This is a genomic window from Peribacillus sp. FSL H8-0477 (assembly GCF_038002765.1).
Taxonomy (GTDB): Bacteria; Bacillota; Bacilli; order Bacillales; family DSM-1321; genus Peribacillus.
The window spans coordinates 1,496,977-1,554,647 of record NZ_JBBODE010000001.1; the positions used below are offsets into that span (position 1 = coordinate 1,496,977).

At 38.9% G+C, this 57,671-nt stretch carries 52 protein-coding genes, 1 pseudogene and 1 other annotated feature (2 of these 54 only partly in view); of the genes and pseudogenes, 11 read left to right on the forward strand and 42 right to left on the reverse strand.

Going from position 1 to position 57,671, the window contains the following annotated elements; all coding sequences use genetic code 11:
- From MHI18_RS07610 to MHI18_RS07630, 5 genes are all read right to left on the reverse strand, one after another.
- On the reverse strand, nucleotides 1–363 hold the 5' portion of the coding sequence (locus MHI18_RS07610; protein WP_340847612.1) for a MaoC/PaaZ C-terminal domain-containing protein. Its footprint begins 114 nt before the window's first position; only the first 363 of its 477 coding nucleotides appear in the window; its start codon is at nucleotides 361–363; its stop codon lies off the left edge, out of view.
- A 110-nt stretch (nucleotides 364–473) separates the two neighbouring features.
- On the reverse strand, nucleotides 474–1,406 hold the full coding sequence (gene mdh / locus MHI18_RS07615) for a malate dehydrogenase (RefSeq protein WP_340846788.1): 933 nt from the start codon (nucleotides 1,404–1,406) through the stop codon (nucleotides 474–476).
- Between the two features lie 100 nt (nucleotides 1,407–1,506).
- On the reverse strand, nucleotides 1,507–2,775 hold the full coding sequence (icd, locus tag MHI18_RS07620; RefSeq protein ID WP_340846789.1) for an NADP-dependent isocitrate dehydrogenase: 1,269 nt from the start codon (nucleotides 2,773–2,775) through the stop codon (nucleotides 1,507–1,509).
- Nucleotides 2,776–2,890: 115 nt separating this feature from the next.
- Nucleotides 2,891–4,006, reverse strand: a complete 1,116-nt coding sequence (citZ, locus tag MHI18_RS07625; protein ID WP_340846790.1) for a citrate synthase — start codon at nucleotides 4,004–4,006, stop codon at nucleotides 2,891–2,893.
- Between the two features lie 443 nt (nucleotides 4,007–4,449).
- Nucleotides 4,450–4,908, reverse strand: coding sequence for a DUF441 domain-containing protein (locus tag MHI18_RS07630; RefSeq protein WP_340846791.1), 459 nt, complete (start codon nucleotides 4,906–4,908; stop codon nucleotides 4,450–4,452).
- Nucleotides 4,909–5,095: 187 nt separating this feature from the next.
- Here MHI18_RS07630 and ytvI point away from each other — a divergent pair, with 187 nt between their 5' ends.
- A complete protein-coding gene (gene ytvI, locus MHI18_RS07635) occupies nucleotides 5,096–6,226 on the forward strand; it encodes a sporulation integral membrane protein YtvI (RefSeq protein WP_340846792.1) in 1,131 nt (376 codons plus the stop codon).
- A gap of 49 nt (nucleotides 6,227–6,275) precedes the next feature.
- Here ytvI and aceA read toward each other — a convergent pair whose 3' ends face one another.
- The 10 genes from aceA to dnaE all read right to left on the reverse strand — a co-directional run bounded on the left by aceA (nucleotide 6,276) and on the right by dnaE (nucleotide 19,529).
- The gene (gene aceA / locus MHI18_RS07640) at nucleotides 6,276–7,565 is read right to left on the reverse strand and encodes an isocitrate lyase (protein WP_340846793.1); all 1,290 of its coding nucleotides are present in this window, start codon (nucleotides 7,563–7,565) and stop codon (nucleotides 6,276–6,278) included.
- A 35-nt stretch (nucleotides 7,566–7,600) separates the two neighbouring features.
- Nucleotides 7,601–8,284 (reverse strand): hypothetical protein, encoded by a 684-nt coding sequence (locus MHI18_RS07645; RefSeq protein ID WP_340846794.1) that lies wholly within the window; start codon nucleotides 8,282–8,284, stop codon nucleotides 7,601–7,603.
- 294 nt (nucleotides 8,285–8,578) lie between these two features.
- Nucleotides 8,579–8,983: an FxsA family protein gene (locus tag MHI18_RS07650; protein WP_340846795.1), complete on the reverse strand. Its 405-nt coding sequence runs from the start codon at nucleotides 8,981–8,983 to the stop codon at nucleotides 8,579–8,581.
- 130 nt (nucleotides 8,984–9,113) lie between these two features.
- Nucleotides 9,114–10,874, reverse strand: a complete 1,761-nt coding sequence (gene pyk, locus MHI18_RS07655; protein WP_340846796.1) for a pyruvate kinase — start codon at nucleotides 10,872–10,874, stop codon at nucleotides 9,114–9,116.
- Nucleotides 10,875–10,913: 39 nt separating this feature from the next.
- Nucleotides 10,914–11,873, reverse strand: a complete 960-nt coding sequence (pfkA, locus tag MHI18_RS07660) for a 6-phosphofructokinase (protein WP_340846797.1) — start codon at nucleotides 11,871–11,873, stop codon at nucleotides 10,914–10,916.
- Nucleotides 11,874–12,265: 392 nt separating this feature from the next.
- The gene (gene accA, locus MHI18_RS07665) at nucleotides 12,266–13,252 is read right to left on the reverse strand and encodes an acetyl-CoA carboxylase carboxyl transferase subunit alpha (protein WP_340846798.1); all 987 of its coding nucleotides are present in this window, start codon (nucleotides 13,250–13,252) and stop codon (nucleotides 12,266–12,268) included.
- Complete coding sequence (gene accD, locus MHI18_RS07670; protein ID WP_340846799.1) at nucleotides 13,249–14,112, reverse strand: acetyl-CoA carboxylase, carboxyltransferase subunit beta; 864 nt, start codon at nucleotides 14,110–14,112, stop codon at nucleotides 13,249–13,251. Before accD ends, accA begins: the two co-directional genes overlap by 4 nt.
- Nucleotides 14,113–14,187: 75 nt before the next feature.
- Complete coding sequence (locus tag MHI18_RS07675; RefSeq protein ID WP_340846800.1) at nucleotides 14,188–14,811, reverse strand: FadR/GntR family transcriptional regulator; 624 nt, start codon at nucleotides 14,809–14,811, stop codon at nucleotides 14,188–14,190.
- A gap of 6 nt (nucleotides 14,812–14,817) precedes the next feature.
- Nucleotides 14,818–16,059 (reverse strand): NAD(P)-dependent malic enzyme, encoded by a 1,242-nt coding sequence (locus tag MHI18_RS07680; protein WP_340846801.1) that lies wholly within the window; start codon nucleotides 16,057–16,059, stop codon nucleotides 14,818–14,820.
- A 122-nt stretch (nucleotides 16,060–16,181) separates the two neighbouring features.
- Nucleotides 16,182–19,529 carry a DNA polymerase III subunit alpha gene (dnaE, locus tag MHI18_RS07685; RefSeq protein ID WP_340846802.1) on the reverse strand — a complete coding sequence of 1,116 codons (3,348 nt, stop codon included), beginning with the start codon at nucleotides 19,527–19,529 and terminating at the stop codon, nucleotides 16,182–16,184.
- A gap of 179 nt (nucleotides 19,530–19,708) precedes the next feature.
- Here dnaE and MHI18_RS07690 point away from each other — a divergent pair, with 179 nt between their 5' ends.
- Both MHI18_RS07690 and ytrI read left to right on the forward strand, forming a co-directional pair.
- Complete coding sequence (locus MHI18_RS07690; RefSeq protein WP_407951440.1) at nucleotides 19,709–20,044, forward strand: YtrH family sporulation protein; 336 nt, start codon at nucleotides 19,709–19,711, stop codon at nucleotides 20,042–20,044.
- On the forward strand, nucleotides 20,041–20,541 hold the full coding sequence (ytrI, locus tag MHI18_RS07695) for a sporulation membrane protein YtrI (RefSeq protein ID WP_340846803.1): 501 nt from the start codon (nucleotides 20,041–20,043) through the stop codon (nucleotides 20,539–20,541). Before MHI18_RS07690 ends, ytrI begins: the two co-directional genes overlap by 4 nt.
- A gap of 34 nt (nucleotides 20,542–20,575) precedes the next feature.
- Here ytrI and MHI18_RS07700 read toward each other — a convergent pair whose 3' ends face one another.
- Nucleotides 20,576–21,523, reverse strand: coding sequence for a DHH family phosphoesterase (locus MHI18_RS07700; protein ID WP_340846804.1), 948 nt, complete (start codon nucleotides 21,521–21,523; stop codon nucleotides 20,576–20,578).
- Nucleotides 21,524–21,682: 159 nt separating this feature from the next.
- Here MHI18_RS07700 and MHI18_RS07705 point away from each other — a divergent pair, with 159 nt between their 5' ends.
- Nucleotides 21,683–21,988 (forward strand): YtpI family protein, encoded by a 306-nt coding sequence (locus MHI18_RS07705; protein ID WP_340846805.1) that lies wholly within the window; start codon nucleotides 21,683–21,685, stop codon nucleotides 21,986–21,988.
- A 55-nt stretch (nucleotides 21,989–22,043) separates the two neighbouring features.
- Here MHI18_RS07705 and MHI18_RS07710 read toward each other — a convergent pair whose 3' ends face one another.
- From MHI18_RS07710 to MHI18_RS07720, 3 genes are all read right to left on the reverse strand, one after another.
- Nucleotides 22,044–23,363, reverse strand: coding sequence for a CBS domain-containing protein (locus tag MHI18_RS07710; protein WP_340846806.1), 1,320 nt, complete (start codon nucleotides 23,361–23,363; stop codon nucleotides 22,044–22,046).
- Nucleotides 23,364–23,440: 77 nt separating this feature from the next.
- Complete coding sequence (locus tag MHI18_RS07715; RefSeq protein ID WP_340846807.1) at nucleotides 23,441–23,671, reverse strand: hypothetical protein; 231 nt, start codon at nucleotides 23,669–23,671, stop codon at nucleotides 23,441–23,443.
- A gap of 120 nt (nucleotides 23,672–23,791) precedes the next feature.
- Complete coding sequence (locus MHI18_RS07720; protein ID WP_340846808.1) at nucleotides 23,792–24,475, reverse strand: metal-dependent hydrolase; 684 nt, start codon at nucleotides 24,473–24,475, stop codon at nucleotides 23,792–23,794.
- A 139-nt stretch (nucleotides 24,476–24,614) separates the two neighbouring features.
- On the opposite strand from MHI18_RS07720, the gene MHI18_RS07725 reads away from it, so the two are divergent.
- Both MHI18_RS07725 and MHI18_RS07730 read left to right on the forward strand, forming a co-directional pair.
- Nucleotides 24,615–25,709: a M24 family metallopeptidase gene (locus MHI18_RS07725; RefSeq protein ID WP_340846809.1), complete on the forward strand. Its 1,095-nt coding sequence runs from the start codon at nucleotides 24,615–24,617 to the stop codon at nucleotides 25,707–25,709.
- A gap of 103 nt (nucleotides 25,710–25,812) precedes the next feature.
- Nucleotides 25,813–26,259 carry a universal stress protein gene (locus MHI18_RS07730; protein WP_340846810.1) on the forward strand — a complete coding sequence of 149 codons (447 nt, stop codon included), beginning with the start codon at nucleotides 25,813–25,815 and terminating at the stop codon, nucleotides 26,257–26,259.
- A gap of 51 nt (nucleotides 26,260–26,310) precedes the next feature.
- On the opposite strand, the gene argH is transcribed toward MHI18_RS07730, so the two are convergent.
- The 13 genes and pseudogenes from argH to sppA all read right to left on the reverse strand — a co-directional run bounded on the left by argH (nucleotide 26,311) and on the right by sppA (nucleotide 39,990).
- On the reverse strand, nucleotides 26,311–27,684 hold the full coding sequence (gene argH, locus MHI18_RS07735; RefSeq protein ID WP_340846811.1) for an argininosuccinate lyase: 1,374 nt from the start codon (nucleotides 27,682–27,684) through the stop codon (nucleotides 26,311–26,313).
- Nucleotides 27,681–28,895 (reverse strand): argininosuccinate synthase, encoded by a 1,215-nt coding sequence (locus MHI18_RS07740; protein WP_340846812.1) that lies wholly within the window; start codon nucleotides 28,893–28,895, stop codon nucleotides 27,681–27,683. Before MHI18_RS07740 ends, argH begins: the two co-directional genes overlap by 4 nt.
- Before the next feature lie 509 nt (nucleotides 28,896–29,404).
- Nucleotides 29,405–31,078, reverse strand: coding sequence for a glycoside hydrolase family 13 protein (locus tag MHI18_RS07745; RefSeq protein ID WP_340846813.1), 1,674 nt, complete (start codon nucleotides 31,076–31,078; stop codon nucleotides 29,405–29,407).
- Nucleotides 31,079–31,218: 140 nt separating this feature from the next.
- Nucleotides 31,219–31,728: a MogA/MoaB family molybdenum cofactor biosynthesis protein gene (locus tag MHI18_RS07750; protein ID WP_340846814.1), complete on the reverse strand. Its 510-nt coding sequence runs from the start codon at nucleotides 31,726–31,728 to the stop codon at nucleotides 31,219–31,221.
- Entirely contained in the window at nucleotides 31,728–32,567 is an 840-nt protein-coding gene (locus MHI18_RS07755) for an EcsC family protein (RefSeq protein ID WP_340846815.1), read from the reverse strand. The genes MHI18_RS07750 and MHI18_RS07755 overlap by 1 nt, the downstream gene beginning before the upstream one ends.
- A 330-nt stretch (nucleotides 32,568–32,897) precedes the next feature.
- Nucleotides 32,898–33,614, reverse strand: a complete 717-nt coding sequence (locus tag MHI18_RS07760; RefSeq protein WP_340846816.1) for a hypothetical protein — start codon at nucleotides 33,612–33,614, stop codon at nucleotides 32,898–32,900.
- Nucleotides 33,615–33,906: 292 nt separating this feature from the next.
- Complete coding sequence (locus MHI18_RS07765) at nucleotides 33,907–35,109, reverse strand: acetate kinase (protein ID WP_340846817.1); 1,203 nt, start codon at nucleotides 35,107–35,109, stop codon at nucleotides 33,907–33,909.
- Between the two features lie 231 nt (nucleotides 35,110–35,340).
- The gene (locus MHI18_RS07770; protein WP_340846818.1) at nucleotides 35,341–36,327 is read right to left on the reverse strand and encodes a class I SAM-dependent methyltransferase; all 987 of its coding nucleotides are present in this window, start codon (nucleotides 36,325–36,327) and stop codon (nucleotides 35,341–35,343) included.
- Between the two features lie 145 nt (nucleotides 36,328–36,472).
- The gene (gene tpx / locus MHI18_RS07775; RefSeq protein WP_340846819.1) at nucleotides 36,473–36,973 is read right to left on the reverse strand and encodes a thiol peroxidase; all 501 of its coding nucleotides are present in this window, start codon (nucleotides 36,971–36,973) and stop codon (nucleotides 36,473–36,475) included.
- 231 nt (nucleotides 36,974–37,204) lie between these two features.
- Nucleotides 37,205–37,654, reverse strand: a pseudogene (gene ytfJ / locus MHI18_RS07780) (GerW family sporulation protein); the annotation flags it as partial.
- Between the two features lie 16 nt (nucleotides 37,655–37,670).
- Nucleotides 37,671–38,348 (reverse strand): DUF2953 domain-containing protein, encoded by a 678-nt coding sequence (locus MHI18_RS07785; RefSeq protein ID WP_340846821.1) that lies wholly within the window; start codon nucleotides 38,346–38,348, stop codon nucleotides 37,671–37,673.
- 84 nt (nucleotides 38,349–38,432) lie between these two features.
- A complete protein-coding gene (locus MHI18_RS07790) occupies nucleotides 38,433–38,975 on the reverse strand; it encodes an RDD family protein (RefSeq protein WP_340846822.1) in 543 nt (180 codons plus the stop codon).
- 13 nt (nucleotides 38,976–38,988) lie between these two features.
- Nucleotides 38,989–39,990: a signal peptide peptidase SppA gene (sppA, locus tag MHI18_RS07795; RefSeq protein WP_340846823.1), complete on the reverse strand. Its 1,002-nt coding sequence runs from the start codon at nucleotides 39,988–39,990 to the stop codon at nucleotides 38,989–38,991.
- Between the two features lie 157 nt (nucleotides 39,991–40,147).
- Between sppA and MHI18_RS07800 the strand changes: the two genes are divergently transcribed.
- Entirely contained in the window at nucleotides 40,148–40,942 is a 795-nt protein-coding gene (locus tag MHI18_RS07800) for an NAD kinase (RefSeq protein WP_340846824.1), read from the forward strand.
- Nucleotides 40,943–40,978: 36 nt separating this feature from the next.
- Here MHI18_RS07800 and rarD read toward each other — a convergent pair whose 3' ends face one another.
- The 7 genes from rarD to ezrA form a co-directional block, all read right to left on the reverse strand.
- Nucleotides 40,979–41,902 (reverse strand): EamA family transporter RarD, encoded by a 924-nt coding sequence (gene rarD / locus MHI18_RS07805; RefSeq protein WP_340846825.1) that lies wholly within the window; start codon nucleotides 41,900–41,902, stop codon nucleotides 40,979–40,981.
- A gap of 35 nt (nucleotides 41,903–41,937) precedes the next feature.
- Nucleotides 41,938–43,545: an amidohydrolase gene (locus tag MHI18_RS07810; protein WP_340846826.1), complete on the reverse strand. Its 1,608-nt coding sequence runs from the start codon at nucleotides 43,543–43,545 to the stop codon at nucleotides 41,938–41,940.
- 147 nt (nucleotides 43,546–43,692) lie between these two features.
- Nucleotides 43,693–45,276, reverse strand: a complete 1,584-nt coding sequence (gene mbcS, locus MHI18_RS07815; protein ID WP_340846827.1) for an acyl-CoA synthetase MbcS — start codon at nucleotides 45,274–45,276, stop codon at nucleotides 43,693–43,695.
- 154 nt (nucleotides 45,277–45,430) lie between these two features.
- Entirely contained in the window at nucleotides 45,431–45,634 is a 204-nt protein-coding gene (locus MHI18_RS07820) for an alpha/beta-type small acid-soluble spore protein (RefSeq protein ID WP_340846828.1), read from the reverse strand.
- 100 nt (nucleotides 45,635–45,734) lie between these two features.
- The gene (gene thiI, locus MHI18_RS07825) at nucleotides 45,735–46,949 is read right to left on the reverse strand and encodes a tRNA uracil 4-sulfurtransferase ThiI (RefSeq protein WP_340846829.1); all 1,215 of its coding nucleotides are present in this window, start codon (nucleotides 46,947–46,949) and stop codon (nucleotides 45,735–45,737) included.
- Between the two features lie 4 nt (nucleotides 46,950–46,953).
- Nucleotides 46,954–48,090, reverse strand: a complete 1,137-nt coding sequence (locus tag MHI18_RS07830) for a cysteine desulfurase family protein (protein WP_340846830.1) — start codon at nucleotides 48,088–48,090, stop codon at nucleotides 46,954–46,956.
- A gap of 160 nt (nucleotides 48,091–48,250) precedes the next feature.
- Nucleotides 48,251–49,945, reverse strand: coding sequence for a septation ring formation regulator EzrA (gene ezrA, locus MHI18_RS07835; protein ID WP_340846831.1), 1,695 nt, complete (start codon nucleotides 49,943–49,945; stop codon nucleotides 48,251–48,253).
- A gap of 167 nt (nucleotides 49,946–50,112) precedes the next feature.
- On the opposite strand from ezrA, the gene hisJ reads away from it, so the two are divergent.
- On the forward strand, nucleotides 50,113–50,910 hold the full coding sequence (hisJ, locus tag MHI18_RS07840) for a histidinol-phosphatase HisJ (protein ID WP_340846832.1): 798 nt from the start codon (nucleotides 50,113–50,115) through the stop codon (nucleotides 50,908–50,910).
- 11 nt (nucleotides 50,911–50,921) lie between these two features.
- On the opposite strand, the gene refZ is transcribed toward hisJ, so the two are convergent.
- Nucleotides 50,922–51,560: a forespore capture DNA-binding protein RefZ gene (refZ, locus tag MHI18_RS07845; protein WP_340846833.1), complete on the reverse strand. Its 639-nt coding sequence runs from the start codon at nucleotides 51,558–51,560 to the stop codon at nucleotides 50,922–50,924.
- A gap of 153 nt (nucleotides 51,561–51,713) precedes the next feature.
- On the opposite strand from refZ, the gene MHI18_RS07850 reads away from it, so the two are divergent.
- Nucleotides 51,714–52,193 (forward strand): GAF domain-containing protein, encoded by a 480-nt coding sequence (locus MHI18_RS07850; RefSeq protein WP_340846834.1) that lies wholly within the window; start codon nucleotides 51,714–51,716, stop codon nucleotides 52,191–52,193.
- A gap of 43 nt (nucleotides 52,194–52,236) precedes the next feature.
- Here the strand turns inward: MHI18_RS07850 and MHI18_RS07855 are convergent, their stop codons facing one another.
- On the reverse strand, nucleotides 52,237–54,120 hold the full coding sequence (locus MHI18_RS07855; RefSeq protein ID WP_340846835.1) for a sensor domain-containing diguanylate cyclase: 1,884 nt from the start codon (nucleotides 54,118–54,120) through the stop codon (nucleotides 52,237–52,239).
- Between the two features lie 530 nt (nucleotides 54,121–54,650).
- Between MHI18_RS07855 and rpsD the strand changes: the two genes are divergently transcribed.
- Nucleotides 54,651–55,253 (forward strand): 30S ribosomal protein S4, encoded by a 603-nt coding sequence (rpsD, locus tag MHI18_RS07860; RefSeq protein ID WP_340846836.1) that lies wholly within the window; start codon nucleotides 54,651–54,653, stop codon nucleotides 55,251–55,253.
- 627 nt (nucleotides 55,254–55,880) lie between these two features.
- Here rpsD and tyrS read toward each other — a convergent pair.
- Nucleotides 55,881–57,137: a tyrosine--tRNA ligase gene (tyrS, locus tag MHI18_RS07865; protein WP_340846837.1), complete on the reverse strand. Its 1,257-nt coding sequence runs from the start codon at nucleotides 57,135–57,137 to the stop codon at nucleotides 55,881–55,883.
- 56 nt (nucleotides 57,138–57,193) lie between these two features.
- Nucleotides 57,194–57,417 (reverse strand) — a binding site (T-box leader).
- A 147-nt stretch (nucleotides 57,418–57,564) separates the two neighbouring features.
- Here tyrS and MHI18_RS07870 point away from each other — a divergent pair.
- Nucleotides 57,565–57,671, forward strand: partial view of a transglycosylase domain-containing protein gene (locus MHI18_RS07870; protein WP_340846838.1) — the beginning only. 2,755 nt of this gene lie beyond the right edge of the window; 107 of the gene's 2,862 nt are visible here — the first part of the coding sequence; its start codon is at nucleotides 57,565–57,567; its stop codon lies beyond the right edge, outside the window.

Below are 57,671 nucleotides of genomic sequence, written 5' to 3' on the forward strand. Positions count from 1 at the left end.
TTCAACCCTGTTTTGTTCTATGTTGATAGAGGTGACTTCAAAGAAAAAAGTAATGGTTTGTTCATGATAAACGGGTCTAGGATAAGACATCTCTTGTGATAAAATATAGCTCCCTGGACCTGGAATATATTTAGAAACAGCAGAAGTTACTATACCTGCTAACATAATGGCAGGAACCAGTGGTTTTTTAAACGGCGTTTGTGAAGCATAATCATGTTGGATATATAATGGATTCGCATCATTAGTCAGCCCTAAATAAAGAAGCAGTTCCTTATCTTCCATCTTCTCCGTCAGCGTCAACTTTTCACCTAAGCTGATTTCTTCAATTTTTCTTCCCGGTTTTTTCTTCTTTAACAGCATGATTAGTCCTCCTGATTTATACTAAAAAGCCACCAAAGAGTAGGCATTATGGAGGTGAAAGACCACCCCCATGCTTCTAATCTTTAGATAGCTTTTTTTCTAACCATTTCGCATTAATTTAAAACGTTTAGTACCTGACGTACAGAGTCCACAGATTTAGAAAGAGCTGCTTTTTCATCTTCCGTCAATTCTAATTCGATAATCTTTTCAATCCCATTCGCTCCTATAATCGTTGGTACACCCAAATATATTCCTTCGAATCCGTATTCACCCTCTAGGTAAGCGATGGTTGGAACGACACGACGTTGATCCTTAAGAATTGCTTCAGCCATTTCGACAATTGAAGCTGCCGGTGCATAATACGCACTGCCATTCCCAAGTAAATTGACAATTTCTCCTCCGCCTGTTCGCGTACGAGCGACTATTGCTTCTAAACGGTCTTGCGGAATTAATGTTTCTAATGGGATACCTCCAGCGTACGAATACCGAACAAGTGGAACCATATCATCTCCGTGCCCGCCCAGTACAAAACCAGTGATATCTTTAACAGAAAGATTTAATTCTTTGGCAACAAACGTACGGAAACGTGCGGAATCCAGTACACCTGATTGGCCGATGACACGCTCTTTAGGGAATCCTGATTCTTTGAATACCGTATATGTCATTGCATCAACAGGGTTAGTCAGTACAATAATGGTTGTGTTAGGGGAATACTTCACAATTTCTTTAGTCACTGATTTCATCACTTTTTGGTTAATTTGCACCAAATCGTCACGACTCATTCCAGGTTTTCGTGCAATACCTGCAGTGATAATAACTAAATCGGATTGTGCTGTTTCAGCGTAGTCGGAAGTACCACTAATATTTGCATCAAATCCTTGTACAGGACCTGCTTCAGCCATATCTAGTGCTTTTCCTTTTGTAGGGTTTTCTGCTTGAGGAATATCGACTATTACTACATCACCAAGTTCTTTTTGCGCTAATAAGAAGGCAGTAGTAGCTCCTGTAAAACCAGCACCAACCACTGTGATTTTTTTACGAGACATGATTTATAATCCTCCCGAGATACGTAGTTTGTTGTCTATTTTATAAAAGCTTCGTAAAGGGATGGTTAGTACCAAACCCTTCACGAAGCTGATTATAAACTTATAGGTTTTTAATTAATTCATCGGCAAACTCTGAACATTTAACTTCAGTAGCGCCTTCCATTAGACGAGCAAAGTCATATGTTACTACTTTAGACTCAATCGTTTTTTCAACAGAAGCTGTAATTGATGCAGCAGCTTCAGACCATCCTAAGTGTTCAAGCATTAGTACGCCTGAAAGTAAGACAGATGAAGGATTCACTTTATCTAATCCAGCATATTTAGGTGCTGTACCATGGGTTGCTTCAAAGATAGCATGTCCAGTCACGTAGTTGATGTTTGCTCCAGGAGCAATACCAATTCCGCCAACTTGAGCAGCAAGAGCATCTGAAATATAATCACCATTCAAGTTCATTGTAGCTACTACATCAAACTCTTTTGGACGAGTTAAGATTTGCTGCAAGAAGATATCAGCGATTGAATCTTTAACGATAATTTTTCCTTCAGCTTCAGCAGCAGCCTGTGCTTTATTAGCAGCATCTGTTCCTTCAGCATCTTTAATTTTATCGTATTGATTCCATGTGAATACTTTATCGCCGAATTCTTCTTCAGCCACTTCGTATCCCCAGTTTTTAAATGCGCCTTCAGTGAATTTCATGATATTTCCTTTATGCACAAGTGTTAAAGAAGAACGGTTTTCTTTAATTGCGTAATTGATAGCCGCACGTACTAAACGTTTTGTACCTTCTTCAGAAATAGGCTTAATTCCGATACCTGAAGTTTCAGGGAAACGAATATTTTTAACAGCAAATTCATTTTTCAAGAAATCAATTAGTTTCTTTACTTCGTCAGAACCTTTTGCATATTCAATTCCAGCATAAATATCTTCTGTATTTTCACGGAAGATAACCATGTCAGTATCTTCTGGACGTTTAACCGGTGATGGTACACCTTCAAAGTAACGAACAGGACGTAGACAAACATACAAATCAAGTTCTTGGCGTAATGCCACGTTTAGGGAACGAATTCCGCCGCCGATTGGTGTAGTTAGTGGTCCTTTAATCGCAATAAGGTATTCGCGAATCACGTCAAGTGTTTCAGCAGGAAGCCATTCTCCTGTTTTATCGAAAGCTTTCTGTCCAGCATAGACTTCTTTCCATTCGATTTTCTTTTCACCTTTATACGCTTTTTCTACAGCTGCGTCTAAAACACGAGAAGCCGCTGCCCAAATATCAGGTCCAATTCCGTCTCCCTCGATAAAAGGAACGATTGGATTGTTTGGTACCTGTAAAGATCCGTTAACTACTGCAATTTTTTCACCTTGTGTCATGTTTATACCCCCGATTCAATATCAAAGGTTAGCTTACTCTTCATCGAAGAGTTACTAACCTTGTTTACTCACAATACTAAATTTACTACAAAATTCAAAACTAGTTAAATATTATTTATCTTTTTTCAATAGATACATATTTTTGCATGCCTGGTCCAGTATACTCTGCACGCGGGCGGATCAGTCTATTATTAGCGTATTGCTCAAGAATATGCGCAATCCATCCCGACGTACGACTGACTGCAAAAATAGGTGTAAATAAATCATGATCGATACCTAGACTATGGTACACGGATGCCGAATAGAAATCCACATTTGGAGGAAGATTTTTTTGTCCTGTTACCAAATCTTGAATCTTTACAGACATTTCGTAGTATTCAGGCTGACCAGTTAATTCCGTCAGTTTCTGGGACATATCACGAAGATGTTTTGCACGCGGATCCCCTTTACGGTATACGCGGTGGCCAAAGCCCATAATCTTTTCTTTGTTTTCTAGTTTTTCATTGATATACGATTCTACCTTATCCACTGAACCGATTTCTGTAAGCATTTTCATAACTTGCTCATTTGCTCCGCCATGTAATGGTCCTTTTAAGGCACCAATAGCAGATGTCACACCAGAATAGATGTCTGCTAAAGTAGCTACACACACCCGAGCTGTAAAGGTTGATGCATTTAATTCATGATCTGCATGCAGAACAAGGGCTTTGTTAAATGCTTCTTCTTCAATCGCTTCTGGTTCGTTGCCAGTCAGCATATATAAGAAGTTTGCCGCAAAACTTAAATCAGTACGCGGTGCAACCGGTTCTTGACCTTTACGTACGCGAGCAAAGGCTGTAACAAGAGTAGGCATTTGCGCTTGAATTCGGATGGCTTTACGGTAGTTCGCTTCGTCACTCATTGTATCTGCTTCATCATCATAAAGTGCTAGTAATGAAACCGCTGTCCGAAGAGCCGCCATTGGATGAACTTTACCAATTGGGTACGTTTTAAAGTGGTTTAAAACTTCCTCAGGAATTGCCGCATTTTCTGCCAGTTGTTTTGTCAGTTCTTCAAGCTGACTTTGTGTAGGGAGACTACCATGCCAAAGCAGATAAATAACTTCCTCAAATGTGGCATTTTCCGCTAAATCGTCAATATCATACCCAGCGTATGTTAATGTATCATCGATTATTGAACTAATCGCTGACGTAGTTGCCACGATACCTTCTAGGCCCTTTGTTGCTGTCATACAAAATCTCTCCTTTTCTAAAAAAAAATTCCCCTTTGTCCAATGCTCATTATAATATAGCGCTTCCAAAGAAATTTAAATAAGTATCATGCAATATGTAATTCCTAGGGTTGTAGTTCCCCCTGAAAAAATGAGAATGCTTTAAATAATCTGCACCAACATTTTTTACCCTAAAAACTACTCCTTAAAACTTCCTATCGAGCGCTTGCTCAGGTAACGGCAAACCAATCCTATTAATAGATACTATTCCATATCTTTGTAGAAAAGTCAGCGATAGTTACAAGACCTATTATAAACAATTATCAGTTTTTTGGAAATGGAAAGCACTTAAAAAATGAAAATATTATTATTTTATTAGAAAAACTCATAAATAACTTATTGGATAATTATTCAAATGATTTTCGTATAAGGAAACCTGAATCAGGTTTCCTGTTCTGCTTTGGTTATTTAATTAGATTAAAAAGCTGCATAAATAAGTAAGCAATTCCTGCACCAATTAAGGGGCCAACAGCTACTCCTTTAAATAGAGCAACAGCCAAAATAGTGCCAAAGACAAGTGCCACGGTGATATGAGGATCATTGGCAAGCAGGGTGAGACCATTCTTCGCAATCAGCGCCACTGCAATTCCTGATAGTAACGCAATCCATGCATAGGGTGACTTTATGGCTTCTGCCAGCTGTTTGTACCCGATTGCACCACTTGCAATTGGGACTAGCACAGCAATGGTAATCACGGTCACTCCAAGATTAATTCCCTTTGATGAGAGGAAGGGAAATACTTTCGTATCAAGCCCTGTTAGCTTTATTAATAATAAAATTCCTGCGGCAGCCATCAATGAAGAATTTTTAGCAATGAGGCCTATTATGAGAAGCATAAGTAAAAATAAATAAGGACCATACATTTAACATTCCTCCATAAACCGAACTCTTGTTATTTTAACATAGCAAAAGGGACAAGTATTCGTAAAAAACCTGTCCCTATTTATCTGCTTTAAAGAAACTAGTCAGATAATTGACCTTTCTTTTATCTTGAAGCCTAGTTACAATAAACTATATAGTTAAAGAGCGATTACAAAGGGGGAAAAAAGCATGAATCCCGTATACATTTATCGGTTCGTCCGTTTTTTCGTTGCCATCGGAATTGTCGTATTAGGCGGGGTCGCATTGTTTTATCTCTCAACCTACACATACCCCTTTATCATCGCAATATTCATCGCCTTTTTCATGAATCCACTGGTTAATTTTTTTGAAAAAAAAGCCCGAATGCCAAGAGGGCTTGCTGTCCTCGTTTCTCTACTTCTTATTCTTTCTATCTTTGCCGGTTTAATTACTCTTCTTGTCGTGGAAATTGTCTCTGGAGCAAATTATTTAGGAGAAGTAGTCCCTAAACACCTTGTCACAGTTGTTGATTATATTGAAGACCTTATCGTTCAACAGATTTTGCCGCTCTATAACCAAACAGCTGCTTTATTTAAAAATCTAGACAATGGGCAGCAAGACACGATTCTTGATAATATACAAAATGTTGGACAGACCATTGCTACAACAGCCGGTAATTTTATTCAGTCATTTTTTCAGAATATCCCCGGTATTATAGGTTGGATTCCTAATACGGCAACTGTTCTTGTGTTTTCTGCACTTGCCACTTTTTTTATCAGCAAAGACTGGTACCGCCTATCAAATTTAAGTAACAAACTCCTTCCTGAAAAGGTCTATGTAAGTACTATCCGGATCATTAAAGATCTGAAGCGTGCATTATTCGGCTTTATAAAAGCCCAATTTACGTTGGTATCGATTACGACTGTTACCGTATTAATCGGACTGCTCTTCCTCAAAGTGCGCTATTCAATCACCATTGCACTTATTTGTGGACTAGTTGATATTGTTCCCTACCTTGGGACAGGTACTATTTTTATTCCATGGATTATCTATGAATTTATTTCTGGAAATACGAGTTTAGGAATAGGCCTTTCCGTCTTATATGCCATTGTCATTGTCCAACGACAGCTAATCGAGCCAAAGGTATTATCATCAAGTATCGGACTCGATCCTCTTGCTACTTTAGTTGCTCTTTTTGTCGGTTATAAGATGATTGGAATTCTCGGACTTATTGCTGGTCCCGTCATACTTGTTATTATCAACACCCTTCAAAGAGCAAATATTTTCAAAGATATTTGGTCATTTATTATAGGAAAAGAAGGCCGCAGGGATAATTTATAGGACAAAATAAAAACTGCCGGGACAGGTGTCCGGGCAGTTTTTACACTTTTTAATGTTTAGACGTTTCAAATTGTTCGGCTTCCGTTGATCCTTTTAAGGCTGTTGTTGATGAAGTCCCTCCAGCAACTACCTGTGCGACTTCATCAAAGTAACCCGTACCAACTTCACGTTGATGTCTTGTTGCTGTGTATCCATATTGTTCACTCGCAAATTCTGCCTGTTGAAGTTCCGAATAAGCAGCCATTCCACGATCTTTATACTGACGTGCAAGTTCAAACATCCCATGATTCAAGGCATGGAATCCAGCAAGCGTTACAAACTGGAATTTATAGCCCATTTTTCCTAGTTCTACTTGAAAGTTAGCAATCGCTTCATCATCTAATTTAGCTTTCCAATTAAAGGACGGTGAACAGTTATAAGCAAGCAGTTTACCAGGATGCTCAGCATGGATGGCTTCAGCAAATTGGCGGGCTTCTTCAATGTTTGGCTCAGATGTTTCACACCAAATCAGATCCGCATATGGTGCATAAGCAAGTCCTCGTGCAATAGCTTGATCAATCCCCGCTTTAGTCCTATAAAACCCTTCAGGAGTCCGCTCTGAACTTTCGATAAATGGTGCATCAATAGGGTCGATGTCACTTGTAATCAAATCCGCTGCATTAGCATCTGTTCGGGCGACAAGAATGGTTGGTACCCCCATTACATCTGCAGCAAAACGAGCCGCAATTAAGTTACGTACTGCCGTTTGAGTAGGCAGCAAAACTTTCCCTCCTAGGTGACCGCATTTCTTTTCTGAAGATAACTGATCTTCAAAGTGAACACCTGCAGCTCCCGCTTCAATCATACTTTTCATTAGTTCAAATACATTTAATTGTCCGCCAAATCCAGCTTCAGCATCGGCAACAATTGGAGCAAACCAATCGATTTCGTCGTTTCCTTCCATATAATCAATTTGGTCGGCACGTTGGAGGGCTTGATTGATACGTTTAACTACCTGTGGAACACTATTAGCAGGGTATAAACTTTGATCCGGATACATGTTTCCTGAAAGATTCGCATCTGCTGCAACTTGCCAGCCGCTCAAATAAATTGCTTTTAAACCAGCCTTTACCTGCTGCATAGCTTGGTTACCCGTTAATGCACCAAGTGCATTAATAAAATCCTCTGTATGAAGCAGATTCCATAACTTTTCAGAACCTTTTCGGGCAAGGGTTTGTTCAATATCAATGGAGCCTCTTAAGCGAATTACGTCTTCAGCAGTGTATGGGCGTGTAACCCCATTCCATCTTTCATCACTTTTCCAATTTTGTTCCAATTGAGCAGCTCTTTGCTTTTTCATTTTCAATTCCTCCTATTGGGCTTAATCAAATTTTCTTACGAATGAGTAACTTCCGTTGTCCTATTATCGAGCACGAAGGCACCGCGTTTTTCACATGTCTCTCTAACTAATGAATACATATTCATAAAAGACGCAAGTCCACCTTCGAATCTAGAAATTTTACTAAGCTGTACGCCTATACAATGCTCTTTAAGCTCATAAAGAATCTCATCTGTTTCCATAGCCGCATTGCTATTAATTAAAGCAATCACTTTAATCGTTCCAAGCGGTAGCCTCTGATCATTCTGAGCGTAAACAAATAGGTCATTCCAGAGTCTTGCTTCTAACGCATTGTCTATTGTCGGAAGATAAAAATAATGATTAAGGTGAAAAAAGTGATTCGTAAAATCATAGAAACTTGCTGATTTGAGATGTCCATCCACTTGCACTTCTAGGTGCAGACTCCGCAGTAATTTTTTTCGTACAGCCATCTCCTTTAAATCCTTTGGAATTCGGCCGACTGTCCAATCTCCTTCCCGGATACGCTTGGTCTCAATCGGGAAGCTTGGTCCATGATTCCTATGTTCATCGATTGTATGATTCCGTTTAAGAAGCTCGATTCGCTTTTCCCCGAAATGATAAGTAATCCGATTCAAGAATGCTCGCGCATCAGATGACAGAATATGTTCATACTCAGGTTTTTCTCCTGATTGTCTCCATCCCTTTGCATCTGTTTTCATGTAGCAGCTTCACTTCCCCTCAAGCTAATCCTTTTTGTTATAATACAGTTATTTGTTTTCTTAAAAGTATTATATAACACAGATATTATTTTTGTCACCCGTTTTTAATTAAATAATCTAAAAATTTATTTTATTCTGTTTTCTACACAAGAATAAGCCCCCCACAGCAGCTTTCAAGGGTTGTAAAAATCTAGCTATCATTCGCTTGAAAAAGTCTTCTGCACAGAAATGTTCTTAATGCACGCACTAAAAGAGCGCACAAAAAATCCGGATGCAGTATGCAGCCGGAAGCAATTATTGGATGATGGTGATAATCCCTTTATTCTTATTTTTATTTATTTTCTTTGTAATCCAGCGCAATAGCAGCGGCTTACAAAGTTTGCGTGTTGGCGGTAATATCAAAAGCAAGCCTGCAAGATCAGTAATAAATCCTGGCAGTACTAATAAAATCCCGCCAATCATAATACATAATCCATTTATCATTTCATTGCCTGGCAGTTGACCTACGTTCATTTGAGCTTGTGCTCTTCGTAGAGTTTCCAGCCCTTGCTGTTTCGCTAAATATGCACCCACGATTCCCATCAATAGGAGGGTGAATAATGTTGCCCAGAAGCCTATTACCTTTCCGGATAACAGCAGTATAATAATCTCAATCACTGGAAAAGCAACGATTGATAATATAAGATATTTTGGCTTCATTCTATAAAACAACCCCTTATTTGGCTTGTATATTCATTATACTTCATCACCAATGAATTATTCTAAGAATAGTAACTATAAAAAAAAGCAGCGGGGGTAATATGCCCCAGCTGCAGATTCATTTTAAAACTTATAGTACGTTTGAATGGCCATTATAGATAATGCCTCTTGAAGCATCTACTGTAATACTTTGACCATTTTTAAAGATCGTTGTTGCATTATCTGCTCCAACAATTACTGGAACACCTAGATTGACACCTACAACTGCAGCATGGCTGGTTAAACCGCCTTCTTCAGTGATAAGAGCCGAACATTTTTCGATAGCCGGCATCATATCTTTATCGGTAGCAATCGTTACAAGAACATCGCCTTCTTCACAGTTGGCATTCGCTTCAGCAGCTGATCTAGCCACTACAACTTTTCCTTTTGCTGATTTACGTCCGATACCTTGAGCCTTTACTAGGACATCGCCTAACACATGGATTTTCATAAGATTGGTTGTACCCGTTTCACCAACAGGAACTCCTGCAGTAATAACAACTAAATCACCATGAGTAACTAAACCAGAGTTTAAGCTTACATCAATGGATAGATCAAACATTTCATCAGTAGTAGCTGTTCTTTCGCCAACTTGTGGATAAACTCCCCAAACTAATTCTAATTTACGTGAAACATGCTCATTAGATGTAACAGCGATAATTGGAGCTTTTGGACGGTATTTAGAAATCATTCGAGCTGTATGTCCACTTTCTGTTGATGTAATAATCGCAGATGCTTCAAGATTCAATGCAGTATGAGCCACAGATGAACCAATTGCATCCGTCACATTATGACGATTATCTTTGCTTCTCTTCGATAAAATTCCACGATAATCTAATGCAGATTCTGCTCTTGATGCAATGTTGTGCATTGTTTGAACAGCTTCAACTGGATATGTTCCTGCAGCTGTTTCGCCTGAAAGCATGATTGCATCTGTACCATCAAAGATAGCATTCGCTACATCACTAGCTTCTGCACGAGTAGGACGCGGGTTACGCTGCATGCTGTCTAGCATTTGAGTTGCTGTAATAACCGGTTTTCCAACTGCATTACACTTTTTGATTAATTCTTTTTGAACAAGTGGTACTTCTTCAGCTGGAATCTCTACACCTAGGTCTCCACGAGCAACCATTAATCCGTCTGAAACTTCAAGAATTTCATCAATACGTTCTACGCCTTCTTCATTCTCGATTTTCGGAATAATGTGGATATGTGATGCATCATGATTTGCCAACAATTCACGAATTTCTAACACATCAGAAGCCCGGCGTACAAATGATGCCGCGATAAAGTCAATTCCTTGACCAATACCAAAGATAATATCATTTTGGTCTTTCTCTGTAATACCTGGTAGTTTAACTGAAACACCAGGAACGTTAACACCTTTTTTATTCTTCAATACACCAGTATTTAGAATTCTAGTATGAAGTTCTCTGTTATCACGATCAATTTTCGTTACTTCAAGGCCAATTAAGCCATCATCAAGAAGAATTTTTGACCCAACCTCGACATCATCAACTAATCCTTCATAAGATACTGAAAACTTCTCTTTTGTTCCTAGAACTTCAGTCATTGAGATGATAATATCATCTCCAGCTACAAGCTCCATCGTTCCGTTTTCCATTTGATGCGTACGAATTTCAGGTCCTTTAGTATCCAGTAAAATGGCAACTTGTTTGCCCGTTTTTTCTGCTGCTTTACGAATGTTTACAATTCGCGCTGCATGTTCTTCATGGTCACCATGAGAAAAGTTAAGTCGTGTTACGTTCATACCTGCTTCAATCAGTTCTACTAATTTTTCTACACTTTCACTTGCTGGTCCAATAGTACAGACGATTTTCGTTTTACGCATATTTTTTTTTCCTCCAGTTAAGTTACATTCAGACTGCTTTTAAATTGACAGTTCTGCTGATAAATCAAACATTTTTTTATCAATCGTGTGTTTTTGTTCTAGCACTTCAACAATATCATAATCAACCAATTGATTTTTTTCAATTCCAACAGCACGTCCGCCTTTACCTTCCAATAGCAATTCAACGGCTCTAGCACCAAGTCTGCTAGCTAGAACACGGTCACTTGCTGTTGGTGAACCTCCACGCTGAACATGTCCAAGAACGGTTACACGCGTTTCAAATTCGGTTAGCTCCTCTATTTGACGAGCAACATCAACAGCACTGCCAACACCTTCTGCGACGACAATAATACTGTGTTTCTTGCCGCGGTCATGACCACGTTTTAACTTGGTAACTAAATCATCAGCATCATACTTAAATTCAGGAGTTAAGATCGTTTCAGCTCCGCCTGCAAGACCAGCCCATAAAGCAATGTCTCCCGCGTCACGACCCATAACTTCAATTACGTACGTACGCTCATGTGATGTCGCCGTATCACGAATTTTATCAATTGCATCAATAACCGTGTTTAAGGCTGTATCAAATCCGATGGTAAAATCAGTACCAGGAATATCATTGTCAATCGTACCAGGAACACCGACACATGGGTAACCTCGTTTAGTCAATGCTTCGGCTCCACGGTATGAACCATCTCCGCCAATAATGACTAGACCTTCAATTCCAAATTTATTTAATTGTTCTATCCCTTTAAGTTGACCTTCTTCTGTTTTAAATTCAAGACAGCGGGCAGAGTGAAGAATTGTACCTCCGCGATGAATGATATCCCCAACAGAACCGATTTCAAGTGGGCGTATTTCCCCTTCCATAAGTCCTTGGTAGCCATGATAAATTCCGAAAACCTCAACATCATGATAAATTGCTTTTCTGACGACAGCACGTACGGCTGCATTCATCCCCGGAGCATCTCCTCCGCTTGTTAGTACACCTATCTTTTTCATAACAGCTCACCTCTTCGTGGCATGGGAATTCCGCAAATATTCATAACCTTCATGAATTTCCAATTGCCGAATGTATATACTTCTTATATACTATTGCCCTTTAAGACTACATTATTTATCAAGAAAATTGAAGCAAAATCCCTTACAAGAAAAAGCATATACGCCGCATTTCCAAGTTAAAAATTAGGATATTTTTTTAAAATCCGAATATTTTTATAGAAAATTTGTCATTCCGTCTGATGTAACCGTTTTACTTAAGTATTTTGTCTAGAAAATTGTTTTATTATCCTAAAAACACCCAAAAATATAAATTGTGTACTGAAAATGAATTTATTTTTTTAAATCGATTTCGGACAAGAAAAACGTACCGCCCATCGGCAGTACGCAAGATATCAGGTAAATAGTCCATTTTCTACTCGTTCTTCATTCATTGAGTATGAGCCAATTTTCTTATATTTAGCATACCGTTGATTAACAAGTTCTACAGGTGTCAGCTGCTCAAGCTCTGCTAAAGATTGTTTAATGACAGATCGGATGGACTCGGCTTGCAGGGCCAGATTTCGATGAGCGCCGCCCATTGCTTCAGGAATTATTTCATCAATTACCCCGAGGCTATGAAGATCTGGTGCGGTAATTTTCATCGTTTCTGCTGCTCGCTGTGCTTGTGAGGCATCCTTCCAAAGTAAGGCTGCGGCTCCTTCTGGAGAAATAACAGAGTACGTTGAATTCTCAAGCATATGTATTCTGTCTCCAACGCCCAAAGCTAATGCACCGCCTGAACCACCTTCACCAATGACAATACAAATAACGGGTACCTTTAAGCCTGCCATTTCAAACAAGTTCCTTGCGATTGCTTCACTCTGGCCTCTTTCTTCTGCCGCCCTGCCCGGAAAAGCCCCTTTTGTATCTATAAAACAAATGATAGGACGATGAAACTTTTCAGCCTGCTTCATTAAGCGCAGCGCTTTACGATACCCCTCTGGATGAGGCATACCAAAATTCCGCCGAATATTATCCTTCGTATCTTTTCCTCGTTGATGACCGATTACCGTAATTGGTTTGCCGTCAAATTGTGCAATCCCACCGACAATTGCTTCGTCATCTCCGTAATTTCGATCACCATGTAACTCAAGGAAATCAGTAAAAAGAATCGGAATATAATCAAGCGTTGACGGTCGCCCTGGATGTCTTGCCACTTGGACACGATCCCAAGGCTGTATATTTTCATAGGTTTCTGTTTTTAACAGCTCTAAACGGCTTTCCAGCTGTTCAATTTCCTCTGTTAAGTCCATGTCTGCATGTTTCGTCAATTGTTTCAGCTCATCAATTTTTTTTCTGAGCTCTTTAACCGGTTTCTCAAATTCTAATTCCCCGATCATACTCGTTCACCACCAGGTACATGAATTTTTAAGATATTGGTCAATGTATCCTTTAATTCTTGACGAGGTACAACTGCATCAAGTTGACCGTGTTTCATCAGGAATTCGGATGTTTGAAAGTCTTCTGGGAGTTCTTCTCTAATGGTCTGTTCAATAATTCGTCTACCTGCAAATCCAATTAGAGCTCCAGGTTCAGCTAAATTAATATCACCAAGCGATGCAAAACTCGCGGAGACGCCTCCAGTGGTCGGATGAGTCATAATTGAGACAATTAGACCGCCCTCATCACTAAACATTTTTAATGCTGCACTCGTTTTGGCCATTTGCATCAAACTTAAGACACCTTCTTGCATTCTAGCTCCGCCCGATGCTGTAAAGATGATGAAGGGAATTTTCTTTTCACATGCTTTTTCAATCGCACGGGTGATTTTTTCCCCTACTACCGAACCCATACTGCCCATTCGAAACTTTGAATCCATAACGGCAACAGATACTTCATAACCAGAAATCCTTCCAATACCTGTTACTACGGCTTCGTTCATCATTGTTTTCACTTTATCTTTTTCAAGTTTTTCCATATAATCTGGAAAATCTAGTGGATTAACAGAAATCATTCCATGATCCATTTCAACAAATCCGGCATCAAATAAACTATTAATTCGTTCATAGGCCGTCATTGGATGATGATAGCTGCAGTGAAGGCAGACTTTCACATTTTTGGTAAGTTCTTTCGTATACATGATTTTCTTACAGCTAGGACATTTAGTCATGATTCCTTCTGGCACATCCTGCTTATCCCGCTCAGTAGGAATCGTCGCATATTTCTTCTTCTTTGGTTTTGCAAATAAATCTTTAAGCAAGATGAATCCTCCCTTTACCACTCAAGCTTTCACCGTTTTACAGCAAAAAGCGGGTAAAAATAGTAGTTAGTTATGTCAGTTTTTCGCTGACACCTTTCTAATTCTTTCTAGATATATTTGTTCTGTCTGCGCTTTTTGACGTTGTCTCAGAGCAAGTGCGAGGTCGATGTAGGCCTGTAGGTCTGCTTGAATGAATTCAACTTGCGCAGCCTGTGCATAGGTATTAACAATACTCCATATTCTTTCCAAAAGCTTATTCGGATTCATTTCAAGAAGTTTTCCAAAAAAGGATTGGTCATCAAAAGTGCCCTGTTCAGCCCATTTAGCAAAACTGTCAAGACTTTCATTTGATGCCTGGAGTAAAATAATTTGTATGCAATCTAATTCAAGAAGCTGCTTCGTTTCAGCTAAATCCTTCTTAACCTTTGTGTTTTGGAGAAAAAAAGTTCCGAGGAGTTCTACTAGTTTATGCTCCTGAAAATCTTTAATAAAGGTGCCCTCTCCTCTTCTTGTCTCAATTAAGCCAAGAAGTTCTAAAGCACGTAATGCTTCACGTACAGAAGAACGCCCGACACTCAAGCGTTCTGAAAGTTCACGTTCTGAAGGGATTTTATCTCCTGGGTTTAATCCATCTATTTCAATCATATTTCTTAGCTTTTCTACCACTTCCAAGTAAATTTTAGATGTTGAACCATTCAAATTCGGTCATTCCTCACTTTTTCCGATTAATGCAAGTTTCCTTGTTTTTTCCTTGATGACTTCTGGATCCACCTGTAATCTAGCGACGCCGGTTTCCATTGCAGCCTTTGCCACAGCTGCAGCGACCTCTGGTGCCACTCTTGGATCAAATGGACCTGGAATTACATAGTCCGCATGAAGTTCAGCTGGCGTTATTAAGCCCGCAATTGCCTCGACAGCAGCAGTTTTCATTTCTTCGTTGATATGGGTTGCACGAACATCTAATGCCCCTCTAAAGATTCCCGGAAAAGCTAGGACATTATTTACCTGATTAGGGAAATCAGATCGGCCGGTACCGACTACTTTGGCTCCTGCCGCCTTTGCTGTATCCGGCATAATCTCAGGATCAGGATTCGCCATTGCGAAAATGATTGAGTCTGTATTCATGGATGCGACCATCCGCTCACTCAGTGCACCAGCGACTGAGACTCCAATAAATACATCCGCACTTTGAATCACTTCTTCCAGACTGCCTTCCACACGATTCCGATTCGTTACCTTGGCTATTTGGTCCTTTACTCCGTTCATACCGTATGAACGGCCTTCAAAAATGGCTCCTTTAGAATCACACATAATAATATCTCGGACACCATAATGGTAAAGCAGCTTTGTAATCGCTATTCCGGCTGCACCCGCACCGCTTGCTACGACTTTAATTTCGTTCATATTTTTACCAACTATGCGAAGAGCATTAACCAAGCCGGCAACCGTTACAATTGCAGTTCCATGTTGATCGTCGTGGAAAACGGGTATATTGATTTCTTTTTTTAATCTTTCTTCAATTTCAAAACAATTTGGCGCTGCAATATCTTCTAAATTGATTCCGCCAAAAGTCGGTTCAAGCAGTTTAACCGTTTCAATGATTTTTTCAACATCCGTCGTTTTAAGACAAATTGGAAAAGCATCCACACCTGCAAAACTTTTAAATAATACGGCCTTCCCTTCCATTACCGGCAGTGAAGCCTCTGGACCAATGTTCCCAAGACCAAGAACAGCCGTCCCATCTGTAACGACAGCTACAGTATTGCCTTTCATCGTATAATCGTAAACTGTTTCCGGCTTATCATATATTTCTTTACATGGTTCAGCCACACCAGGGGAGTATGCCAGGCTTAAGTCCTGCGCATTTTGGACAGCTACCTTAGAAACAGTTTCCAGCTTTCCTTTATGTATACGATGCATATGCAATGCTTCTTCTCTTAATGTCAATGTCTTCACTCCTTGGGCTAGCCGGTAGTTGGAAAAAAGTCGGCTTTTTATATACTATCATAGTGGTCAGACCACGTTATCCTATTTGTTAATATAACATATCCATCCAGCTTGTAAATACTTTATTCTGTTTTGAGGACGATGTTCCCACTCCCTACAATTTCCTCAAGCTGTTGTAAAAGAGCTTGCGAAGGTGCTACCCAATCCCAAAGAGGAAGCTGAATATAGCGCTCTTCACTAGCATAATAAAGCATCACTTTTGTCATACCCTTGTACTTGACCAACAGGCTTTTAATTTGCTGAAGCGACTTATTGGTTTGTTTAGCTGCCTCAATTTTAATAAACAGTCGTCCGCTGTCCTTCACCATTTCCATACAGCTTTCCAGGGAATAAACGTCTTTAATGATCAATTGTCTTTTTCCATCACGCTCTTCTAAATTACCTTGAATCATTAAAATATTCCCAGCCTTTAATTCAGCGGCAGTTTGCTTATACTGTTCAGGAAAAGCAACTGCCTCCATGTCTCCGCCTTCATCACTAATGGTGAAAAAGGCCATCACCTCACCCTTTTTTGTTCGAATGCTTTTTACTGTTGATACATAAACACCCAGCAGGATTCTCTTTTCACTTCGCTCAAGCGCAGTATCAATCGTGACTGCCCCAAAGTGCTGAAAGATCTTTCTGTATCCGGCTGCCGGGTGAGCAGATAAATAAAACCCAAGGACATTTTTTTCAAAAAAGAGCTTATCTTCTGACCGGATTGGATCGACTTCGTTGTATTTCGGCTTTAATGAAAAATCGCTGTGTTCAAACAAATCGAATTGATTATCTCCAGGACTCACCAATTCTGCATGACTGATCGCAACATCCAAACTGGCAAGCAGTGTCGCACGGTCCACATTAAATTCATCAAATGCCCCTGAATGGACAAGAGATTCCAATATTTTTCGATTAACAATTTTCGCAGAAACCCGGATACAAAAATCAAATAAATCGTCAAATCGTTTTACCCTTCTGGCAGCAAAAATTTCTTTAAGCACGGTTCCGCCGATTCCTTTAATCGCAGCAAGACTGAAGCGTATACCTGCCTTTTCAACCTGAAAAGGAAATTGGCTCATATTAATGGATGGAGGTAAAATCTCAATCCCGTGCTTCTTTGATTCTTGTACATACTGAGCTATTTTCACGTCATTTCCGATAGCAGAGGTAAGCAGACATGCATAAAAGTGCTGTGGAAACCGTGCCTTTAAATACGTGAGCTGATAAGCAATAAAGCTATAAGCTACGGCATGACTCCTATTAAACCCATAATTAGCAAAACGGACAACCATATCATAGATAGCATTTGCCGTTTGTTCCGTGTACCCCTGAGAAACAGCCCCGCTTGTAAAATGCTTGCGTTCTTGATCAAGAATATCCTTCTTTTTCTTAGAAACCGCTCTTCTAAGCAGATCGGCTTCTCCGAGAGAAAAGCCGGCAAGCTTAGAGGCGATCTGCATAATTTGCTCTTGATAGACAATGACGCCATAGGTATCTTTTAAAATCTCCTCAAGATCCGGATGTGGATAATCAATTGGTGTTATGCCATGTTTACGTTCAATAAACAGCGGTATATTTTCCATTGGACCCGGTCGGTAGAGGGCATTTACTGCCACAATGTCCTCAAAACGGGTCGGCCTTAACTTCATTAGTACATTCGTAATCCCTGTAGATTCAAACTGAAAAATCCCAGTTGTTTCTCCTTTAGCAAGCAATTCAAAGGATGCCTCATCATCTAAAGGAATCGTTGATAAATCCAATTTCCTTCCCGTTTCCTTTTGTACTGAAACGACAATATTTTCAATTAACGTTAAGTTCCGAAGACCAAGGAAATCCATTTTTAATAATCCTAGTTCCTCAAGCAGATCCATGGGGAATTGAGTGAGATGAACGCCTTCGTGACCACCTTGAATGGCAATTAACTCTGTCAACGGTTGATCACTGATTATAATACCGGCAGCATGTGTTGAAGTATGGCGCGGCAGACCTTCTAACTTTAAGGCTGTATCAAAAAGGGATTGATTCAATCCACTCTCTTCCACAAAAGAACGCAGCTGCTTCGATTCCTTAAATGCTTCCTTTAGCGTAATTCCCAATCGGCCAGGTATCATTTTTGACAACCTGTCCAGCTCTTTTGCGTTTAATCCAAAGGCTCTTCCTGTATCACGCAGAGCTGCTTTGGCGGCCATAGTACCAAAGGTAAGGATTTGCGCCACATGAAGTTCACCGTATTTCTGAGCCACATAATCAATTACTTCGTCTCTCCGGTTATCTGGAAAATCAATATCAATATCGGGCATTGTCACACGTTCAGGGTTTAAGAATCGCTCAAACAATAAATGATGGGCAATTGGATCAACATCCGTAATGGATAAGACATAGGCAACCATTGATCCTGCCGCTGATCCCCGTCCTGGACCAGTACGTATCCCATTTTCTCTGGCATACTTCATGAAATCCCAAACAATTAAGAAATAATCACTAAATCCCATCTTGTTAATAATCGTTAATTCATAATTTAAACGGTCTTTATAGTCTTCAGTGGCATCCGTCTTTTTCGTTAATGCCTCCAGGCAAAGACGCTCAAGCATCGCTGAAGCACTAGTTCCTTCTTCAACCGGATATTTGGGCAGAAGCGGCCGATTAAAGGCAATCTCCACCTCACACCGAGCTGCAATTCTCATGGTATTTTCTAACGCATCCGGACAGTCCTCAAATATTCGAATCATTTCATCTTCACTTTTCAAATAATGTTCAGGAGCGTCCATTCTTTCACGTTCTTCATCGGCAAGCTTATTCCCATTTTTCACGGCTAGTATGACTTCATGTGACAGTGCATCGTCTTTTTCCAAGTAGAAAACTGGATTAGTGGCAGTGAGTTCTATCCCATTTTCTTTGGCAAAATCTTTGACTTCAGTAAACCATTCTTCATTTCCAGCCTGACGTTGAAGTGACATGAAAAAGGAGTGCTTCCCAAAAATCCCTGTGTATCCAGCAAGCGTTTTTTGCGCTTCCAGAATATTTCCTTCTCTTATCAGCGTTTCAATCTTTCCTTCGCTTCCCGGCGAGACAGCGATTAATCCAGCTGAATAATGCTTAAGCCACTTAAGCGGCAGACCAAGTGGAGATTTGGTTTTAATGGCACTGCTTATCTTCAAAAGATTTTGATAGCCTTCATTATTCTCTGCTAGTAAAAGAAGTGAATATGCTTGATCTTCTTCATCTAAAATATCAGCAAGTAAACCGATAATCGGTTTGATTCCTTGCTTACGGCATTCTTTATAAAAATAGAGTGATCCATACATGACATTCCGATCAGTTAATGCCAGAGATGAATATCCTTGTTGTTTTGCTTTGGTAACTAATTCATTTATTTTAACTGTACTGGACAGTAAACTGTACGCACTTTGTATGTGGAGATGAATAAACATCTTTTTTCACCCCTTAGTAAACCTTTTTTGTTTTAATTATAGTGTTTATAGAGAAAAAAAGAAAATATGTTCTCATTTTCGGTACCTGCTTTGTCCGATTAAATTTTGCATTCTATCATATCTATTTCATTCAGGTCATATAATTTTTTAACCTATCTAACAACTAAAGGATGATGTTGATGAAGGAAGCCTTTTTCCCTGCATTTATTAACAGTTATTTCATTTCATTTGGAGTGCTATTAGGGGGTTCCTTAATTGGTGGACTTGCTGCCTTTTTCACTGGACAGGCCCCATTAACGGTTGTCTCACGATTATCAGATTCTCTCCGCATCTGGGCAATTGTAGCCGCAATCGGCGGAACCTTTGATACCGTGTATATTTTTGAGCGAGGGCTCTTCCATGGAGAAACGAAGGACATTTTAAAACAATTCTTATTGATTCTTTCTGCACTAGGAGGTGCACAGAGTGGAGCGCTAATTATTTATTGGTTCACCCAGGAGCATATTTCATCATGAGAATTCCACCTTATTATCGATTGCCCACTTGGCAGCGATTCTTTGCCGGAGTCGTCATCGGAGCCATCGGCAGCTGGTTTGTTTTCTTCTACATGTATGGTGTCCTTCAGGAAAAACAAATCAGCATTATTGAAATTCAACGAAAAGAAATCCATGAATTAAAAATTAAGGTCGGTATTTGGGAACAAGATTTTAACAAGCTAAACGAAGAAACGGAAAAACATCTTTCAGTTAAGGAGATTCGAGTTAATATCGTCAATGATCGGTTTTATGACTTAGACAAACTCAGCGTCGCTGAAGCGGAAGAAGTCATTCGAACGGATCTAACTACGTTAATAACCAAAAATGTTGAAGATGTTTATAAAACAAAAGCGCTCTTAAAGAAGTCGATTGAAAATAAAATTCTCGAAATCAATAAAAAGCGCTATCGGATTGAAATAACCGAAATCCTTTTTTATAAGAATATGGAGATAGAAGTCAAACTGCATCGATTATAGAAGTGTAGTTATTACCGCTTCTCTAATCGATGCATCAACTATCCCGATAATTCGCACATGCTTCTTCTAAATCCTCAAGGACACGATCTGCTGCTGCCCATGAATAAATAGAAGCACCTGCAGCCATCGGATGACCGCCTCCGCTGTACTTTTTAGCAATCCCATTAATGACGGGACCTTTTGAGCGAAGTCTGACTCTAATTTCTTTCTCTTCCTCTATAAAGAACACCCATGCCTTTATTCCTTTAACCGAACCAAGTGTACTCACAAGCAGTGATGCTTCAGCTGGAGTAACACCAAATTGCTCCATTACATCCCGTGTAAGGATCATTTTACCTGTACCATTCTCGAGAATACTAAAATGCTGCAGTACATAACCATTCAATCGGACAATTTTTTCTTCTACATCATACATTTGACTGAAAAGCTGTGGACGGTCAAAGGCATAAGAAACCAGTTCACCTGCGTAGACTAACGTTTTCTCTGTCGTACTCGGATACAAAAACCTCCCAGTATCACCGACAATTCCCGCGAATAATAAGCGTGCTGCTTCATCATTTAAAACCAAGCCGATGTTCTTTCCATACTCATACAGCTCATAAATCATTTCACTAGTCGAGCTGGCATTCGTATCCACCCAAAGAAGGTCACCATATTGATCTTCATTTGGATGATGATCAATTTTAATGAGTTTATCAGCCAAGGGATACCTTGTATCATCGATTCGCTCGGCATTTGCCGTGTCACATATAATGACGAGTGCGCCCTGATAGGTTTCATCCGATATCGTATCCAAACGTCTTAAGTAATTCAGCGATTTCTCTTCCTCCCCAACTGTATAAATCATTTTCTCTGGGAAAGAGACTTTCAGCATTTCAGCCAGTCCCCCTTGCGACCCATAAGCATCAGGGTCTGGACGGACGTGACGATGAATAATAATTGTTTGATAATTTTTTATTTCTTGAATAATTAGTGCTTTCATAGGTTTCTCCTTCTAAAACGAACAGTTTTCTTAACAAGGTGTTATTAACATCTATTCTAGGTAGATTGTCAATATCCTGCCATACAGTTTAATTGCCTTCATTGTCATATCCCGTTACAATAAGGAAAGATTACAAAATGTTTGGAGGATTTGTTACTAATGCCAATTCTTGTTGTCATCATTGTTATATCGTTCGCATTTTATATTTTCTATAAAATTAAATCGTTTAGAACTCATAGACCTATGGAAAAGAAATGGCTTTCCGGTAAGTCATCTATGGCACTAGGCTTGTTCGTTTTCGGTTTTGGTGTAAACCAATTGTTCTTATACCCTACAACTACTACATATATTGTAGCTGCCTTATTTATTCTAATCGGCGGTTTCAGTATATTCGGCGGATATAAGATGTATAAGCATTATCTACCATTTGCCATAAAAGAAGCACAAGAGTTTACGCAAGGTTAACTATAAATCAAAAAAAGGATGAGACAGCTTACCGGCCGGCTCATTCTTTTTTGTTTTATGAGCGATCCAAAAGCTGACAGGTTAGAAGGGCTTTACCTACCAATTTCCCTTCATTGAACACTTCAACGTCCACTTTTCCAAACTTTCTACCAACTTCGAGTACTCTAGGATGTATCTCCAATAAACTTTCAATTTGTACCGGCTTAATGAAATAGATGGTCATATTCTCTACAACCAAATCCCCTCGTTTATAGCTTCTTAGCACTCTATTGGCTGAATCAGTTACAAGTGTCGTAAATACTCCATTTGAGATGGTCCCTAAATAATTCGTCATTTGCGGTGTAACTTGGTATTGATAGATATCTTCACCTTTTGGCCGGTTATCTGTCATCACCAGCTGACTCGTAATCGTATCATCAATTGTTTCACCAACCTGTGGCTGTCTTTGACTCATTTGTAGTGCCTTCAAGACATCCTGCCTGCTGATAATCCCTTGTAAGATATGGCCATCATTGACAACTGGAAGTAATTCTATCCCTTCCCAAACCATCATATGTGCAGAAGAGGCTACACTCGTCTTCAAACCTACCGTCATTGGGCTTTTAGTCATAACCTTATCCAGAAGAACGGTGTCCTCTTGTCCCATAATATCCTTTGACGTAACCATCCCCATAATTTTCATCTGCTCATCAACAACTGGAAAACGGCTATGTCCCGTTTCTCGGTTATATTTGAGCCAGTCCGAAATACGGTCGCCCGTCTTCAGGAAGGTTGTTTCATGCACAGGTGTTAAAATGTCTTCCACAAATAAAATTTCTTTTTTAATTAACTGATCGTAAATCGCTCGGTTAATCATAGTGGCTACTGTGAAGGTGTCATAACTTGTAGAAATGACTGGCATTTGTACTTCATCAGCCAGTTTTTTGACACTTTCTTCTGTGTCAAAACCACCTGTAATTAAAACGGCAGCTCCTGCCTGAAGGGCGAGTTCATGAGCATTTGTCCGATTACCGACGATTAATAAATTTCCTGGTCCCGTATAGCGCATCATCGCTTCAAGCTTCATTGCGCCAATAACAAATTTATTTAAGGTTTTATGCAATCCTTCACGACCGCCCATCACTTGGCCGTCTACAATGTTAACCACCTCTGCAAAGGTGAGTTTTTCAATATTTTCTCTCTTTTTACGTTCAATCCTAATTGTTCCTACCCGCTCAATAGAACTAACGTATCCTTGATTTTCTGCTTCTTTAATTGCTCGGTAAGCTGTTCCTTCACTTACACTCAAGACCTTAGCAATTTGACGAACTGATATCTTCTCTCCAACTGGGAGCCCATCAATATGTTTAAGTATTTGTTCATGCTTAGTAGCCAAGTTCTTCACCCTTTTCATGGTAATTCTATTTCTTTATTATAGAGTGAAGTAACCCGCTATTCAACGAACGATCGTTTTTAATAAATTCTTTCCCGCAGCCGCTGTTTTTTTCCTTTCGAAATCGCCTTTCGCTTTTTCGGAGTATAAAGGATGCTTGAAAGATTTCCCGCAATGGCAAACAAAAGCATGCAAAGCCAGGAAACCGCAAATACTCCTTCTGGTCCTTCTGCCCGAATGGACAACTGTGGCAACGCATAATACAACATACAGAAACATAATAACAAACAAAGCAATAACCGCTGTTTCATGGTAATCCCCTCTCTTTGGGCATCATGCCGCGCTATATTGTATGCGTCGTCCACAGAAAAAAGAAGAAGAAATAGTCTCATATCAATGAAATGACCATTTCTTCTTCTATATTTGTATTTTTATAACTCAATTGATTCTCCAGCTTCTAGAACTTTTCCGTTTTGATTGGTCAGTAAGTCAATAAATCTTTGCGGATCCTGTTTAATGACTGGGAAAGTATTAAAATGAATGGGTACCACCTGTTTAGCTTGTAAAAACTCCGCAGCAAGTGCTGCATCTTCCGGACCCATTGTGAAGTTGTCTCCTATTGGCAAGAAAGCTACATCAATTGGATGTCTTTCACCGATCAACTTCATATCCGAAAAGACTGCAGTATCCCCTGCATGATAAACGGTTTTACCTTCTGCCATAAACAGTATTCCTGCAGGCATTCCAAGATAAATAATTTGACCATTTTCCTGCATGAGTCCCGTGCCATGAAAAGCCGGCGTGAACTTCACTTTCCCAAAGTCAAACTGGTAAGCACCGCCAATGCTCATTCCATGTGTTCGTTCAACACCTTGTCCAGATAAGTAATGTTCTAATTCTGCCACTGCAATGACTAACGCATTATGTTTTTTTGCAAGTTCTACCGTATCTCCAAGATGATCACCGTGGCCATGAGTAAGAATAATGACATCCGGTTTCACGTCATCTACCACTAAATCTGTCAAACTATTTCCATTAATAAATGGATCAATTAAGATCGTCGTGTCGTTTGTTTCTATTTTCACTACTGAATGTCCATGATACGAAATGTTCATATATATTCCCTCTTTCTGTTTAAAAGGTGATTTTCCACAACTCTATCATTTTACCCGCTTTTTTAAAAGTCTAACTATTTACAATTATTTTTCTTATTGATATGGTCATTGTATACACACAATTTGGGGGCTATTAATCATGAATCAACGAATCAACGAACTAACCGACTGGCTGCAGGAAAAAAATCTCGATGCACTCTTTATAACTGCGCCAGATAATGTTTTTTATTGCAGCGGATTTCTAAGCGATCCCCATGAACGAGTACTTGCGCTTGTTCTTTTTCCTGAAGCAGAACCATTTCTTGTTTGCCCGCAAATGGAAATAGACGACGCTAAGCAAGCTGGATGGTCAGGCGATATCCTTGGCTATAGTGATATTGAAGATCCTTGGGAGAAAATTAGTACCTGCATCCAAAACCGTTCTGTTCAAATTAGAAAATTGGCCATCGAGAAAGAACATCTAACCGTTGAACGACTTGAAATCATTCAAGGTCGCTTTTCTCACCCTGCACTCTTTGCTGCAGAAGAAAAACTTCGTTTATTACGCATGGTTAAAACTGAAGATGAATTACTAAAAATCAGGGAAGCATGCCGTCTTGCTGATTATGCTGTAGAAGTAGGTGTGAATGAAATTACTGATGGGAAAACAGAGATGGAAATCCTCGCTGCCATCGAATTTGAAATGAAAAAATCAGGTGTCAGCCAGATGTCCTTTTCAACCATGGTCCTTACCGGCATCAATGCCGCTTCTCCACACGGTACTCCAGGAAACACAAAAATTAAACGAGGCGATCTCGTTCTATTCGATCTTGGTGTTGTGTTTGAAGGGTACTGTTCTGACATCTCAAGAACAGTCGCTTATGGAGATATTTCAGACAAGCAGCAAGATATCTTTGACAGTGTTTTAAAAGCCCAAGAGGCTGCTATACGGTTAAGCAAACCGGGGATTTCTTGTTCAGAAGTTGATCAAACAGCTAGAAGAATCATTGAGAGCCGTGGATATGGTGATTACTTCCCGCATCGCCTCGGTCACGGCCTTGGGATAAGTGTTCATGAATATCCATCCGTTACCGAAACGAATCCTTTATTGCTTCAACCTGGGATGGTATTTACAATCGAACCTGGAATTTATGTCCCAGACGTCGCTGGTGTTCGAATTGAAGATGATATCTACATAACGGAAACAGGCTGTGAAATACTAACTAAGTTCCCTAAAACCTTGCAAATAAAATAAGGTTAAAACTACAGAAAAAAAACCCATTTCTAAATATGTTATGACAATTTCGTCTATTTTTATGTAAATAATAGGTTATAATTTAGTAAGAGGAGGAGATTCCATGACTATGCAATATAAAAAAGTATTAGTAGCAGTTGATGGCTCAAAAGAAGCTGAATGGGCTCTGAAAAAGGCGATTGAGGTTTGTAAACGAAATCATGCGGAACTTGTGATTGGCCACGTAATCGATACAAGAAATTACCCGACACTAGAAGCCTATGACATGACGATTCGTGATCGTGCAGAAGAATTTGCCGGTGAGATTCTCGATAAATACAAAGCAATAGCTGAAAAAGAAGGTATTCAAGCGGTGACTGAAATTGAGCTTGGGTCTCCCAAAGTCAAAATAACAAAATCATTGGCAGTCAAACATAATGTAGATCTTATTATGTGTGGAGCTACGGGGTTAAATGCAGTGGAACGTTTCTTAATTGGAAGCGTTTCGGAAAATATTGTCCGCACCTCTCCTTGCGATGTTTTAATTATTCGCAGCGAAAAAGATAATTAATCAGCAAAAAAGACTCGTGCTAAAACACGAGTCTTTTTTGATAATCAATAGTTAAACTAGCAGAGATTTCCCTTTTTCTATCGCTAGCTTCACTTGTTCAAAACCTGTCCCACCTTGACTATTCCGTCGTTTCACAGCTTCGTAAGGATTTAACGCTGTATAGATATCCTCTTCAAAAAGCTCAGAAGCTTCTTTAAACTGGTTGAGGTTTAAATCAGCTAAATAACATCCGTTCTGAACACAGAAAAGAACTAGTTTCCCAACAACTTCATGGGCTTCACGGAATGGCATCCCTTTCGCCGCAAGATAATCAGCTAATTCAGTAGCATTAGAGAAGTCATTTTTTGTTGCTTTCTCCATTACTTCTGTTTTCACTTTCATGGTCGAAATCATTCCCTCAAAAATCTTCAAAGAACCAATAATTGTTTTTACCGTATCGAAGATTCCTTCTTTATCTTCTTGCATGTCTTTATTATACGCAAGCGGCAGTCCTTTTAAGACAGTCAGCATGCCTGTTAGATTCCCATACACTCGTCCTGTTTTTCCGCGGATAAGTTCCGCCATATCAGGGTTTTTCTTTTGCGGCATAATACTGCTTCCTGTTGAAAATGCATCATCTAATTCAACAAATTGAAACTCTTGACTAGACCAGAGTATAATCTCTTCACTGAAACGAGATAAATGCATCATCATAGTAGAACTGTTGCTTAAGAATTCAAGTGCAAAGTCACGATCACTTACTGCATCAAGACTATTTTCGTAAATTCCTGCAAACCCTAGCAGTTCTGCGCTGTACGAACGATCAATCGGGAAAGTCGTACCAGCAAGAGCCCCTGCTCCTAACGGGGATACATTAATTCTCTTTTGACATTCACTGAAACGTTGTTTATCACGCTCAAGCATCCAGAAATAGGCCATTAAATGATGGGCAAATGAAATTGGCTGTGCGCGCTGTAAATGCGTATAACCAGGAACAAGCGTTTCAACATGTTGTTCCGCTTGCTCGATTATCGCTGCCTGTAAACCATTTATTAACTTTACTACTTCCTCAGTTTGGGTACGCAGATATAAGTGGATATCCGTTGCAACTTGGTCATTCCGGCTTCTGCCCGTATGAAGCTTTCCACCGACAGGACCAATTTCACTAATAAGCATACTCTCGAGATTTAGATGAATATCTTCCATTTCAACCGAGAAGGTAAGCTCATCAAGTTTCGCTTTTTCCCGCAGAATCTGAAGCCCCGAGATAATTAAATCTGCATCCTCAACGGTTAAAATCTTGCATTTTTTTAACATCATTACGTGCGCCAAGCTTCCTTGAATATCTTCCAAAACAAGCTCCTTATCAAAGGAAATCGACGCTCCGAACTCATCTACCCATTCTTCAGCAGACTTTGTAAATCTGCCTCCCCACAATTTGCTCACACTGTCACCTTCTTGGAGCTCTTGTTATTTACGATACTGTTTACTTTGGTTGGAAGACCCCATAGTGAAATGAAACCTACAGCTGCTTTATGATCAAATTCATCACTCTTCGTATATGTCGCTAATTTCTCATCATATAATGAGTTATCTGATTTTCTTCCTTCAATAATTGCGTGTCCTTTGAATAGTTTCACACGAACTACACCATTAACATTTACTTGCGTTTCTTTTAAGAATGCACTCAATGCTTTTTGAAGCGGTGAGAACCAAAGACCTTCATAAATTAGTTCAGTGATTTTTTTCTCTATTACTGGTTTAAAGTGCGCTACTTCTTTTACTAGTGTTATATCTTCAAGTTCTTTATGTGCTTTAATTAAGGTCATTGCACCTGGGCATTCATAGACTTCACGTGATTTAATTCCTACTAGTCTATTCTCTACATGATCAATTCTTCCCACACCATGTTTACCTGCAATTGCATTTAACTCCAGAATTAAATCAGCTACTTTATAAGACTTTCCGTCTATTGTTACTGGTACGCCTGCGTTAAATCCGATTTCAATGATATCTGCAGTATCTGGTGTTTCTTCAAGGCTGACCGTTAAATCGTATGCTCCTTCAGGTGGTGTTGCCCAAGGATCTTCAAGAATTCCACATTCATTACTTCTTCCCCAAAGGTTTTGATCAATTGAGTATGGGCTGTCAAGATTAATTGGAATCGGAATATCATGATTGATTGCATATTCGATTTCTTCTTCACGTGACCATCCCCACTCTCTTACTGGAGCAATGACTTCAAGGTTCGGATTCAATGCTTGAATAGAAACCTCAAAACGTACTTGGTCATTTCCTTTTCCTGTACATCCGTGAGCAACTGCTACCGCATTCTCTTTTTCAGCAATTTCGACTAATTTCTTCGCGATTAACGGACGCGATAAAGCTGAAACAAGCGGATATTTACCTTCATAAAGTGTATGAGCTTGCATGGCAATTAACGCAAACTCTTCAGCGAATTCGTCTTTTGCATCTATCATATATGAAGAAACAGCTCCAACAGTTAACGCTTTTTCTTTAACAAAGGATAAATCCTTTCCTTCACCTACATCTAAACAACATGCTACAACATCATAGTTTTTGTCTTGTAACCATTTAATTGCTACAGAAGTATCAAGACCTCCGGAATATGCTAATACCACTTTTTTATTTGCCATTAATATCGTCCCCTTTTTATGAATAAAAATTCATATGTTTTAATTTTTATTCAATCTATGATAGTTACTTTATCAGCTTTATACTCGTTTTGCAAGCCATTTTCATAGATTTTTCTGTTTTATTATAAAAATACTTATTTGTGCATAAAAACTTATCCCTTTAAGTAGGAATAAATAACTAAATTATTCATAAATGTGTTTTTTTGTATCATTTATCACTTTTATTCACCTCATCATGGGGACCTATGCTAATAAATAAAATAAATCACTTCCGACTTAGATGAACAATCAGTATTAAATATGCATCTTTTTAACAAGTAAAAAGGTATTTCTAATCGTTCTTACTATATTTATGCCTGAGCGGAGTCTTTTTTCAGAAGCCCCATCTTCTTGTATATTAAATTCAAGGATTTCTGTGTTGGTGTCTGTATAATTTCATAAATAGAGTCATCCTGTCTTAAAAGAGCATTCAAAAAGGGAGCGCTAATGTCAGCACTCCCTTTTTCGGATTAAATATGATAGTAAACACTAGACTCATAAGGATGTAGAGTTTGTTTCGTTTGGCTGCTGTAATTGCTGATTAACAGTTTTCCTTTTTGTATTCCCTCAATCACATAGTCATCTTCAACTTGCTGAAGTTCTTCACTGAAATTACAGAGAACCAGTACTTTCTCTTTTTCATCTATTCTTTCATAGGCAAAGATGGAAGGATGGTCACTTAGTAACAACTTGAAAGTACCATTTGTTATTATTTCCAAGGTTTTACGCAAGTTTATTAACTGCTGATAATGCGTAAATATGGATGAATCCTCTGCCAGTGTATTTTGAACGTTGATATCCGGGTAACGTGAATTCACATCTATCCATGGGGTACCTGTCGTAAAGCCTGCATGTTTACGAGTGTCCCATTGCATCGGAGTACGGGCATTGTCACGACCCTTTATATAGATGGAATTTAAAATGGTTTCTTTTTCAACGCCTAAGCCTGCCTTTTCATGATACATATTCAGCGTTTCTACATCTTTATATTGCTGAATGGATGGAAATTGGACATTGGTCATACCGATTTCCTCACCTTGATAAATATAGGGTGTGCCTTTCATCATATGCAGGCAGGTTGCCAGCATTTTAGCTGATAGAGTTCTATATTCGGTATCATTACCAAAACGTGAAACAACGCGCGGCTGATCATGATTATTCCAATATAAGCTGTTCCAACCTCTTTCATTAAGACTAGTCTGCCATTTTGCTAGGTTAGCCTTTAAGTCAGGTAGATGTAGGGGTTTCACATCCCATTTTCCTCCTGCTCCACTATCCAAATCCATATGTTCGAATGTGAAAATCATGTTCACTTCCTTATTCGCTGGGTCTGTATACAATTTGGCATCTTCAGGACTTGCACCAGGCATCTCTCCGACAGTCAGCACATTATAACCTGCCAATGCTTCTTCATTCATTTCTTTTAAATACTCATGGATTTTCGGTCCGTTCATAAAAAATGAACTGCCATCGCCATATAATCCCCCATGAGTTGGTCCGTCAGGCAGCCCAGGTGTTTTAGAAATAAAGTTGATGACATCCATCCTGAACCCATCAATTCCTTTATCCAGCCAGAATCGCATCATCTTATAAATATCTTGTCTAAGTTGTTTATTTTCCCAATTAAGATCAGGCTGTTTTTTTGAAAAAAGATGCAGATAGTATTCTTCAGTTGTTTCATCATACTCCCAAGCAGGACCACTAAAAATGGATCCCCAGTTATTTGGTTCTTTACCGGACACTGCTGGTTTCCAAATATAATAATCTCGATAGGGGTTATCCTTACTGCTCCGAGATTGTTTAAACCATTCATTCTCATCCGATGTATGATTAACGACTAAGTCCATAATAATTTTCAATCCTCGGCTGTGCGCTTCTTCAAGCAAGCGGTCAAACTCCGCCATTGTGCCGAACTCCTTCATTATGGAATAATAATCGCGGATATCATAGCCATTATCGTCATTTGGTGAATCGTAAATCGGACTCAACCAAATTACATCGATACCGAGTGAAGCTAAATAATCAAGTTTTTCGATGATTCCATTTAAATCTCCGATCCCATCTCCATTGGCATCCATAAAGCTTCGCGGATATATTTGATAGACGACACTTTTCTTCCACCAGGCATTATCATTCGTATTCAATTCATCAACCCCTAAACAACGTTTATTGATTCATTGTAATGGTAGCATAATTCATCGCCCCAAAACTTCTAATTATGTGAAAATATGTTTTTTTACAAACAAATACAAACTCAAAAAAAAGGCCAGCCGATGGCTGCACCTTATAAATCCTTTTTTAATTCTTTGATAATATGACTGATCTCTGGAAGGATAAGTTTTTCCATAGCAAGCTTCACTGCTCCTGATGAGCCGGGAGTTGCAAAGATCGCTTTATTATTCGCCGTACCAGCAGTTGCTCGTGAAAGGATTGCAGCAGAGCCAATGTCTTCTTGGTAGCTCAGCATTCGAAATAGCTCACCAAATCCTGGGATTTCCTTATCAAACAGCTTATTCACTGTTTCAATCGTTACATCCCTTTTTGCAATCCCTGTCCCACCATTTAAGAGAACCACGTCTACCTCGGTTTGATTAAGCCCTGCTTGAATAGCAGTGGTGATTTCTTCTTGATTATCTTTAACAATCTGATAAGCCGTTACCTGATGACCATAGTCATGGATTAACGTATTCATTAACTTACCGCTCTTATCTGTTTCTTCATTTCGTGTATCACTTACGGTTATAATTTTGCAGCGTACGGATACAGCTGTATCCTTATGCTCTTTCAAGCCCATTACTGATCATCCCGCTTTTCATTCAAATATCGATATTGATAGTATTTCTGAGCAAACTCACTTACCCGTCTTGTCATCTGATAATTCGTACCAGCACCTATCGCCATAGAAATCATCGGAATCCCTTGAATAATTCGTTTACGGAACAATACAATCATCATCGCTTTTAATACCTGTTTAAATGGCTGCTCCATCCAGGAAAGATTCGTTAATTCTTCAGCTCCCTCGTAAAAATAAGGATCTTCCATATTCTTTGTTTCACGAATTAACCCTTCCCAGGCTGCACCTTGAAGCCGCTTTGGCATCGTTCCAATATGAAATACTTTAAGAGCCATCATCATCTCAAACGGTGTATTCACTTCATATCCGTAACTCATGGCTGTTAACTGAACAACACGTACATTAATAACTGTCATAGCAGGAATATCTCCCCCAAGCAGCAGAACTCCTCCTGAACCACTTGCTCCACCCTGAACAAATGAGTAAAGTCGATGCCTGGCAATTTGTTGATCAGCTATGTATGTCAATTGATCAATTGTCAGCTTTTTATTATCTTCAATGGTCGTTATATCTTGATTAAATACCCGAGCAGCACCAAGAATTCGATCTCGCGCATCAATTTGATTCTGTGAACTTTGGACCATAGCATGTAAATGAAACAGCCACGTATCCAGCTTTGAAAAAAATTGTTCCTGGACATTTTCTGGGAGCAAGGAAAAACTTTGTTCAAGCCATTTATCATAAAGCGCAGTAAAATCTGTTGGTCCATATTGAAGAAGCTTATCCTCCCATTCACTTATCTCATTCCAAACCTGTATCTCACGATTAGTTAATGTCATTTTCCCGCCTCCAATTTGGATTATTCTCCCTGTATTATAACATAGGGCCTGCGTGTTCTTAAAATGATAGAGCAGACACTGCGTTGTACGAAAGACGATGAAATATCCCCAGATTATGTCGGATTGTATAAGTCAAGCTAGGACACGAGGGATGTAATCCTCCAGAGTCGAATCTATATTACAAGTCCGCTAAAATAACAAATTAGTTGAACAGAGTTACCCAAAAAGGTTTTACTGATTGCAAAAAACAGTCACCTATTTAAGGTAACTGTTGAATTATTGACTGAGCCTATCTAAAGAGGTAACAAAGGGGAAAAGTTCCCTCGTCCCTTATTTTAATCCAAATTGATTTTTAGAAGTTAGTTTGTTGTCTTCAAAGTAGAAATCGACATAACGGAAATCATAAGTAACATCATTCTCATAATTCCATTCATAAGATGTATTTGTATGAATTATTTCACCTATTTCCTCGAAGTCATCATCGTACACAGTCTCATTCCAAGAGGAATCGTAACTCAATGTCATTTTTTCGCCGGTAATCGCCACTACTTGCTTATACGTCATGCCTATTGCAACCTTATTATACTCTTTTAGTGTAATGGTAATTGGTTGCGGTGTATAAAAGTATCCCTTAGCTTTTTTGGTGTACTTTGTCCAAACATTAGAAATGTATTTCTTCACATACTTAGCAGGAATATAAACGGTCGCCGTTTTAGTTTTCTTGACCCATTTGCCCTTTGTTTTTACATAAGTCGTGTAGTTGAATGAATCTTTGTACCAAGAGGTGTTGTGCTTTTTGACGGCATTTTTCGCAGGAACTTTTACGTTAACTAATTTTCCTTTATAATTTCGTGCCGTTAACTTAGATTTTGTGCTTGCTCTCGTGTAAGCCTGTGTACTTGTTGAGGTCTTGTAAGTTACCTTCTTAACTTTGTCATAATCTACAAATGATACGGTACTATAAGAAAAAGTATTATTGTATTTTTTTAAGCTAACTTTAGCCGTTGTTTTTGCACGTATCGTTTTGCCTTTAGAATCTTGCACCATACGATAGTTGTCGTCTATTGACTATTCAGGAACTTGGCTCGCAAAACCCTACTATATTATAACGAATAATTTTACTGAACTATAATTATTTTAATATACTATTTTTGAAAATATAACTATCTTATACATATATTAAGGTGTTGTAGATTCACCTTTCACTTTTTTACGCCGAATATCGACAATTGAAAAGTTAGTCCTATCAGTGATTTCCTTTTAATTGAGCCAAAAAAAACAACCTTCTCTCTTGTATAATAAAACACAATAAAAGGTTGTTTATCATCTTTATGAGAAATCAATAAACCTTGGAGCCGCTTGTTAAGCGGATCACGTCTCTTGCTATCATTACTTCTTCATTAGTTGGGATGACAATGACTTTTACTGGAGAATGCGGATAATTGACAAAGGCTTCTTCTCCACGAACCCGATTAAGTGCAGGATCCCAGTAGACGCCCATAAATTCAAGACCTTTGAGGACTGAAGCCCGGATGGTCGTACTATTTTCACCGATACCTGCTGTGAAGATAATTGCATCCACCCCGCTCATTCTGGCCGCATAGGATCCAATATATTTATGAATATGGCTGGCAAAAACCTCAAGGGCTAGTTTTGCCCGTTCATTTCCTTTATCCGCTTCTATTTCAATATCACGAAGATCACTTGAGAACCCAGAAAGAGCCAGCATACCGCTTTGTTTATTTAGTATCTGGAGCACTTCTTCTACATTCTTTCCTGTTTTCTCCATAATATAAGGAATTAAGGCTGGATCAATATCACCGGAACGTGTGCCCATTGTTACCCCCGCGAGCGGAGTAAAGCCCATTGAAGTATCGATGGATTTTCCACCTTCAATAGCCGCGATACTTGCTCCATTTCCTAAATGACAGGAAATAATCCGTAATTGATCAATGGGTCTTCCAAGCATAGCAGATGCGCGTTGTGATACATATTTGTGGGATGTCCCATGAAATCCATATTTTCTAATCCGATAATTTTGGTAATATTCATAAGGTAAACTGTACATATAAGAGTTACTTGGCATAGTTTGATGAAAAGCCGTATCAAAAACAGCAACCGAAGGAACGTCACCAAGAATTTGCTTAAAGGCGTGAATACCTGTAAGATTTGCCGGATTATGCAGCGGTGCTAAATCAGACAGATTTTCAATTCTTTTAATGATTTCACTCGTAAGAATCACTGAATCACTGAACTCTTCACCGCCATGAACTACTCGATGGCCAACTCCATCAATTTCTGTATATGAATTGATAATCTCAAATTCTATCAGTTTTTCGAGCAACAAGGATACTGCTATGTCATGGTTAGGAATATCTTTCGTTTCAGTGACTTTCTCACCATTCACCGAAATCGTAAAAATAGACTCCTTCAAGCCAATCCTTTCAACAAGCCCTTTGGTAATCACATTTTCACTTGGCATGTTAAAAAGCTGGAATTTCAAAGAGGAACTGCCTGCATTTATCGCTAATATTTTAGACATGTTTCTGCCCCATTTCCCTATTATCGCATCTATCTCAATTGTTAGTAAATCACTTATCGACTAATAACTACCATCTTCTTTCATTTAAACATTCTATGAACCAGCTTTCAAGAATTAGCCTCAGGTAGATTGAGTGACAACGTTCAAATTACATAGTTTCGACACAATTCTACAAATTCATTACCCATAAAAAAAGTTGATACCCGGTTAAGAGTATCAACTTCTTGATCATTATTTATCTACGTTAACCCATTCATCAATCTTATTAAGAATTGCTTGGGTAGCAGCTGCATCTGACAGCTTCGGCAGTGTGACTAGCAATGCTTTTTTGGGAGGATTAATTCCCTCTTTTTTCTTTTGTAGAATCAGGATACTTTTGGCAGCTGACTCGTTTTTAAACATAGACAATGGAAGCTGAACCATTCCTTGAATATGTGTTTGACTGGTCAAATATTTATTAAGCTTAGGTGCTTCTGCAGAGACAAACAGCTCATTGGGGATAATTAAAAATAAATATCCGCCTTCTTTCAGATGATTAATTCCTTGTTCAATAAATAAATGATGGGAATAAGAATGCCCTTGATCAGCTTTCAGCTCATAGTCAGAAGCACGTACATCGTTCGGATAATAACCGACTGGCAGATCGCTGACGACAAGATCAACTGGATCAATAAATAGTGGTTCTAAACTGTCCTGATTGTATAGTTGAATAGGATGCTCTTGAAGATTTGCCCCTGCGTAAGCTAATTTTATTAGGGTTTCATCCACATCAATGCCAAAAGAGGAAATTTCTTTTTCGGGCAATTGGTTTAGGATGGTAAACAGCAAATTCCCTGTACCAACGGCAGGTTCAAGCAGCGTCATTTCTTTTTTTTCAGCTGTGAATTTATTAATTAAATAGCTGACAAACATACCTACAGCATCAGGTGTCATTTGGTGATTAGGCTGAACGTTTTCTTTCATGCCTTTAAGAATCGCAAGCTGGTATGCTTTACGAATATCTTCCTTCGAAAACGTATCCGTTCTAAATGAGTCATAAATTTTCATTAATCGTTTTTTTGCTAGTTCGCTTATTTCTTCCTGAACCACTGATCCATGAAAGAAGTTTTCACCTGTTTCACCAAGTGCATCTAAATAAGTGCACGAGAGATCTTCTTGCAGAATTTGAGCGGTTTCATCAAATTTATGGAATAACTCTTCAATTGGGGCAAAATTCACTTCATAATTCCTCCTGTTTGTTTCTTTTTCTTATTCTAAATCTCTTATGACGGGGACACAAGCGAGAAGATTACATATTACCTATTTTTTAACGAGGAAAGATAAAGAAAACCGGTTACAGGATAACCGGTCCTCTTTATATCTATTACTTAGCAGAACGCGCAGCATCTAATGCGGCTTCATAATTTGGATGATTCGATCCTTCACCTACATACTCTACATAGGTAACTCGATCGTCACGATCAATGACGAATACAGAACGTGCTAAAAGGCGAAGTTCTTCCATAATGACTCCATATGCTTGACCAAAGGACAAATCACGATGATCCGATAGAACTTGAACATTTTCTAGTCCCGCAGCGGCGCACCAACGTCGTTGAGCAAAAGGAAGATCCACACTAATGGTTAATACCTTTACACCCTCAAGTTTTGCTGCTTCTTCATTAAAGCGTCTAGTCTGTTTCTCACAAACTCCTGTATCAATGGAAGGAATAACGCTGATAATTCGAACAGATCCCTTAGAATCGTTCAACGTCACCTCCGAAAGATCATTAGCAAGTACCGTAAAGTTTTTCGCTTGATCTCCCACTTTAACTTCTGATCCCAGGATTGTTACGGGATTGTGTTTAAACGTAACCTGTGTCAAAAAAACGCCTCCTTTAATTCAATATGTACAGTGCTAATGATAGGTGGTTCGTATTCATAATGCAACGAATACACGCTCACTTACTTTCAAAAGGCTATTTCCGCTTGGAAATAGCCTTTTACAAAAATTAAATTAGAAATTATCAAAGGATTCCTTTTTCTCGTTTCCTTGGCTTTGGCTGCTATCTTGGTTTTGGTTTCTGTCTTGGCTTTGATTTCTATCTTGGTTTTGGTCATGTTTTTGATTTTTATCTTGGCTTTTTGTTTGGTTTTGATTCTGGTTCTTATTGTTCTCTTTGCTCGCTGAAAGGATAGATTGAATTTTTTCGACGACGGCCGGAGCCATATCTAATATTTTATCGACTAAATGAGTCCCTTCATCTAGATGAAGCATTTTCACACCTTTTGAGCCTACAATGAGAAAAGCGATAGGGGTTATTGACACACCGCCCCCGGTACCACCGCCAAATGGTACAGTTTGCTGTCCTTGTTGGGAATGTCCTTGATCAATAACAAATTCGCTGCCGCCCGCTGCAAAGCCAAACCCTACTTTAGATACGGTTAATATAACGCTGCCATCTGGCGTCTCAACAGGATCACCAATAATTGTGTTTACATCCACCATTTCTTTTAAATTTTCCATTGCTGCTGACATTAGGCCAGTAATCGGATGGTCCGACATATCATTTGCCTCCACTCTAAAAATTCTGCTTTACTCTTGATTGTTTAGTTTTGTTGAACTTCAGTCTACCGCCTTTCCAATGACGGAATAACTTAATTCCTGCCCAGGTAGCATCCCCGAGTTTCAAAGAGAATATGCATGAGATGGACGTTGAGGCAGCTGATTTTTGAAAGTCCGGGGTAATCGTAATAGCAGGCATAACAATAAAATGTAAATAAGTTGTTAACAAGCCAATAATCGAACTCTTCAATGCCCACGCACCGCCTGTCAACATTCCAGTATGTGCAGCATTACCACTTCCGATTACACTATGCCAAATGAATGTATGAACAGAGACCTTTTTCAGCAGTTTTCGAATAATTATATGTAAACCAACCACATGCTGTAAAAGCTGCTTAACCTCTTCGATTTTTTGCAGGATATCACTTGCCGTCACTTCTTCCGCTTGAGGTTCCTCATCCTCTATATCGAATCCTTTCTTTTGTGTAAAAGAAAGGATTCCTTGATCTTCCCCCATATCAATAAATGGAACATCAATCGTATAATGCAGCAGTCCAAACCAAGCTCTAAATTTCACAGTAAGTTGATCATCTTTTCCTGCATGACGATAGTAAAGATCTATTTTAATGGTAGTAAACATAAGCAGAATCAATAAAAACACGAGTATGATGATAACGACAAGCATCCAGTTCATCAGGACACACCCTTTCAACTCATCATTATTAGCACTGTGAAAAAAAATAAACCTGCAAACCCTTTTGGTCTGCAGGTTACCTACTTATCTTCTAGTCATAACTACGGTTGTATCAGCAAAAATATCATGTAAACCTTGTTTCTTTGGCAAAATTCCTACCAATAAATAACCAATAGACGTGAACTTTGAAATAAACCGTCCAATAAATTCTCGGAATATCAACGTTCCCCAAGTAAGCTTCTCATCTTTCAAACTAATAACCTGAAGTCCAAATATCATTTTACCCAGCGTTTGTCCAAAGTACCTGGTCATCAAGACAAAATATAGATAAAAGATAGTGACTTCTAGTATTGTTGCTGGTGAAAAAAAACTATAATCGACATAACCCCCGCCAAAGGCTTTAAAGGTAGATGAAACGAATATCCGGGTTAGGCTGCCAATGATAAGTAAATCAGCTAGATACGCCCAAAATCTCATCCAAAAACCGGCATAATGAATCCCTGCGGTCAAATTGACTGGATCGATTGGTAATGGCTCTGTACCTGCTACTTCAGAATCATTGGTTACTTTCGGCTCAATGTCTACCGTATTCTCACTCAAGTTATCCTGATTTTGTCGTTCATCCATGGATTCAACCCCCTTACTGTGCATATAGGTACATTAGTCGAGGAGAGTTTGAGTGTGAAAGCAACTTTAGAATGCCAGCTGTTTCAACATCTTTCCCCATGACTTTTTGTGCTGTCATACTGAACAAAGAACCAAATCCTGTATCTTCCGTATAACGGATTGCTGATGCATCAATATTAAGATCTTTCTTCATGGCAGCTATAACATCTTCCTCGTAACCAAATTCATCAATTAATTGGTTTTCTTTTGCTTGCCGGCCGTCATATACTCGGCCATCCGCAATCTTACGTACTTCTTCTTTTGACATTCCACGACCATCCGCAATAATATTCACGAACTGGCTGTATGAATTGTCAATCATATCTTGAAGGATAACCCGCTCTTCCTCTGTCATCTCGCGAGTTGGACTCATAATATCCTTGTATTCGCCGCTCTTAATCGTCACCGTTTCGACACCATACTTTTTGGCTAACTTTTCATAGTTAATACTTTGCATAATCACACCGAGTGACCCCGTCATCGTTTCGGGAGTTGCAAAAATTTTGTCTGCCGGCGCTGAAATATAATATCCTCCAGATGCAGCCATAGAACCCATAGACACATAAACTGGTTTTTTCGTCTTTTTAATATCTTGGATTTTATCGTATATCTCAGCACTTTCTACCACACCGCCGCCAGGTGAGTTAACACGTAAGACGAGACCCTTAATTGAATCATCCTCTGCCACCATTTCAAGCTTATCTAAGAAACTCTGATGATTATACGTCGCAGAATCTAAAAGCGAAGTAGAAGTGCCTGTATCTTCAATAACTCCTTCAACATCCAGTACAGCGATAACGTCTGAACTGCTGCCTTCTTCAACAACCTCTTCCATAAAACCTGTTTCACTGACAAATAAATCTTCAACAGCTCCGCTAAAATCAGTAAATGCTAATGTACTAGCCAAGCTGATTCCCATTGAAGCGATAAACAAAACAGCGGCGATTCCTAGTGCTGCCCAGCGTTTTCCATTCATATTGAAGCCCCCTTATTAAAATCTTCACATATATGCCCTTTTATATATTGAACTACACATGATAAACTAGGATATATTCTACTATTGTAGCAAACTATTTCCATTATGGAAAAGGAATCATTTTTTTAAAATTGAGCAAATCTATGGAGGTTTTAACATGACGAATCGGCGCAATATTTATTTTTTTCATCAAAATGATCCTTTACTTATAAAACAAGTACAACCACTTTATGAATTGGCTGAAGCTTATTCATTCACGATCGTTTCCGACTTCCAGCAAGCAAATATTATTGTCAGTATCGGGGATGATGGAACATTTCTACAAGCTGTTAGAAAAACCGGATTCCGTGATGATTGTTTATACGCCGGTATAGCAATGGATCAATTAAACATGTACTGTGATTTTCTATTGGAAGATACCAGCAAGATGATTGACAGCATATCCATGGAAAATATTGAAGTCCGCCGTTATCCAACCATTGAAATTAAGCTTGATGATCAACCTTCTTTTTATGCCCTTAATGAACTAAGTATACGTTCGTCTATTATTAAAACATTCGTGTTAGATGTCTTCATAGATTCTTTACATTTTGAAACTTTCCGCGGAGACGGAATGATTATCGCTACACCAACTGGAAGTACAGCTTATAATAAATCTGTAAAAGGGGCTGTTGTTGACCCGACTCTTCCGTGTTTTCAAGTAAGTGAACTTGCTTCGATTAATAACAATACATACCGAACGCTCGATTCCTCATTCATATTAGGACCTGAACGTACGCTTACTATCCAATTACCTGAAAGCGACGATTATCCTACCTTTGGAATGGATAACGAAGCACTGAGCATTAAAGATGTGAAAAAAATTCAAGTTACACTAAGCGGAAAAGTAATTAAAACCGTTAAACTAAAAGATAATTCTTTCTGGGAAAAAGTTAAAAGGACATTTTTATAAGGAAGTTCTCTTTTATCAGTGAAGAGAAAAACAGGATTAAGCTCCGAACTTAATCCTGTTTTTCTTGTTACGATTATTTAATTTAACTTGTATTGGATGTGAGGCTGCGTAAATAAGTAATGCAGACCAGATAAAAATAAATGAAAGCAGATGAATTTTTGTAAATGGTTCATGATACATAAACACACCGATTAATAAAGTCATAGTGGGGGCTATATATTGTAAAATCCCCATCATCGAAAGTGGTACCTTCTGTGCTCCTTTTGCAAAAAACAAAAGCGGCAGTGCGGTAGCAATTCCTCCGCCCATTAGTAAAAGGCTGGTACTTGCTGATTCAAAAAACAATGGCTTTGAGGTAATTAACAAATAAACCATAAAAATAATGGCCAATGGAGTAACCATCATTGTTTCAAGGGTTAAGCCGATTTCTGCATCGACTTTAATCATTTTCTTCGCAAGACCATATAAACCAAAGCTGATCGCAAGCGAAAGTGCAACCCATGGCACCTCACCATAATGCAGGGTAAGGATAAGCACACCGATTCCTGCTAAAGTAAAAGAAAGAATTTGTGCACCGCTTAGTTTTTCTTTCAGTACCACTACACCTAATAACACACTCACAAGCGGGTTAATATAGTAGCCAAGACTGGTTTGAAGAATATGACCTGAGTTGACTGCCCAGATAAAGATTCCCCAATTAATACTGACGAGTATTGAGGCGGTCAGTAAAGCAGCCAGTTTTTTGGGCTGATAGGCTATTTCTTTTACAAATGAAAGAAATCCTCGCCATTTTTGGATCACCAACAATAAGATCACCATGAAAATAAAAGACCAAAGTACCCGATGTGCAAGAATTTCTCCAGCTGATACATGTTGAACAAACTTCCAATAGATTGGAATGAGTCCCCATATAAAGTAAGAGAGTGCTGCATAAATGATTCCTTCTTTTTGCTGTTTCATTTCTTTTCCTACACTCTCCCTTCACACTTCCAACATTATTTACGTTCTTTCTGATAAACAATCTGACCGCCAACTACAGTCATATCAGCTTCAACCATTAAAAGTTCATCCTCTGAAATTGAAAATAAATTCTCTGTTAGGACAGAGAAATCTGCCAGGAAACCTTTAGCAATCTTCCCTCTTTTCTTTTCTTCACCAGTCGCATAAGCACTGCCCGTTGTATATAGGGAGACAGCCTCAAACATTGATAATCGTTCATCAGGGCCATATACAGTCTTATCAAGTCCAAACGGTTTTTTTCTCGTTACTGCTGCATGAATGCCTAGTAGTGGATTAACCGATTCAATCGGTGCATCTGATCCTCCGGCACAATGAATGTCATTACCGAGAAATGTTTTCCAAGCATAGTTATACGTGGAATTCTCAAGTCCCACTTTATCCATGACCCAAGGAAAATCTGAAGGAACAAAACCAGGTTGAATATCAAAGATGACTGGTAGTAATTTCGCTCTTTCCAGGAGATCCTTACGCATAATCTGTGCATGAATGAGACGATCTCTGAGCCCTTCAGCCGGAGGATCCACCTCAATAGCGCTTATTACATTTTCAAAGGCTTGGTCTCCGATTGTATGTACCGCAATCGGCAGGTTGTGTGAACGTGCTTTTCGGACAAGAGCGGCAAGCTCATTTTGTGTATACATCGCAACACCATTGGTTTCAGGATGATCTGCATACGGTCTGCTTAATAAAGCTGTATTCCCTCCAAGCGAACCATCTGCAAAAATTTTCATCGCGTCCAGTTTAATAAATGTTCCGCCGTCTCGATAGCTGTATCCATTAGCTGTCATCTCGTCGACCTCTTCGTTATGCACAAGCAGGTTCGCACGGAGCGGCATGGAATTTTTTTCTATGACATTAATAAATGCCTGATAAGTAGACGTAAATCCATCGTAGTAATGAAGATCTTCTGTGTGAACACCCGTTAACCCTTTGCTCCAACAATCTTCAATAGCCAGTTTGATGGCACTCTCTACATATTCCTGGTCAATACCCGGGATATGATTCGTAATCAGCTGCATGGCTGGTTCCTCTTTAAACAAACCATTCAATCGACCATCTTGATAACGGCCAATCACTCCACCTGCAGGAGGTACGTCTTTAATTAAATCCCTTGCAGCCTTTAAGCTTAATGAATTGGCAACCAATGCGTGCCGGCAGATTCGTTTTAAGATGACTGGATTCTGCGGTGAAACTTCGTCCAATTCATCTAGTAAAATCAACTCGGTATCATCCCATTCGTTCTCATTCCATCCTTCGGCCACAATCCATTTACCAGGAGGAGCTCCTTCACATTTTTCTTTAACAGCATCTAGTACATGCTGTCTGCTAGTCATTTCTGATAAATTGAGACGCATTAACAACTCACCGTAGCCTACCAGATGCATATGGCTGTCTATCAGTCCTGGAATCATCATCTGTCCGTTTAAATCAATATCTCGCTCTATTCTGTCTGAATAGTCCATTTTTAATTGAGCTGAGTTTCCCATATCCATAATCAGGTCACCCTCGGTATATACTGCCTCGACCCGAGCATTTTCCTTTTCCATTGTATAAATAAGTCCATTCGTCCATAATGTTCCCACACCCGCACAATCCTTTCTCTAGACCTATTTTCTGTAAAAAAAGTGTATCACCTTTTCATTCAAAAAGGGGAAAAAACAGCTTGTGAATCTCAAAATTTTATCAATTTAATAAAAAAAGACTCTCCCGAAGTGGAGAGCCTTTGTGGTTTAGGATTTCGCGATTGCTTCCTCTCGCTCCCTAAGTTCTATCCTGCGGATTTTTCCAGAGGTTGTTTTTGGCAGTTCCTCTACAAATTCAATCCTACGCGGATATTTATATGGTGCCGTCAAGGCTTTTACATGATTCTGAAGCTCCTTCACAAGTGTTGGAGTTTCTGGATTGATGCCGTCCTGAAGGACAATATATGCCTTAACTACTTGACCGCGTATTTCATCCGGACTGGAGACAACTGCACATTCCTTTACAAATCTATGCTTTACAAGTGCATCCTCCACTTCGAACGGCCCAATGGTATAGCCAGAACTAATGATAATATCATCGCTTCGCCCATCGAACCAGAAATAACCTTCCTCGTCCATCTTGGCCCGGTCTCCAGTAATATAATAGTCCCCGCGGAATTGCATGGCAGTTCGTTCAGGATCTTTGAAATAGTTCTTAAACAGGGCTGGTGTTTCAATATGTACCGCAATGTCCCCGACAACTCCCGGTTCACAAAGAGTACCCTCCTCATTGATAATCTCTACCCTATTCCCTGGTATTGGTTTACCCATAGAACCTAATTTAATCTCCATCCCTTTTACAACGCCGACAAGTAAGGTATTTTCTGTCTGCCCATAGCCATCCCTCACCACAATGCCGAATTGCCTGTTAAAAATATCGATGACTTCTCTATTCAAAGGTTCTCCAGCGGAAACTGCACTGCGCAAAGCTGGCAGGTGATACTCAGACAAGTTATCTATTTTAGCCATAAGACGATATTCCGTCGGCGTACAGCACAGGGCATTCACCTGATAATCAGCGAGCAGCTGCAAATATTTTTTAGGTTCAAATTTCCCTTGATACACAAGCCCCGTTGATCCCGACCCCAGTATAGATAATAACGGACTCCATATCCATTTCTGCCAGCCAGGTCCAGCAGTTGCCCACACGATTTCATCTTTCTCTGCTCCAAGCCAATTAGATGCAGCTGCCTTTAAATGGGCATACGCCCAGCCATGGGTATGCACGACACCCTTTGGATTACCAGTAGTGCCTGATGTATACGATAAAAACGCCATATCTTCCCTCAGTGTATCTGCCATTGGCAATTCAGAAGACGCGGTTTTCATCTCTTCCTCTAAATGATGCCAGCCTGCAGCCTTGGAACCAACCGAGTATTTAATCAGTTCCTTTGCTTCTTCTACGTCATCAAGTTGCGGAGTATAGTCATGGTAACTAATAATCCCTTTCACATCACCATGAATCACACGATACCGTAAATCTTTTGTCCTCAACATCTCAGAACTTGGAATAACCACTAATCCAATTTTCAAGGCTGCAATATATACTTCGTAAGCCTCAATTAAGCGGGGAATAATAATTAATACATGATCTCCCTTTTTTAGACCTGCCTGAAGAAAAACATTTCCAGCTTTATTCACATTTTCAATTAACTTTTCATATGTAATCTCTTTTTTCTCTCCGCTCTCGTTTTCCCACTTTAAGGCAATCCGTTCAGCGCGATCAGTATGCTTTTCAATTTCAGATACAAGGTTATATTCTTCCGGAGCTAATAAATCTTCTCGTTTCATCATTTCCCCTCCAGTTCCAAAGTGGTCTTACCACTTTCTATTATACAGAGTAATCCGAGTTTTTTATATACAGACTATTTTCCTACCAGCAGCTTTCCTAACATAAATAAAGGAAGCGGGCAAAAACCCGCTTCCTGCAGCCATATTTATGAAATTATCTTTGTGATCCGCCTAATTGTTGTTCAGCCATTTGTACTAAACGTTTAGTAATTTCTCCACCAACTGAACCGTTAGCGCGAGCTGTTGTTTCTGCACCAAGTTGTACACCAAATTCTGTAGCAATTTCGTATTTCATTTGATCTAGTGCTTGCGATACGCCAGGTACTAACAAATCATTTGAACTGTTGTTGTTCGCCATGTGTTTTTCACCTCCCTTGTGATAATAGAATGTGTTAAAACACATGGCGTCATTCATAAAAAAGTTGGTAATTGATACCTTCACTTTTCAGTGGATAATCTTAAAATAAATCTTCGATTGTTTCATCCATATTATCTTGCTTTTCACCACTAATATGGAGAGTTTCTGTGTCCTGAACCGCTTTTTCAATCATTGGTTCAAAATCAACGAATCCTTCGTAGTAATTAACCTTTTCTCGTTTTGGCTTTGTTTTCGGACTCGCCGGAGTGAATACTGTACAACAGTCCTCAAACGGTTGATTAGATATCTCTAACGTGTCCATTTCACGAGCCATTGCAATTATCTCTGTTTTATCCACTGTGATAAGCGGGCGTAAGATAGGTGTATTTGTTACTTCGTTGATTGCAAACATGCTTTCAAGCGTCTGACTGGCCACCTGACCAAGACTTTCACCGGTTATAATTGCCATTCCCTCATTTTTCTCTCTAATCGCATCCGCGATACGAAGCATTAATCGACGCGTACTTGTCATCGTATAATTCTCTGGAATTTGCTTTTGGATCAACACTTGAATATCTGTAAACGGTACGATATGAAGTTTAATACTTCCGTTTACTTCCGCTAATTTGTGAGCTAAATCAATCACTTTTTGCTTAGAACGTTCACTCGTAAATGGCGGACTGTAGAAATGAATACACTCGACTTCAAGGCCCCTCTTCATCGATAAGAATCCGGCTACCGGGCTGTCGATTCCTCCAGAAAGCATCAGCATGGCTTTTCCGCTTGAACCAAATGGAAGACCACCTGCACCTTCAATAATCTCTCCAGTTAGATAGACCGCTTCACGTCGTATTTCGATGCGCAGGTTAAAGTCAGGATTTTTCACGTCCACTTTTAAGTGACCATCATTATTGATTAAAAGATGTCCCCCAATAAGGTGATTCATCTCATTCGTATCATATGGATAATCCTTATCAGATCTCCTTGTGGTGATTTTAAATGTCTCCGGCCTTTTTGAGAGCTGTTCAAAATAATATAGAGACGCTGCCTTTACTTCTTCAATATCTCTCCCAATCTTAAGCGCAGGACTTAAGGATTGAATGCCATAAACGCCTTTAATTCGCTGGATGACTTCAAGATGATCCTCTCCATTTAAAAGGACATACATTCTGTCTCTGCTTGAAGTCACTTTTGCCTGTTTAAGATCCTTTATTGCCCAGCGGATATGCGATTTCATTTTATCAACAAAGCTTTTACGATTTCTTTTTTTCGTAGATAATTCTCCATAACGGATAATAATATGATCAAATTCCATTTAGCTACCTCATTACCTTTTGTAGTTTTGCCATTTTCTCAATGACAGCCTGTATAACAGCTTTTGCTTCTTCTAGGTTGTTCTCATAAGACGTACTAATCCGAATGACACTTTCTGCACGAGATAAATCATGGAACATGGCTAAAACTGTTTCACTAATTGCCTTATTCTTTGATGAACAAGCACTGGTCGTTGAAGCGAATATCCCTGATTCCTCTAAAGCATGGATAAACACCTCAGACTTGATACCAGGAATCGAAAAATTAACGATATGAGGAGCCCCTGATTCTGGACTATTTATCTTAACTCCGTCGATTTTCTTAAGCTCATTCATCAAATAATCACGAATTCCAGCAATATCGCTAGCTTGTTTCTGTTTATTTAATGTCATACGTAATGCTTTCGCCATAGCAACGATTCCAGCGACATTTTCTGTTCCACTTCTAAGTTTGGATTCCTGGTTCCCTCCAGTAAATAACGGCCTCAATTTTACATGGCTGCGAACATAAAGAATTCCTGTTCCCTTTAAACCATGAAATTTATGACCGGACATGGTACATAAATCGATGTGAGATTGGTTAAAATCCAGAGGTACTTTGCCGATTCCTTGGACATGATCAACATGAAACATTATTTTCGGAAAGTCTGCCAGATATCGGCCAATCTCTTCAATGGGCTGAATGGATCCTATTTCATTATTCACATGCATGATGGATACTAAGATTGTATCTTCTCTAATTGCCTGAATTAAGTCTGATAATACGATGCTGCCATCTTTAGTAACTGGCAGGTACGTAACTTCAAATCCTTCTTGTTCAAGAGCACGACTGGTCTCAAGGACGGACGCATGCTCCATCTCGGTAGTAATAATATGATTACCATTCCTAGCCGCAGCATGAACGGCCCCTTTTATGGCTAGATTATTACCTTCTGTACCTCCAGAAGTAAAAACTATCTCCGAAGGCATTGCATTAAGGAGATCAGCAATTTGCTTTCGTGCCTTCTGAAGTAATCGTTCTGAGCTGGCTCCAAGTCCATGGAGAGAAGAAGGATTTCCAAAGTATTCTCCTGCTACTTTAGCAAAGGATTCAATCACTTCAGGATACGGCTTTGTTGTTGCGCTATTATCAAAATAAATCATAGCCTCACCCTCCTGTATTCTATAAGAAGCTGCGCTAGGCAGCTTTTAATTTTTATATTTGCAACTACTAATTTTAACATAATGATGAATAGGAAGAAAGGACTGACTCCAAAAGAAAAGAACCAATGCTTTCCCGCATTGGTTCCATTCTTTCTATCTATTAAGAAGAAATATGCTCTAAATCGGCATTCATTCGTTTTAAACTTCCAGGTTCTACTTTATCAATGGCGGTTGCAGCCGTATTCAAGGCCTCTTCATACTCATAATCCCTGAATTTCTCCTCAGCCGATCTTAAAGCTTCAGCTACAGAAGGATATTTGCTGCGGTAGCGATTTCCATATTGGATAACCTTCTCAGCAAGGTACATCTTTTCAATCAGGGTTTCTGTTTTTTCGAGAAGTTCTCCAACAGATGCTACAGTCTTCTCAAGGAAAATCTGTACTGAGGCCATATCCAAAGGTTTCTCTTCTAGTTTATCTTCCACATCTGCCAAGCTTTCTTTTGCTTCCCTCAGATACGCTTTATAATCTTCCGGTAAACCTGGAATATTGCTTTTGGAAATAATTCTTGCTGTTTCGCTCATCTTCCGCCTTAATTCCTGCAGCGTTTCACGAGCTTCCATCTCATCTTTCCGCAACGCTTGAAGTTTACCAGTGAATATAACTTGTTCATCTTTCAGGTGCTGAATTTTATCCGCAATCTCTTGCATTTCTTCACCAAGTACTGAATTTGACGAGGCATTCTCAGCTATCTTAAGTGAGAGCAGACGGAAACGTTTCGAAAGCGATTGAATATGTTTTTCAAGCTTTCTCTGTCCTTCAAGCTCATTTTCATTCAAGTGATAACTATGCTGAACAATAACGGTTTCTGCCTTCTGCTTATCATTTTCATATTCAAGAATCTGGATTTGCTCGTTAATTTTCACTTTATTTTCGAGGACGTATTGTCTTGAAAGAACCTCTTTTTCAAGTAAGTCATATAAAACATTTACACTTTCATTCAGATCTTGAATTCCTTTTGCTACTTCTTCTGTTTCTGCCACATCTATTTGAGCTTTATAATGTTCCAATTCTTGTTCAAGCTGGAAAATTTCCTTATCAAATTGAAGATGTTCAAGGGGATATCCTTGATTTACCATATCTAAATATCCGTCCTTAAGCTCTGCTAATTGATTAGGGAGAGAAACTAATCCTTCTGCCATAAGATCCGGAATCATTTCCATTTTATGTTCCACACTTGCCAGCTTGTCCTTGATCAATAAAACAAGCTCCCGAGCATTTAAATAATTTCCGTTTTCAGTAGCCGTTTCATATTGCTGAAGAATACCTGTAACTTCATCCAGCAGTGCTTCTAATCGGTCCGCAGCATTTCCATATGTATGGCGGTGAGCAAGCAGCGATTTCTTTAAATAACGATATTTTTCCTTAATTTCCTCGATTTCGACACGGTTCTTTTCTTCACTGCCAACAAGGTCATCCAATTCTGCGAGAATCTTTTGAATGGTCGCTTCAATTTCTTTTAATTTAACGGAGACCTTCTGCTGCACTTCCTTAGAACGTCTTAATCGAAACTTGTCTACATATTCTTCGGCATCAAAAAATAGTTCTTCTACATCAGGCATATGAACCGTGATTATCGCATCCCATTCACTACGCCATCTCTCGAACATAACCTCTGTTTCTCCGGTCATATTCAATTGTTTTACCTTTGAAAGCTCTTCAAGTACTGGGCTGGTCATAATCTCGTTTTTCCACGCTTCCAACCTGTCTATTTCTTTAAAATGCTTCTTCTTAGTAAGGTAACTCCATATCACTAAAGCTAAAATAAGTATAATCACACCAAGTATGTATTCCATTATATGCCCCCTGTTCTAAAGCCTCCGTCGTACTATCTACTTTTATATAAAAGTTAAAATGTCTAATTCAATGCTTTTATGATACCATGTTAGCAATAATTTTTGACCAGAAAAATGAATATTTCGCATAAAACTGTATACAAAAATTGTATTTAGGGGGAAATTCCTTGAAAAGTGACAACCATTTACACTCACCTTTTTGTCCACACGGATCAAGCGATCAATTTGAAGCGTACATTCTAAGAGCTCTTGATTTAGGATTAAACCAGATTACGTTTACCGAACATGCCCCTTTGCCTTCCGGATTCATTGATCCAACACCTAATCAGGACAGCGGAATGAATCCGGCATTCCTTACTTCTTATTTTCAAGAACTGCAAGCAATCAAGAAGTGCTATTCGCAAAAGATTGACATAAAAATTGGTTTAGAGGTAGATTTCATCGAAGGTTATGAACAGGAGATAAAACATTTTCTAGATGAAAATGGAACATATCTAGATGACAGCATATTGTCTGTCCATTTTATCAAGCATGAAAATCAGTGGTATTGTATTGATTTCAGTGCAGAGATATTTGGCCAGATTGCTAAAACTCTAGGATCCGTTGAAAATGTATACCGCCTATATTACGATACGCTTGCGATGTCGATTGCCGCCGACCTTGGCAACTATAAACCAGAACGAATCGGGCATATAACACTGGCACAAAAATTTCAAAAACAGTACCCAGTCTCAGAAAACTTCGATCAGCAAATCTACCGTATTCTTGAGCAAATAAAACAAAAAGGCTATTCACTCGATTATAATGCAGCCGGCCTTTCAAAACCGTTGTGTCTGGAACCCTACCCTCCAGAACGATTTGCCAAACGTGCATCAGCACTAGGTATTCCGTTAGTTTTCGGGTCAGACGCCCATGTGGCAAAAGACGTAGGCCGTGGTTTTGAAAGCCTTATTCAAGCGAAATAATCTATGGAAGTTTAGGACAGTGCTAGTTTCCTTACTGGTTCATTATTAAAAAGTGTCCCATGTAAAAAATGAATAGTATCTTCAATGTATTTCTCAATATAATAACTTTCTTGAGGGAAAATGTGCAGTACTTCTCTTGCATAACGAGCATGTATAATGGGTGCCGAAAGCTGGCCTTTTAATTGAAGCATTGAAATAGGAAACGATACGTGACGAAATAATTTTTCCTTAAAGCCCTTTTCATAAACTACTTGAAAATAATAATTCTCTTTCATATAGTAAGTCGAAAGAATCTCGCGGTTAAGGTTCGAATCCAGAGCTGTTTCTCCATATATAAAACTAGAGGCTAGAAAGTTTTTTGCCTGAAAATGCAGAATTTCTCGTACTAAATCCATTAAACACTCCTGTGGTCCTTTTTCATCAAGCACTTGAATATTCCGGTCCAGCACGTCTATATAATCTTCAAAGTAGGAAGTAAGACAAAACTCTAGTAATCCATTCTTATTTTTGAAATAATAAGCGATATTCGCTGGATTTATTTGGGCTTTTTGTCCAATATCACGTAATGAAGTAGCATGAAAACCTTTTAGATGAAACAAATAAAGTGCTGCATCAAGAATAGCCTGTTTAGTTTTAGTCTGACGATTCATCTGCGATCCCCCGCTTCCTAAAGAATAGTCTCTCTTTAGTTGTTATTCTTTGACAGAAGCGGGATTCCTGTAATTAGTTCTCGACAACTTATACAGTCCTTAAAAAATTTAGGAAGATAGCTGTAAAAATTCAAAGAAGCAGGGTGAATGTTTATGTTTACTGTCGAAACATATAAAGGAAATAATGAAAAAGATTACGAAATGGTTATTAAGCAATTACTTGCCCTCATAGAAGATGAGTCAGACCAAATTGCTAATTTAAGCAACGCTTCTGCGCTTCTTAATCAGTTCCTTACTGACATCAATTGGGTTGGTTTTTATCTCGCCAAAGAAGAAGAACTCGTACTCGGACCCTTCCAAGGCCTTCCAGCCTGTGTACGAATTCCATTTGGAAAAGGTGTTTGTGGAACCTCAGCATCGGAAAGAAAACTGATGCGTGTAGAAGATGTGCATGAATTCCCTGGACATATTGCCTGTGATGCTGCTTCTCGTTCAGAAATTGTTATCCCTTTGATTAAGGATAATGACCTAATTGGTGTTCTTGATATTGACAGCCCTTCTGTCGGAAGATTCACCGAACTGGATGAAACCATGCTTGTGAAATTTACAGAAGCCTTAATCAACCATCTATAGACCACTGCTGTTTAAAACCCGGATGCTAGTATCCGGGTTTTTATTAATTCTTACATGTATAAAAGCTTTGATCATTCACAAGAACTTTATTTTTACCGGTATTCTTCGCTTGATAAAGAGCTTCATCAGCCCGTTTAAATAAGTCTTTAGCGTTATCAATCGATTCATTAGACCAATAAGAAACCCCGCAGGATATCGTTATTCTTGGCGATGAAAGGTCTCTGACCCTTTCAAGCAGTCTTTGTGCGATTGTAATTCCTACCGATAAAGAAACCTTTGGAAGATAGATAGCTAATTCTTCCCCGCCCCACCGTGCGCCGACATCAGAATCTCGGATATTTGCTTGTATTAACTTGCCAAGTTGAACTAAAATATCATCGCCTATTTGATGTCCATATGTGTCATTTACTTTTTTAAAATCATCAATATCAATTAAGATAAAGGTCCCTTGATTATCTGTTTCCATGGATTGATAGATTTTCTCATCCAAGTAATTTCGAGAATGCAGTCGAGTTAAATGATCGGTAATGACCATCTTTTCTAATTCTTCACGAAGCATGGAATTGGCCAATGCCAAGCTGGAATGGTGAATGAGTGATTGAAGCAGCTTAAACATCTCAAAGGAAAAATAATAAGGTTCGCGATGTAAAACCACTGCAAACCCCTTTAATACATTACTCTCCATAATTGGGATTGCCATCAATGAATGGAATTCCCATTTTTCATTGGATAATTGCTGACTCAAGTCCCCTATAAACAAAGACTCTTTATCTGTATTGATCTTTTCTTTAAGATATTGTACATAACATTCTGAAGCATCTGTATGGAAAAAATCCGAACTTCCAGTAATTAACCCTGTTCCCCCATCAGGCAGCAAAAGGATGAGCCCTGTTTCATCTGCATGAAACGATTTGATAATTTGCTGTTTCAAAAATTCCATTGTCTCGCTTAATCTTAAATTAGAATTTAGTTTGTGCGATGTTTCATTAATCAACTGTAAATCTGCAATCAACCGTTTGGACTGTTGGTACAATTGAGCATTTTCGAGAGCACTTCCTGCAGTAGCTGCCAGCTGGTTAATAAATTCAATTTCATTTTTTGGAAAGGTTACTGTATCTGGTGCTATAACCTGCAGCACTCCATATACCCCTTGTTTCCCTTTCAATGGTGCGTATAGGACAGTCTCTCTATCCTCTATCTGTTCTTGTTGGATTGTCCCTGTCACATAGGCCTTCATCGCCGCTACGTTTTCGCTGTCATAACCTAGATCCTTTATCGGCAGATTTCCATGATTATCATTATCATGAGAAATGAGCAAATAATGTGAAAAGTTTGGATAGACCTTTCGCAGAGTTTCAATGATTTTCTCCAGTACAGCATCCATACTCATAGAAGAATGAAAATGTTCAGTAACTCTGAACAATTCTTTATACCGTCTTTTTTCATTAATTATTTCCAAAAGATTCTGAGCGGTTTCTATAATCTCAACACACTCTTTTACAAGTACTTCACCATCATGTCCTAAATTAGATAGAATCCCAGGCACCTTTTCTTTTATGCCCAATAGGCGATTCAGTCTGTTTTCTTCTCGAAGTGGTATCAAAATGTCGAAGCTATCAAGCTCTGACAGGGTCTTTTGATGAGTAAAAAAGCAGCCATTTTCCGGTTTTTCTTGAATAATTGCAGACTCGATTCTCGCCTTAATGACTTCAGTCTTAAGGGGTCTGGTTGTTGCTTCCATATAAAAATGCTGTTTTTCTTCATTATATTTGTATAGTGAGGCTTCATCTATTGCAAGAATACTTTTCATTTTCAGCAATAATTCTTTAATAAAATCTTCATATAGAATTTGGCCTTTTGTAAAGTCCATATGATTAAAAAAGACTGTTTTCAACTGGTACAAAACTTGACTCGTTTCATATTTCATCTCTATCATCCCTAATATACTTATACGATTAAATTGCAAAATTCTCACTATTCATTAGCTGCTAAATACAAGTAATAAGACTAAAGACAGATTAGTACTGCCATTCACTCTAAAAAATTACTGGACTCTCTCTTACATTATATACTGTAATTACCAAAATTTCCGCATTATTTTACGTACTTTCGCTAAAATTTGTAAATTAATTCATGGTTTATCGGTACATTTTCATAGTCGAGCTTTTTATGAATAAACTATTTTGGGTATTTTCAACTAACGTTTAACACGTAATTCCACCTCTCCAACTTTTATCCTTGACTAAAACGCATAAAAATTATATACTAGTCTTTGTGTAAAATATTGCAGCCTATGTGAATGCATTTATGCTCTCATTTTATTCCTCTTCCAAGAGGTGTATCACGTAACTCTCTGCTGCTAGGGCGAAGATACATGAAAATAAAATGGTCTTAACTGATTATCACAAACGGTTTTTATTTTACCAAAATAAAAACATTTTTAGGAGGATTCACTATATGTCTCGTTATACTGGACCAAGCTGGAAATTATCCCGTCGTCTTGGAATCTCACTTACAGGTACTGGTAAAGAATTAGAAAAACGCCCATACGCTCCTGGTCAACATGGTGCTAATACACGTAAGAAAGTTTCTGAATACGGAATGCAATTACAAGAAAAACAAAAACTTCGTCACATGTACGGAGTTACAGAACGCCAATTCCGTTCTTTATTTGATAAAGCAGGAAAACTACAAGGTAAACACGGTGAAAACTTCATGGTTCTTCTTGAATCACGTCTTGATAACGTTGTTTATCGTTTAGGTTTAGCGCGTACTCGTCGTCAAGCTCGTCAGCTTGTAAACCACGGTCACATCACTGTGAACGGTAGCCGCGTTGATATTCCATCATTCAAAGTATTGGTTGGTCAAACAATCGCTGTTCGTGAAAAATCACGTAACTTTGAAATCATCAAAGAGGCAGTTGGATCTACTAACTTCATTCCTGACTACCTAACATTTGATGCAGAAAAATTAGAAGGTACTTTCACTCGTTTACCAGAACGTTCTGAATTGCCTGCTGAAATTAACGAACCACTTATCGTTGAGTACTACTCTCGTTAATAGGTTTGACCCCATCCTCGGATGGGGTTTTTTTCTTACTCATAACTGAATGAATCCAATGCGCTTTCAGACTGTAGACAAACTCGAGGGAAATCGAGCTTGTCTACAGTCTTCTTTTTTACTGGCAAGTGTTTATGGATTTTTGAAACCAATAATTAAGCCAACATGCATCTCCTAGCTCATGTTTGTTTTACTGCTTTTTACTCAGCATAAGAAACTGCATTTTGATAAAAAGTACTTATTTAGCCTTGCGAAATGGTTTTAATGCGCACCTCTTTGGATATCAAACACAATTCAATCAAGACAGTTTAGCCTCTTGTAGAAGGGCTGCATTGTTCGTTCATCTTCACAGGGTTACTAGTCCTCTCCATCCATACTCTTTAATTCTTCGTTTTCGTCCTTTCCCTTATCTTGATTGACTTCCTCCTGAATTTATTTGCTCAGGTTTCAATTTAGACATCGGCTTAATATCCAAATTAATTGTAGAAAGCCTGATTGGATTGGAAGGTGGGAACAGGTGAGACCCGCAGAAAGCGAGCGCCTGGAAAAGAAATCAACAGCCCCATTTTTTAAAAAAACACACGCGCACTGATTATTAATCAGTGCGCGTGTGTTTTCAGCTATTCATTACTTAATGAGAGTGTATTTCTTTTTACCTCGACGAATTAACAGGAATTCGCCTTCAATTTTATCATTGTCACTTACCGTATATGCAACGTCGGTTACTTTTTCACCATTAATTGAAATGGCACCATTTTGGATATCTTCACGCGCTTGTCTTTTTGAAGGAGAAATCTTGGCTTCAATTAATAGATCCACTAAGCCAATCTCATCGGAACTTTCACGTTCATACGTCGGAACATCCTTGAATCCAAGCTTGATTTCTGCTGCGCTTAACGTATTAACAGCGCCGCTAAATAATGCTGCAGAAATTCTAACCGCTTGTTCAAGCGACTCTGAACCGTGAATTAGTCTCGTCATTTCTTCTGCTAATTTCTTTTGTGCTTTTCGTAAATGCGGCTCTGAAGCTACTGATTCCTCAAGAGCTTCAATTTCCTCGCGCTCTAAGAACGTAAAGAATTTCAAGTATTTGATTACATCAGTATCCGCTGTATTAATCCAAAACTGGTAGAACTCATATGGTGATGTTTTTTCTGGATCCAGCCATATTGCGCCGCCCTCTGTCTTCCCAAACTTCGTACCATCTGATTTAGTTACAAGAGGAATAGTCATTCCGAACGCCTTCGTATCTCCATCGTGTGATTTACGAATCATTTCTAGTCCTGTTGTGATATTGCCCCATTGATCACTTCCGCCAATTTGGAGCTTACAGCTGTGATGATCATACAGATGATTGAAATCTATTCCCTGTAGAATGGTATACGCAAATTCCGTAAAGGATAAGCCCGTTTCCAAACGTGAAGCAACCGTATCCTTGGCAAGCATGTAGTTGATCCCTATATATTTTCCATAGTCGCGGAGGAACGTAACCATATCAATTTTGCCAATCCAGTCATAATTATTTACCATGACTGCACCGTTATCTCCGTCAAACTCAAAAATTTGTGTTAATTGATTTTTAATACAATCCGCATTATGAAGCACGCGATCTAGTGTTTGAAGTTGTCTTTCTTCTTTTTTACCAGACGGATCACCGATAAGTCCTGTAGCTCCTCCAACTAATACAAGTGGACGGTGACCATGTTTTTGGAATCGACGCAAAGTTAGGAATGGCAATAAATGTCCTATATGCATACTATCCGCAGTAGGATCTACTCCGCAATATAATGATATTTTCTCTTTTTCTAACAGATCCGTTAGACCGGTCTCATCTGTTTGTTGATAAATAATCCCTCTCCATTCGAGGTCTTTAATAAGTTCCATACGATTTTTCCTCCTTTATATGCCGCAAACAAACACAAAAAAGCCCCTTCATAAAATGAAGGGACGAATAAATTCGCGGTACCACCCAACTTGAGAACATAGCTTGCCTGTCCTCCGCTTAAACTGAATAACGGCCATCAGCCGTTTGCTGCTAAATGTATATGGTTCACAGCAAATGCTCCAGGACGTAATTCACCACGCTATATGTACCGGTTTTCACCTCCCACCGGCTCTCTAAAACAGGGATAGCTTTGCTACTTAATCCTATCATCGCTTTACATTATTAAATTTTAAGATAATAAATTTTTATCATACATAGTGACAACTGTCAACTTTATTTGACATTTTTATGGAAAATAATAAAAAGTAGTCATTCTCAAAACGGCTTATATGCTATAATGTATGTGATTTCAGGGGGTTTGATACGATGAAAAATAATGAAAGAAATAAACAGACACAGCTGCGTCCGGTAATTGATTTTTTTAAGGACAAGCGAACAAAAAAATACTCAAGAATTACATATCAGGTTGTCTG

What these genes read in the sequence shown, in the direction of transcription:
- MHI18_RS07715 (WP_340846807.1), bottom strand. Translation starts at nt 23,671, where the DNA reads ATGAAACAGCGGTTATTGCTTTGTTTGTTATTATGTTTCTGTATGTTG.
- MHI18_RS07630 (WP_340846791.1), bottom strand. Translation starts at nt 4,908, where the DNA reads ATGTATGGTCCTTATTTATTTTTACTTATGCTTCTCATAATAGGCCTC.
- MHI18_RS07830 (WP_340846830.1), bottom strand. Translation starts at nt 48,090, where the DNA reads ATGATTTATTTTGATAATAGCGCAACAACAAAGCCGTATCCTGAAGTG.
- MHI18_RS07755 (WP_340846815.1), bottom strand. Translation starts at nt 32,567, where the DNA reads ATGACATTAACTAATCGTGAGATACAGGTTTGGAATGAGATAAGTGAA.
- rpsD (WP_340846836.1), top strand. Translation starts at nt 54,651, where the DNA reads ATGTCTCGTTATACTGGACCAAGCTGGAAATTATCCCGTCGTCTTGGA.
- mdh (WP_340846788.1), bottom strand. Translation starts at nt 1,406, where the DNA reads ATGTCTCGTAAAAAAATCACAGTGGTTGGTGCTGGTTTTACAGGAGCT.
- refZ (WP_340846833.1), bottom strand. Translation starts at nt 51,560, where the DNA reads ATGAATCGTCAGACTAAAACTAAACAGGCTATTCTTGATGCAGCACTT.
- MHI18_RS07790 (WP_340846822.1), bottom strand. Translation starts at nt 38,975, where the DNA reads ATGGATGAACGACAAAATCAGGATAACTTGAGTGAGAATACGGTAGAC.
- MHI18_RS07650 (WP_340846795.1), bottom strand. Translation starts at nt 8,983, where the DNA reads ATGAAGCCAAAATATCTTATATTATCAATCGTTGCTTTTCCAGTGATT.
- MHI18_RS07730 (WP_340846810.1), top strand. Translation starts at nt 25,813, where the DNA reads ATGACTATGCAATATAAAAAAGTATTAGTAGCAGTTGATGGCTCAAAA.
- icd (WP_340846789.1), bottom strand. Translation starts at nt 2,775, where the DNA reads ATGACACAAGGTGAAAAAATTGCAGTAGTTAACGGATCTTTACAGGTA.
- ezrA (WP_340846831.1), bottom strand. Translation starts at nt 49,945, where the DNA reads ATGGAATACATACTTGGTGTGATTATACTTATTTTAGCTTTAGTGATA.
- accA (WP_340846798.1), bottom strand. Translation starts at nt 13,252, where the DNA reads ATGATCGGGGAATTAGAATTTGAGAAACCGGTTAAAGAGCTCAGAAAA.
- pfkA (WP_340846797.1), bottom strand. Translation starts at nt 11,873, where the DNA reads ATGAAAAAGATAGGTGTACTAACAAGCGGAGGAGATGCTCCGGGGATG.
- MHI18_RS07850 (WP_340846834.1), top strand. Translation starts at nt 51,714, where the DNA reads ATGTTTACTGTCGAAACATATAAAGGAAATAATGAAAAAGATTACGAA.
- MHI18_RS07750 (WP_340846814.1), bottom strand. Translation starts at nt 31,728, where the DNA reads ATGGGCTTGAAAGAGCATAAGGATACAGCTGTATCCGTACGCTGCAAA.
- MHI18_RS07820 (WP_340846828.1), bottom strand. Translation starts at nt 45,634, where the DNA reads ATGGCGAACAACAACAGTTCAAATGATTTGTTAGTACCTGGCGTATCG.
- MHI18_RS07765 (WP_340846817.1), bottom strand. Translation starts at nt 35,109, where the DNA reads ATGTCTAAAATATTAGCGATAAATGCAGGCAGTTCCTCTTTGAAATTC.
- MHI18_RS07705 (WP_340846805.1), top strand. Translation starts at nt 21,683, where the DNA reads ATGCCAATTCTTGTTGTCATCATTGTTATATCGTTCGCATTTTATATT.
- MHI18_RS07760 (WP_340846816.1), bottom strand. Translation starts at nt 33,614, where the DNA reads ATGGTGCAAGATTCTAAAGGCAAAACGATACGTGCAAAAACAACGGCT.
- citZ (WP_340846790.1), bottom strand. Translation starts at nt 4,006, where the DNA reads ATGACAGCAACAAAGGGCCTAGAAGGTATCGTGGCAACTACGTCAGCG.
- thiI (WP_340846829.1), bottom strand. Translation starts at nt 46,949, where the DNA reads ATGGAATTTGATCATATTATTATCCGTTATGGAGAATTATCTACGAAA.
- dnaE (WP_340846802.1), bottom strand. Translation starts at nt 19,529, where the DNA reads ATGTTTATTCATCTCCACATACAAAGTGCGTACAGTTTACTGTCCAGT.
- aceA (WP_340846793.1), bottom strand. Translation starts at nt 7,565, where the DNA reads ATGAAAAAGCAAAGAGCTGCTCAATTGGAACAAAATTGGAAAAGTGAT.
- MHI18_RS07725 (WP_340846809.1), top strand. Translation starts at nt 24,615, where the DNA reads ATGAATCAACGAATCAACGAACTAACCGACTGGCTGCAGGAAAAAAAT.
- MHI18_RS07645 (WP_340846794.1), bottom strand. Translation starts at nt 8,284, where the DNA reads ATGAAAACAGATGCAAAGGGATGGAGACAATCAGGAGAAAAACCTGAG.
- MHI18_RS07700 (WP_340846804.1), bottom strand. Translation starts at nt 21,523, where the DNA reads ATGAAAGCACTAATTATTCAAGAAATAAAAAATTATCAAACAATTATT.
- MHI18_RS07785 (WP_340846821.1), bottom strand. Translation starts at nt 38,348, where the DNA reads ATGAACTGGATGCTTGTCGTTATCATCATACTCGTGTTTTTATTGATT.
- sppA (WP_340846823.1), bottom strand. Translation starts at nt 39,990, where the DNA reads ATGAATGGAAAACGCTGGGCAGCACTAGGAATCGCCGCTGTTTTGTTT.
- MHI18_RS07800 (WP_340846824.1), top strand. Translation starts at nt 40,148, where the DNA reads ATGACGAATCGGCGCAATATTTATTTTTTTCATCAAAATGATCCTTTA.
- MHI18_RS07720 (WP_340846808.1), bottom strand. Translation starts at nt 24,475, where the DNA reads ATGAACATTTCGTATCATGGACATTCAGTAGTGAAAATAGAAACAAAC.
- rarD (WP_340846825.1), bottom strand. Translation starts at nt 41,902, where the DNA reads ATGAAACAGCAAAAAGAAGGAATCATTTATGCAGCACTCTCTTACTTT.
- MHI18_RS07855 (WP_340846835.1), bottom strand. Translation starts at nt 54,120, where the DNA reads ATGAAATATGAAACGAGTCAAGTTTTGTACCAGTTGAAAACAGTCTTT.
- MHI18_RS07740 (WP_340846812.1), bottom strand. Translation starts at nt 28,895, where the DNA reads ATGGCAAATAAAAAAGTGGTATTAGCATATTCCGGAGGTCTTGATACT.
- ytrI (WP_340846803.1), top strand. Translation starts at nt 20,041, where the DNA reads ATGAGAATTCCACCTTATTATCGATTGCCCACTTGGCAGCGATTCTTT.
- tyrS (WP_340846837.1), bottom strand. Translation starts at nt 57,137, where the DNA reads ATGGAACTTATTAAAGACCTCGAATGGAGAGGGATTATTTATCAACAA.
- ytvI (WP_340846792.1), top strand. Translation starts at nt 5,096, where the DNA reads ATGAATCCCGTATACATTTATCGGTTCGTCCGTTTTTTCGTTGCCATC.
- MHI18_RS07690 (WP_407951440.1), top strand. Translation starts at nt 19,709, where the DNA reads ATGAAGGAAGCCTTTTTCCCTGCATTTATTAACAGTTATTTCATTTCA.
- pyk (WP_340846796.1), bottom strand. Translation starts at nt 10,874, where the DNA reads ATGCGTAAAACGAAAATCGTCTGTACTATTGGACCAGCAAGTGAAAGT.
- mbcS (WP_340846827.1), bottom strand. Translation starts at nt 45,276, where the DNA reads ATGAAACGAGAAGATTTATTAGCTCCGGAAGAATATAACCTTGTATCT.